We start from the raw sequence: 56,554 nt of genomic DNA, 5'->3' as shown, positions 1-56,554 counted from the left end.
CATTCCGGTGGAGCAAGCCATCAAAACCCTGCCCAACACCAAGAAGCTGATCGCTCGTTCCCAGCAGGGCGCCTCGGCCATCTTTATCGAGCTGGAAGATGGCACCGACCTGGGACTGGCTCTGGACGAAGTACGCCAGCGCATCGACTCCATCCGCAACCTGCCCCAGGACGCCGAACGACCGGTGATTCAGAAGATCACCAACTATTCGCTGGTCACCTCCATCATGGTGTCCACGGAAAACGGCTCCCTGGAAGAGCTGCGTCCGTTGGTGCGCAACATGGAGGACGAAATCCTCGCCCTGGGGGCCGGCAAGGTGGACTTCCTCGGCTTGCCGGAAGAAGAAATGGCCATCCAGATCCCCGCTGCGGCCCTGCATGATCTGCGCATGAGTCTTGGCGAGATCAGCAACCGGGTACGCAGTTTCAGTCAGGACATTCCCGCCGGCACCGCGGGCCGGGATGACGCCGCCAAACAATTGCGCGCCCTGGGACAGCGCCGTGACGAGCGGGCCTTCGCCGATCTGCCACTGATTACCACCACCGACGGCCAGCAACTGAGTCTGGGCGACGTGGCCACCATCGAGCGGCGGCCCCGGGACGACCAGCCCACCCTCACCTATCAGGGCAACCCGGCCATCGAACTGCAGGTGATGCGCGGCGAAGACGGAGACATGCTGGAGCTGGCCGACAAGGTTCGCAGTTGGGGGGCAGAGTACCGCACCACCCTCCCGGAAGGTGTACAGATGACCTTCTATTTCGAGGCCTGGAAGCTGGTACAGGAACGCATCTCCACCCTGCTGTGGAATGGCATCAGCGGCCTGCTGCTGGTGATCGCTACGCTCTATTTCTTTCTCAATGCCAGGGTGGCCTGGTGGGTCACCGTGGGCATCCCTGTGTCTTTCATGGCCACCCTGGGGCTGGTCTGGCTGTTTGGCGGCACCATCAACATGATCAGCCTGTTTGGCCTGATTCTGGCCCTGGGGATCATCGTCGACGATGCCATTGTGGTGGGCGAGGATACCCTCACACACTTACAGCAGGGGGAGTCCGCCCAGCGTGCCGCCCTGGGGGGCGCCCGACGGATGTTCTGGCCGGTGGTGGCCTCCAGCACCACCACCATTGCCGCCTTTCTGCCCCTGGGCATGATGAGCGGCGCCATGGGCAAGATCGCCTTCGACATTCCCTTCGTGATGATCTGTGTGATCCTGGCCTCCCTGCTGGAATGCTTTCTGGTACTGCCCGGCCATCTACACCACAGCTTCAGGGGCATTCAGGTGAAAGCCTCCGGGGTGCGGGAGCGTATCGACGCCGGTTTCAACCGGTTTCGCGAAGAGCGCTTCCGGCCGCTGGTAGCCTGGGCCATTCGTCATCGGCATCTGGTCAGCGTCTCCGCCATAGCGGCTTTCATCCTGGCGCTGAGCCTGATCGCCACCGGCTGGCTCAAGTTCACCTTCTTCCCGCCGGTGGATGGAGATCAGCTGCGGGCCGTGGTGGAGTTTTCCTCCGGCACCGACCGGCGCCAGGTGGATCGCTTCCTGTCCCATCTGGAAGACGCCCTGAACGAGACCAATGAGGAACTGGGGGGACATCTGGTCAAGACTGTCATCAGTCACCATGGCGCCGCCGCCGGCTTCCCCAACCCCGGCGGGCGCATGGAAAAATACGGTGATGAATACGGCACCCTGGTGGTGGAAGTCCATGTGGGCTCGGACAGGAAAATCAGCAATGACCAGCTGATCCAGAGCTGGCGTGAGAAACTCACCCTGCCCGCCGGTCTGGACCAGCTCACCATTTCCCAACCCGAAGCCGGCCCCCCCGGCAAACCCATCGAGGTGAAGCTCACCGGCAGTGATGCGCCGACACTGAAGCAGGCGTCCCTGGCACTGCAGGAACGACTCAACGATTTTGCCGGGGTCAGCAACGTGGACGACGACCTGCCCTACGGCAAGGAACAACTGACCTTTGAACTGACCGCCCAGGGCCGCGCTCTGGGGCTGACCCTCAACGAGGTGGCCAGCCAGTTACGCGCCGCCTTCGACGGCAATCTGGCCCAGCTCTATAACGAGGAAGACGAGGAAATCGAAGTGCGGGTGATGCTGCCGGATAATGAGCGTCGCCAATTCACCGCACTGGAGCGTCTGCCCATCATCACTGCCCAGGGCGAGGCCATCGCCCTGCGGGACGTGGTGAACTTTGATGCCCGTAAAGGCGTGGACTTACTGCGCCGGGTCAACGGCGAACTGGCCGTCACCGTCTACGCGGATCTGGACCCGGAGCAGGGCAACGCCAACGAAATCATTGCCAGCCTCAATGACAGCACCCTGCCCGACCTGAAAGCCAAATACGGCATCGGTGTCGGCTACGAGGGCAAGCTGCAGGAACAGGCCGACAACCTCAAGGACATGGCTACCGGTGCACTGCTCGGCCTGGCCCTGATCTATGTGGTGCTGGCCTGGGTATTCAGCTCCTACTCCTGGCCCCTGGCGATCATGACCGCCATTTTCTTCGGCCTCACCGGCGCGGTGATCGGGCATATCTTCACCGCGCCTTTCGGCATCAAGTTTTCCATGTTCTCGGCCATGGGGCTGTTCGGTCTGTCCGGCATTATCGTCAACGATTCCATCGTGCTTGTGAGCTTCTACCAGCAACTGGTGGCCGAGGGCATGGAACGCTTCGAGGCCATCGTGGAAGCCTGTGTACGCCGACTGCGGGCGGTGCTGCTGACCTCCATCACCACCATCGCCGGCCTCACCCCAATCCTGTTCGAAAGCTCCCTGCAGGCCCAGTTCCTCAAGCCCATGGCGGTGAGCATTGTCTTCGGGTTACTGTTCGGCACCGTACTGATCCTGCTTGTGGTGCCAGCCATGCTGATGCTGATCGAGGAGCAGCGTGACCGTCTCCAGGGCGTTGGCCCACATCTGGCACCGGCCAACTGGGGCGAACTGGCACGCCGTGCCTGGCGTTTCGACCCGGCCCATTACCGCCAACAACCGGGCCCGCAGGGTCTGGGTGGCCACCTGTGGTGGGTAATGATTCTCGGCCCCTGGCTGTTGCTGACAATACTGGGCAAACTACCGCTGCTGCTGCAGGCGCTGAACGCCGACGCTGGACCGTTGCTGGTGGCACCGACCGGGCTGCTGTGGCTGCTGATGACGGGCCTGGGCGCCGCCTTCCTGTGGCAGCTGTTCCGGCGCCGCCAGCGGGCTAGCAGGCTGGCCGTATACTGGCTGCTGGTGACAGGTTTCGGCAGTCTGCTGATAGCAGCACTGGCGCCATTGGCAGGCCTGCAGGGGGAGTTGCTGGCCGGTGCTTTCTGGTCGCAGGCGCGCTGGAGCCTTGTTACAGCACTTATCGTGCTGCCACTGCTATTTTGGAGCCGGCGCAGCGCCCAAACGCTGACAAGCTGAACCTGGCTGACTGATTACGGCATCACAGTGCCATAATTCGACAGCTTACCTTTTGAACAGTGACTGGTATTATTCGCGTCTGACAAACCAGACAAAAACAAAGTATCGCCGAAGCACTGCAATATCGGCGCGAGGAGAGCAACATGGCCAAAATTCTTGTGGTGGACGACTCGCCGACTCAACTGACCAATCTGGTCAAGATCGTCCAGGGCGAAGGCCACGAGGTCATCACCGCGACCAATGGTATGGAAGGGATCGAAAAAGCCCGTGAGGAAAAGCCTGACCTGATTCTCATGGACGTGGTAATGCCAGAACTGAATGGCTTCCAGGCCACCCGCAAAATTACCCGTGACCCGGCCACCGAACAGATTCCGGTGATTCTGGTGACCACCAAGGATCAGGAGACCGACAAGGTCTGGGGTCAGCGCCAGGGGGCTGCCGGCTACATCATCAAGCCGCCCAAGGAAGCCGAGCTGATCGCCAAGATCAACGAAGTGCTGGGCTAGTGCCCCGCTAGGCTTACATTCGCAACATAGCCGCTTCGACAAGTCAATCTGTTAACGACCGGGATCATTGCCTATGATTTCGGTCGTTTTGTTTTACGCCTGCACGCAATACGCCTGCAGGCCGCACGCAGCCAGGAAATGTCATGCGCAGTATTGAACAGATTATCGCCGAGGAAATCGGCTGTCAGGAACGCCAGGTCCACGCTGCCGTAGGCCTGCTCGACGACGGTGCCACCGTCCCCTTTATCGCCCGTTACCGTAAAGAGGTAACCGACGGTCTGGACGACACCCAGCTGCGTAACCTGGAAGAACGGCTGCGCTACCTGCGCGAGATGGAAGAGCGCCGCGAGGCCATCCTGAAAAGCATCGCCGAGCAGGACAAGCTGACCCCGGAACTGGAGAAGGCCATCAAGGCCGCCGACACCAAGACCCGGCTGGAAGATCTCTACCTGCCCTACAAACCCAAGCGCCGCACCCGCGCCCAGATCGCCCGGGAAGCCGGCCTGGAACCGCTGGCCGACGGCCTGCTGGACGACCCGACCCAGAACCCCGAAGAACTGGCCGCCGGTTACCTGAACGAAGAACACAAGATTGCCAGCGCCAAGGATGCCCTGGACGGCGCCAAACAGATCCTCATGGAGCGCTTCGCCGAGAACGCCGACCTGCTCACCCGCCTGCGGACCTTCCTCTGGGACAAGGCCCACATCCAGTCCAAAGTGGCGGACGGCAAGGAAAAGGAAGGCGCCAAGTTCAGCGACTACTTCGACCACAGCGAAACCATCAAGGGCATCCCCAGCCACCGGGCCCTGGCCCTGTTCCGCGGTCGCAACGAAGGCATCCTGCATGTCTCCATGGTGCTGCCGGAAGAGCTGGAAACCGCCCAGCCACATCCCTGCGAAGCCATGGTTACCGCCGAAACCGGCTGGCAGCATCAGGGCCGCGCCGCCGATGACTGGCTCAAGGAAGTGATGCGCTGGACCTGGAAGATCAAGCTCAACACCCACCTGGAAACCGAACTGCTGGGCCGGGTCCGTGAGCTGGGCGAGGAAGAGGCCATCCAGGTATTTGCACGCAATCTGAAGAGTCTGCTGATGGCCTCCCCGGCCGGCCCCAAGTGCACCATGGGCCTGGACCCTGGCCTGCGCACCGGGGTGAAAGTGGTGGTAGTGGATGCCACTGGCAAGCTGCTGGAACATACCACCATTTTCCCGCATCAGCCCAAGAATCAATGGGACCAGTCCCTGTCCGTGCTCGCCGCCCTGTGCCTGAAGCACAAGGTGGAACTGATCGCCATCGGTAACGGCACCGCCAGCCGCGAGACCGACAAGCTGGCTGGCGAAGTGGTCAAGGCCAGCAAGGGCAACATTCAGAAGATCATGGTGTCCGAAGCCGGCGCCTCGGTGTATTCCGCCTCGGAAACCGCCGCCCGGGAATTCCCGGATCTGGACGTGTCTTTCCGTGGTGCCGTCTCCATTGCCCGCCGTCTGCAGGACCCGCTGGCCGAGCTGGTGAAGATCGATCCGAAAGCCATCGGCGTGGGGCAGTACCAGCATGACGTGAGCCAGCTGAAGTTGTCTCGCTCGCTGGATGCGGTGGTGGAAGACTGTGTGAACTCCGTGGGGGTGGACGTGAATACCGCCAGCGCCCCGCTGCTGGCACGCATCGCCGGCCTCAACAGCACCATCGCCGGCAACATCGTTACCTACCGAGAAAGCCACGGCGCCTTTGCCAGCCGCGCCGACCTGAAGCTGGTACCGCGCCTGGGCGACAAGACCTTCGAACAGGCCGCCGGTTTCCTGCGCATCATGGACGCCGCCAATCCACTGGACAGTTCCTCCGTGCACCCGGAAGCCTACCCGCTGGTGGAAAAGATCGCCGAGAAACACGGCCGCCCGCTCAAGGAGCTGATCGGTGACGTGCCCTTCCTGAAGAAGGTCAACGCCGCCGACTTTACCGACGACACGTTCGGTCTGCCTACAGTCACCGATATTCTCAGCGAACTGGAAAAACCCGGCCGCGACCCGCGCCCGGAATTCAAGGCTGCCGTCTTCAAGGAAGGGGTGGAAACCCTCAAGGACCTGAAGCCCTCCATGATTCTGGAAGGGACGGTGACCAACGTGACCAACTTCGGTGCCTTCGTGGATATCGGCGTTCACCAGGATGGTTTGGTGCATGTGTCCGCCCTGGCCGACAAATTCGTGGAAGATCCGCACGACGTCGTCAAACCTGGCGATATCGTCAAGGTGAAAGTGCTGGAAGTGGATCTGGACCGTAAACGCATCAGCCTGACCATGCGCATGGACGACAAGCCCGCCGAGAAAGCGGACGGGCAACGCCCTGCCAGCGCCCGCAAGGGCAATGGCGGAGGCCAGCGCCAGGGTGGGAACAAGCGTGGTGGAGGTCAGCCCCAGAGCAGCGGCGGCACCTTTGCGGACCTGTTCGCCAAGGCCAAGGACGAGCAGAAGAAAGGCAAGAAGCGCCTGTGACCCGGTGACTTCTCTCTGTCATTCTACTGCCCCATGATTGTCGGATTTCCGTCACACCCGTCGCCGGGCTCGCCCGGCGATTCGACAGGGCCAAACCATGAAACTTGAACAGCGTATTCACGCCCTGCTGGACTCAGACGCCGCCGCCACCCTGGCGGGTATCCGCCGCGGCATCGAAAAAGAAAGCCTGCGCATTACTACCGACGGTACTCTGGCGCAGACGCCGCACCCGGCAGCACTGGGCTCCGCCCTGACCCACCCCTATATCACCACGGACTACTCCGAAGCACTGCTGGAGTTCATTACTCCGCCCAGCACCGAGCTGCACAAGCCGCTGGAATTTCTCGAGCAGCTACACCGCTACGTGTACAGCCATATCGGTGACGAGGTGCTGTGGGTGAACTCCATGCCGTGCATGATCAGCAACGATGCCGACGTGCCGGTGGCACAGTACGGCAGCTCCAACGTGGGTCGCATGAAGAGCGTTTACCGGGAGGGTCTCGGCCACCGCTATGGCCGCAAGATGCAGACTATTGCCGGCATTCACTACAACTTTTCCTACCCGGAAGAGTTCTGGAAACTGAACCAGGTGCTGGAGGGAGAAAGTGGCCCCCTGCAGGATTACATCTCCAAACGCTACTTTGATCTGACCCGCAACTTCCAGCGTTACTCCTGGCTGCTGGTATACCTGTTCGGCGCCTCACCAGCCCTGTGTAAATCTTTCCTGGCGGGCCGCGAACACCAGCTGGACACCTTTGACCACACCCTGTTCAAGCCCAACGCCACCAGCCTGCGCATGAGCGATCTGGGCTACCAGAACAATGCCCAGTCGTCGCTGGCAATCAGCTACAACAATCTGGACGAGTACGTAGCCACTCTCACCCACGCCATCAAGACACCAGAACCGGCCTATGAAAAGATCGGTGTGAAAGTGGGCGACGATTATCGCCAGCTCAATGCCAATATTCTGCAGATCGAGAACGAGTACTACTCCTCGATCCGTCCCAAGCGCACCATCAACAAGGGTGAGCGCCCCACCACCGCCCTGCAGAAGCGCGGCGTGGAATATATCGAGATTCGCGCCCTGGATCTGAACCCGTTCGAGCCAGTGGGGATCAACCAGCAGGAAATCCGTTTCCTGGACCTGTTTGCCACCTACTGCCTGCTGCGCGAATCCCCGCAACTGGAAAAATGTGACCTGCATGCCAGCAAGGAAAACCTGCGCAAGGTGGTCTACGAGGGGCGCGACACCGCCACCGAGCTGTGCAACTGGGGCAAGGCCATATCACTGAAAGACTGGGCAACAGAAAAACTGCAGCAGATGCAGCCCATCGCCGAACTGTTTGACCGCACCCACGGCGGCAATAACTACAGCGATGCCCTGGCCCGCCAGCAGGAAAAAGTGGACAACCCGGAGACCACCCCGTCCGCCCGCATTCTGGAAAAACTGGAAAGCCGTCAGCAGAGTTTCTTCCAGTTCGCCATGAACCAGGCTCTGGCCCACCGGGATCACTTCCTGTCACGCCAGCGCTGCGACGACACCAACCAGCGCTTGGAACAATTGGCCGAACACAGCCTCACCGAGCAACGCCACTGGGAAAACGCGGAAACCCAGAGCTTCGAGGATTACCTGGCGGATTACTTCCGCGACTGACGCCCCGGCCAACCACGAGAGTGATTCAGGCCGCAAAAGGCATTTTCACCACAGAGGGCACGAGACAAGGTTTTCCTCGGTGTGCTCTTTGCCCTCTGTGGTAAAGCCAGTTTCCTGAAACCTTGATGCTGCTATCACAAAGCCACTGTGCACTGCGTCTCAACCGTACCCACCGATCCTCTTTCTCTGCAATTTCACAACAAAAACACGAGCTCTGTCCCTATGCAGCGCGGCCTGCGGTGATAGTCTCGAACTAACCAGTTGGGGAGTGTCGCAATGGCAGATCGCGATCAGTGCGAAAAGGCCTACAACCAAGGATGTATGTGGGGCATGGGTGGAGGCGACAACAATCGCTGTCCTTATTCCGCCGATGATGCCCTGGCAGAGTGGTGGTTTCAGGGGTGGGAAGCGGGCATCCAGGCCTGGCATGATCGCAACCTGCAGGAGCAGGATGCCCGGCAGGCCTGATCCACCTGTTGGAGCCTTGCAAGCAAGATTCCAACAGCAAAGACTCTGCTACCCGCCGGCTTTCTATCCCCGGATGGTTGCCGCCAACCCCGCTTTTGCCTACCCTTCGCCGGTCCCCGACGAAAAGAGTGGCCCATGTCGTCCCTGATCCCCGCACCCCGTCAGCTTAATCTGCTTGCCCTGCTGGCCTGTATTGCCGCCATGGCCGGCGCCCTTTATCTGCAACACGCGGACGGCCTTGAGCCCTGCCCGCTGTGTATCTTTCAGCGCATCGGCGTAATCGCCGCCGCCCTGATTCTGCTGATTGCCGCCTTGCATGGTCCCGGGCGTACCGGGGTGCGTATTTACGGGGCGTTCACCGGGCTGGCAGCGATTGCCGGCGGCGCCGTCTCCATCCGTCATATCTGGCTGCAGAACCTGCCGCCGGATCAGGTGCCCGCCTGTGGGCCCGGCCTCAACTACATGTTGGATGTGTTCCCCTTGCAGAGCGTGATCCAGGAAGTGCTGGCCGGCTCCGGGGAATGCGCGGAAATGGACTGGTCCTTCCTGGGTCTGAGCCTGCCGGCCTGGTCCCTGGTGGTATTTTCCGGCCTACTGCTGGTCGCCCTGATACAGCTGTTCCGTCCGCTCCCCACACGCTGAGTACGTCATGATCGACGGCCTGCTGATTCTGCTGTTTTTCCAGTTCCTCGGTGAGGTGGTAATCCGCCTCACCGGCATTCCGCTACCCGCTTCCGTGGTGGGTATGGTGCTGCTGTTGCTCGCGCTGTTGCTCAATGCCCCCTTCAGCCAGCGGGTGGCCCCCGCCGCCGGCGCCCTGATCAAGCACATCAGCCTGCTGATCTTCCCGCTGGGGGTGGGCATCGTGCTGCAGTGGCATCGCTACGAAGACTATGCGCTGGCGCTGGGCGTGGCCGTGGTGCTGGGTACTCTACTCAGCCTGGTACTGGTGACCCTGATGCTGAAGAAACTGCTCGGCGGCAAGCATGGCGAATCCCCGGGGGACAGCCATGGTCGATAAACTCGACAGCCTGGCCAGCCTGGTGCACACCCCCTTGTTCGGTATCCTGCTGACCCTGGTCAGCTACCGCTTTGCCCTGTGGGTATACGGTCGCAGCAACAGCCTGCCCCTGTTTCACCCCTTTCTGGTGGCGTCGATCCCGGTGATTATCGTGCTCCCGCTGGTGGGCGTGGATTACCAGGAATACCGGGACCAGACCACCCTGATCTCCTTCCTGCTGGGCCCCGCCACCGTGGCCCTGGCATGGCCCCTGTACCGGCAGCTACACACGGTACGCAGCGTGCTCACGCCGATCCTGATCGCCACTGTGCTGGGGGCCTTTATCTCCGCCGCTATTGCCGTGGGGCTGGCCTGGTGGCTGGGCGCGCCCCCCGAGGTGGTGGGCTCGCTGGCGCCCAAGTCCATCACCACCCCGATTGCCGTGGAGGTGGTGCAATCCACCGGCGGCTACGTGTCCCTGGCCGCCGGTGCGGTGGCCATCACCGGCATCGTCGGCGCGCTGGCCGCCGGCCCCATCTTCCGCCTGCTCAAGGTCACCGATCACCGCATCAAGGGCTTTGCCCTGGGGCTGGTGGCCCACGCCATCGGCACCGCCCGGGCCTTCGAATACGGCGAGAAAGCGGGCGCCTTCGCCGGCCTTGCCCTGGGTTTGTGCGGGCTGGTCACGGCATTGGCCCTGCCCTGGCTATGGCCCTGGGTGGCCCAGTATCTTTGACGTGACTGGCAGCACACGACAGGCAACCGTTCTAAAAGACCTGTTATTAGAAGAAATTTGTCTTTAGCGACAAGTGGCTGAGATAGCGTACTTTTTCCGGCTGACCAGGATTCACGCCGGTTTGCCCCATTGCCAGCACACTCCCGCCGGTTCTAGGCTCGATAGCCCAACAAGACAATCGTCAACGGGCACTCCAAGGAGGAACCATGGCAAGCTCCCATTCCGCAGCACTGGCCCAGTGGCAGCGTATTGAAGCGCTGGTACAGGCCTGGCTGGATGAACGTCGGCAACTGATTGTGCTGCTGTGCACCCTGCAGGGCCTGAAAGGCCTGTCCGATCACCGTCAGCCATTGCAGAAGCAGGTACAACATTTCTGCCAGCTGCTGATGGATTACATCAGTGCTGGCTACTTCGAGGTGTACCGGGAGCTGGTCAATGAGGCCCGCCATTTCCAGCGCGACAACCCCGCACTCACCCGGCAGATTCTCCAGCAACTGGACAATTCCACCGACGAAGCCCTGGCCTTCAACGAGGACTTCCAACGGCCGGAACAATGGCTGGTGCAACGGGATCAGCTACCGGAACGGATTGCCCTGCTGATGCAGACGCTGGAGGAACGTTTTGCCTTGGAAGACCAGTTGATTCTCAGCATCCATCAACAGGAACCGCCGCGGCAGCAGGCGACGCATTGAACACAGCAGCTAGCCACGAGCTTCAAGCTGCGAGTAAAACATGGAAAAGACGAAGCGATAGAACAGGGAACTTTTCGAATTTTCCTATCCCAATGAGCGTAGCTCGTAGCTCGTAGCTCGTAGCTCGTAGCTCGTAGCTCGTAGCTCGTAGCTCGTAGCTCGTAGCTCGTAGCTCGTAGCTCGTAGCTCGTACCTCATAGCTCGTACAAAAAAGGCGCCCTAAGGCGCCCTTTTTGTTGAAGCGTGTGACGACGGGATTTATTCCTCGTCGACGAGTCTGCTTCATTCGCTGCCTTTCACGTCCAGCAGTTCGATCTCGAAGATCAGTGCCTGGTTGGGGCCGATATCTCCACCAGCGCCCTGCTCGCCATAGCCCAGAGACGGCGGAACCACGACTTTCCACTTGTCGCCTTCCTTCATCATTGGCAGCGCTTCCTGCCAGGCCGGAATGATATGCTGCAGACCGAAGCTGGCCGGCTGACCGCGCTCTACGGAGCTGTCGAAGACGGTGCCGTCCGGCAGGGTGCCGTGGTAGTGCACTTCCACGGTGTCTTCCAGGGTCGGGGATGCACCACCTTCTTCACCGGATGCCAGTACTTCGTACTGCAGGCCGCTATCGGTAACAGTAACGCCATCGCGCTCGGCATTCTCGGCCAGGAACTTCTCGCTGGCTTCCAGGTTATTGCCGGCAGCTTCTTCCATCTTCTTCTGCTGGGCTTCAATCATGCGGCCCTGGAAATCACGAATCAGCTGATCCAGATCTTCATCACCCAGCTGGGATTTGCCGTCTTCGGCAAAGCCGTCACGCAGGCCCGCCACCATGGCTTCCAGATCCAGGTTTTCCAGGCTGCGCATCTGCTCCGCACTGCGGAAACCCAGCGCGTAGGACGCTTTCTGGTCATCACTTTTCAATTCCGCGCTTTCCTGACCACATGCTGCCAGCAGGACAGTCCCCGCCAGCACGATTCCCAATTTCTTCATTCTGCCTCCAATTGGCCTACTGTTGTTGTTGCTCCACCCCGCCGCCACCGCGCATTTCCTCAGCGGTGATGGTGTTCGGAGCTTTTACGGTAACGGGTTCCGCCTGCACACCGGGCGGCGGAATCTGGCCATACTGCCAGTTTCCCTGGGGGTCACGCCAGCGATACATCTCTGCGCTTTCCCGGTTTTCCTCCATCCAGGGAGAAATCTCGCGGTCCAGCAACCGCTCTGGCTGCTGCCAGTTCTGCTCCACGTGCTGCCAGTCCAGCAACGGCTTGTCACCACCCAGTGGCACGTTAAACAGCACGGCCAACACAATCGCCAGCAACGCAATGATAATCAACAAGTAACGCATGATACTCTCTCCCCCCTTTACTGAGCCGCCTTCACAGGATTCAGTTCCCAGCAAGAGCAAAATAACATCACAAATTACATCCATGCGCCTTATTTTGCGGTAGTGTTGGTTTTGTGAGCAGCATCACCTTTTATTCTGACAGTGATCGCGCCACTCAAACCGCCGGGTACAATCCCACGCAAAAAAACGAATAAGACACGGCATGAATAGCGCACAGAACAGCCCTGCCAAGGGGATCGGCTCCCAACCGCGTTCGTCCGGCTCGTCCCGCATGGTCATTCTGATTGCGAACAGCAAAGGGGGCTGCGGCAAGACCACCATTGCTACCAACCTGGCCTGTTACTACGAGGCCCTGGGTCGGCAGGTTTCCCTGCTCGACATGGACCCACAGCAATCATCGCTGCAGTGGCTGAAATTACGTCGTGACACCACCATCCACGGGCTGGGCTGGCCGGCAGGGGAGCCTGTGTCACTGGGGCGTCTGCAACAAAAACTGGATCAGGCGGGACCGATCACCATTATCGACTCTCCCGCCGGCCTGGATGCCCATCATCTGGACCACCTGTTGCGCCTCTCGCAGGTGGTACTGGTACCAGTGCTACCCAGTCCCATTGATATTCGTGCCACCACCCGCTTCCTGCAGACAGTCATGCTCGCCCCCAGCTACCGGCATCGCCCGCGCCGGCTGGCAGTGATAGCCAACCGCACCCGCACCCGTACCCGCATGTACGACTCGCTGCGGCAGTTTCTTACCACCCTGAAAATCCCCTACCTCGTCACCCTGCGTGACACCCAGCTTTATGTACAGGCCATGAGTAATGGCGAAGGCGTCCTCGACGCCGCCGTCTCCCGCCACCTGGATGACCAGCAGCACTGGCGCCGCATTGGTGAATGGCTGGAGGTGCAGCGGCATCTGATTCAGACCATGCCGGGGTTTCGGTGAAAAAGCAGCCTCAAGCTACAAGCTGCAAGCTGCAACGCCCCCCCCTGCCAGCCTCTAACGCAACAATGCAGATTGTAGGAGCTATGCTTGCATGGCGAACCGTGCGTTAGCGCGGAAATCGCTCACTGTGCTTGATCCGGGGCGGTCAGGGGGGCGCAGCTCCGCAGGCTCCAGCAAGAATGTCGAAAAACGTTAAGCTCTGTCGCCTCGCTGCGCGAGGTTCGCCATGCAAGCATAGCTCCTACAGCGGCTACGTAGTTTTGGCCAAGTCCCGCATCGCACCTGTCAGCTTGCTGAGATCCTCGGGCTCGATCACGAACGGCGGCATGATATAGACCAGCTTGCCGAACGGGCGGATCCACACCCCCTGCTCCACAAACCGCGCCTGCACCTGCTCCATGGCCACCGGTTCCTGCATTTCCATTACGCCAATGGCACCCAGCACCCGGGTGTCCGCCACCGCAGGCAGGTCCTTGAGTGGCAGCAACTCTGCCTTGAGCTGCGCTTCGATGGCGGCCACTTTTTCCTGCCAGCCGGAATCCAGCAGCAACTGGATACTGGCATTGGCTACCGCACAGGCCAGTGGATTGCCCATGAAGGTGGGGCCGTGCATCAATACGCCGGCTTCACCGTCACAAATTCCCGCTGCTACCTGGCCGGTACACAGGGTGGCGGCCAGGGTCATGTAGCCACCGGTAATCGCCTTGCCCAGGCAGAGGATATCCGGGCATACATCCGCATGCTCCAGGGCAAACAGCTTGCCGGTGCGGCCAAAGCCGGTGGCAATCTCGTCAAAGATCAACAACACGCCATACTGATCACACAGGGCGCGCACCGCTTTCAGGTAGGTGGGGTGATACATCCGCATGCCCCCGGCGCCCTGCACCACCGGCTCCAGTATCACGGCGGCAATTTCCTGATGATGATCCGCCAGCATCTGTTGGATGGAATCCAGATCCGACGTATCAAAATCGCTGTCGTAGGAACATTGCGGCGCCTCGGCAAAAAAGTGTTTGGCCAGCACCCCGCTGAACAGAGAGTGCATGCCGTTGACCGGGTCACAGGCGGCCATGGCACCGAAGGTATCGCCGTGATAGCCATTGCGCAGGGCCAGCAGTTTATCCTTGCCGGTGTGCCCCTGGCTGAGCCAGTACTGCAACGCCATCTTGATCGCCACTTCTACGGACACCGAGCCACTGTCGGCCAGAAACACTTTCTCCAGCGGGTCGGGGGTCAACGCCACCAGCTTCTTGCCCAGCTCCACCGCCGGTTCATGGGTGAGCCCACCGAACATCACATGGGCCATGCGGTCGATCTGATCCTTGGCCGCCTGATTCAACACCGGGTGGTTATAACCATGCACCGCCGCCCACCAGGACGACATGCCATCCACCAGCTCGCGGCCATCTTCCAGCGTCAGTCGCACTCCTTTGGCGCTGGCCACGGGAAAAGTGGGCAGCGGTTTCGAGGTGGACGTGTAGGGATGCCAGAGATGGTCGCGGTCAAAGGCCAGGTCGGTGGTCATGGGGAAATCCGGATGAACATGGGAGGGAAAGGATGGCAGGGGGGAGAGGAAAGTTCAAAGCGCGAGGTAGTGGCACCGCAGGAACGTAGCGTAGCGGAGTAACGCACGTTGTGCAGTGCGGCCCGCAGGGTGAGCGTAGCGAATGCACCGCTTGAGGGGCGAACCGAGCCTTGGCGAGGAAACGGCATCGTAACCGCCCCCATACCTTTCTCGAAAAACCTGTCGAGCCCTGAGATTCCTGATCGGCCTTCGGCCGATTCCGCGTTGACACGCGGTTCGCACCTCAAGCGGTGCTCCTACAGTGCCACTAGCTCGCCAAGGGCATTCTGCAACCCTTCACACTGCGCCGTTTCCGGCACCAGCACCAGCAACCAGGCCATGGCGTCCACCGGCTTGCTGGCGGGCAGCAGGTTGCCGCTCAACGTCGGCAGGGTCGTTAGCAAGTAGCGCTCACCTTCCAGCTCCACCTGCTGCAGTTGCCGCTTGAACTCCGGCAGCCGCGCATCTTCGCCGGCCTTGCGGCGCACGGCTCGCAGCGGGCGCAGGTAGTCGACCTCAAACTGCTCGGCCAGCTCAGCCATCCGGCGTCCTACCCCCGCATCCGGTTGCTTGCCCGACGCGGCCAGCCACAGGCCGGCCAACAGCAGGGCCACGGGCACCTGAAAATCGTCCTGCAGATGCAGGCAGGCCCGCTCAAAATCCTTGTCCTGCCATCGAGCCAGGGCATAGCGCCACAGATCCTGCTTTATCAAGTCGTCCACGGTTCCCCCGTTACCTTTGCTGGCTTACACTGCGCCGGTTCTCATTAATCCCGGATTCCCCCATGCTCTCTCTGGAACACATCAACCTTCGCCGCGGCCCCGACCTGTTGCTGGAAGACGCCAGCGTGGTCCTGCACAAGGGCTGGCGCGTGGGGCTGGTGGGCCGCAACGGCACCGGCAAGAGCTCGCTGTTCAAGCTTATCATGGGCGAACTGGAGAGCGACGGCGGCAACCTGAACCTGCCCGCAGACTGGCGCCTGGCCATGATGGCCCAGGAAGTGCCGGCACTGGAACAACCGGCCATCGACTATGTGCTCGACGGCCACCGTGCCCTGCGCCGGGCGGAGAACAAGCTGGCCGACGCGGAAATCGCCGGCGACAACCACGCCATCGCCCATGCTCACGGCGAGCTGGAGGCCCTGCACGCCTGGCAGCAACCAGCCCGGGCCGCCACCCTGCTGGCCGGGCTGGGTTTCAGCGAAACTCAGCAACAACAGCCGGTAGCCAGTTTCTCCGGCGGCTGGCGCATGCGCCTGAACCTGGCCCAGGTGTTGATGAGCGATGCGGATCTGCTGCTACTCGATGAGCCCACCAACCACCTGGACCTGGATGCCATCCTCTGGTTGCAGAGTTATCTGGTGCAGCAGCCGGGAGCCCTGCTGGTGATCTCCCATGACCGCGCCTTCCTGGATGCCACCGTCAACCAGATCCTGCATATCGAGCACAAGCAACTGAAGCACTACAGCGGCGGCTACTCGGATTTCGAACGCCAGCGCGCCGAGCAACTGTCCCTGCAGCAGAAAATGCATGAAAAACAGCAGGCCCAGGTGGCCCACATGCAGAAGTTCATCGCCCGCTTCAAGGCCAAGGCTTCCAAGGCCAAGCAGGCACAAAGCCGGGTGAAGGCCCTGGAACGACTGGAACTGATTGGCCCCGCCCACGTGGACTCCGGTTTCAGCTTTGATTTCCACAGCCCCAACAAGCTGCCCAACCCCATGGAGAGCCTGGATGCAGTACAGTGCGGCTACCCGGGGGCGCCAATTCTCGATCGGGTCAGTCTGAGCCTGCGCCCGGAGTCACGCATCGGCCTGCTGGGCCCCAACGGCGCTGGTAAGTCCACCCTGATGCGCACCCTGGTGGGCGAGCTGGCCCCTCTGGGCGGCCACTTCGAAAAAGATGGCGATCTGGTGATCGGTTATTTCCATCAACAGCAGGTGGACCGGCTGGCCGCCGACGACAGCCCGTACCAGATGCTGTCCCGGTTTTACCCCAAGTGGAGCGAGTCACAACTGCGTAGCGAGCTGGGCCGTTTCGGTTTCCACGGCGATGATGTGTTTGCCCCGGTGGGCCGTTTCTCCGGTGGTGAAAAAGCCCGCCTGGCCCTGGCCATGATCGTGCAGCAAAAACCAGCCTTGCTGCTGCTCGATGAGCCGGCCAACCACCTGGATCTGGACATGCGCGAAGCGCTGACCATGGCGCTGCAATCCTTCGAAGGGGCCGTGGTGCTGGTGTCCCATGATCGTCACCTGCTGGAAACCACCGTGGACGAGTTCTATCTGGTGGCCAATGGTTCCGTGACCCGCTTCGATGGTGACCTGGACGACTACGGCCGCTGGCTGCAACAGAATCGCCGCGACGGCAAACCCATCAAGGAAGAAAAAGCCGGCGACGGCATGGATGCCAAGGCACGCCGCCAGCAAGCCGCCCAGCAACGGGAACAACTGCGGCCATTGAAAAAGCAGGTGGAAAAACTGGAAAAGCAGCTCAGCCATTGCGACCAGAAACTCGCCGACATCGAGACTGCCCTGGGCGACGAAACCCTGTACACGGACGACAGCCGCAAGAACGAGATGAACGGATTACTCGGCGATCAGGCGCGCCTCAAGAAACAGCACGATGAACTGGAAGAACAGTTGCTGGAAGCCATGGAATCCCTTGAGCAGGCAGAAAGCGAACTGGTCGACTGAGACGCCCACGCTCTCTACCCGCTGAACTACATTTGTACCAGGCGCGTCTGATAGACCACCGGTCCGGTGGGCTGGCCAGTGGGCGATCCGCCGGCAGGTTCCAGACTGATCGCCAGGGAACGGGACTGCAACAACTGACGGACCTGCTGATCGCTGAGATCCACCTTCAACTGCGCGCCCCCCGTGGGCAGCAATGCTAACGATACCGGTGCGCCGGACTCCGGCAACAACCACAACTGGTAATCCCTGCCCCCGTCCGCTGGCTGAACTGGCGGCATGGCTTTCACTGTCAGACGATGATCCGCAGACGCATTGACCAGCCACAGGGGCTCCGCCTGCTGGCTCTGCACCACCCCCACGTAATGGGTCACCACCGTGGGTGGCGGCGTCCACACCAGCAAGGCGAACACTGCCAGCATGGCAATACCGGCACTCCATCGCCAGGCCGTAAGGGTTTGCCACCAGCGAGGCTCTGCGGGTTTTGCGGCTTCAGGGAAAAGGCGTTGCTCGATGGCATGCCAGACCGCATCCGGCGGTGAGGCTTCCGGCAGACTGTCGTTAAAGGGTTGCAGTCGACGCTCCCAGTACCACACCTGCCGACGAAGCCGGGAAGAGGCCATCATCCAGCGCTCGAAACGCTGCCGGGCTGCGCCTTGCAACGTACCTACCACATACTCGGCAGCCAGAGCATGGTTACGTTCGTAGTCATCGGGCTTCATGTGGCCAGACACCGGCGCAATACATCCAGACCGCGACGGACCCTGCTCTTGGTGGTGCCCAGGGGTTGGCCCATGGCAACCGCCAGCTCCTGATGGGTAAAGCCACGAAAATAAGCCATCTCGATACTGGAACGATAACGTTCATCCAGATCTTTGAGGCAATCGCTGAGTCGTTGCCGGTCAGCCTGATTGTGGGCATTTTCCATAGGGCCGGGAGCAGAACTGACCTGGCTGCTGCTGACGCTGTCGAAGTCCACCTCATGCCGGCGTCGGCGCAATGCATCCAGACAGCGGTAGCGGCCAATGGACATCATCCAGTTGAGTACGCTGCCTCGGTCGCAATGATACTCTCCAGCGTGATGCCAGACCTGAATATAGGTTTCCTGTAACACGTCGCAGGCTTCGTCTTTGTCACGCAGCAGATGCAGACACATACCGAAAACCGCTCGATGAGTTTGCTGATAAAAACCGGCAAAAGCCTGACGGTCGCCCTGTGCGACTCGCGCCAGAGCACTGACCAGCCCGTCGTTTGCTTCCGCCATGACGAAACACTCCCTGCATACCCACTATCTGTACCTCCTGATTAACAGATGCGCTGTCGTTAATACGTGAAAAAAACGGATTTGGATGCAGTAAAAAAAGAAAAATAAATTCTGCATCCAGTTCCTTTCCTGTCGCGTACTACCTACACACCGACAAGAAAGGAGATTCGTCATGTTATCCCGCCTTACTCTACTTCCCGCGGCCTGTGCTGCCGCCACCCTGCTGGCTAGTGCCGGCACGATGGCATCCAGCCACCGGGAAGCCCCCTTTATTACAGGCATGCCCAAAGTCGACGGCACGGATTTCTACATGTTCAACAGCTATGAATCCGGACGCGACGGCTACGTCACCCTGATTGCCAACTATCTGCCACTGCAGGACGCCTACGGCGGCCCCAATTATTTCTCTCTCGACGACGACGCCATCTATGAAATCCACATTGATAACGATGGCAACGCGGAAGAAAACATTACCTTCCGTTTTCAGTTCAACACCGAGCGCCGCGACCTGGCGGTCGATGTCGACGGCACCTCTGTCCCCGTACCACTGATTAATATCGGTGCCGTAACCGGTCAGAACAACGATGCCCAGAATGTACTGGAAAGCTTCACCGTAGAAATGGTGACCGGGGACCGTCGTACTGGCAACGTGCAGAACCTGACCAATGCCGGCAGTGGTGACAGCACCTTTGCCAAACCGCTGGATAACATCGGCACCAAGTCCATTGCTGACTATGAAGCCTACGCGGACAACTTCATCTACGACGTGACCATCCCGGACTGCCCCATGCCGGGCCGCGTCTTTGCCGGTCAGCGCCAGGAAGGTTTCGTGGTCAATCTGGGCGAAGTCTTTGACCTGGTGGCGTTGAATCCGCTGGGTGCACGTGACTCGCGCAGCAACATCATTGCCGACAAGAACATCACCAGCCTGGCCCTGGAAGTGCCGGCGGACTGCCTGACCGGTGACAACACCGTCATCGGCGGCTGGACCACCGCCAGCATCCGCCAGGCCACTGTCATCAACCCGGGACCGCAGGGCTCCGACACCACCGGCAGCAGTAACGCCAAAGGCCCGGCGGTGAAAGGCGGCGCCTTTACCCAGGTATCCCGTCTTGGCTCACCGCTGGTGAACGAAGTGGTGATCGGCCTGCCCGACAAGGACCGTTTCAACAGCAGCGAACCGAAAGATGATGGCCAGTTCGCCACCTATGTGACCAACCCCAGCTTGCCCGCGCTGGTAGAAATCCTGTTCGGGGTCAGCGCACCGGAAACGCCGCGCAACGATCTGGTCACCGTGTTCCTGACCGGGGTACCCGGTGTCACCCAGCTGCCCACTGTCACTGCCAGTGAAATGCTGCGTCTGAATACCGCTATCCCCGCTACCGAAGCGGGCTCACAGAACGACCTGGGCGTAGCCGCTGGCGACTTTGCCGGCTTCCCCAACGGTCGCCGCCCCATTGACGACGTGGTAGACATCGCCCTCACCGCAGCCGAAGGCTTTCTGTGTGGCGCTGATGTGAACGGTGAAGCCGCTGGTGGCGAAATCGGCTCCTGCGGTACTCAGGACATGCAAGTGAACGGTGGCGCTATCGTCAACGACGGTGCCCTGCCGAACCCGGCAGACTACCTGACCCGTTTCCCCTACCTGAACACCCCGCTGCCCGGCGCCGATAATGTCGCCACGGCAGAGTGAAGGAGGACATCATGCGATACCTACTGGCCATCACCGTCAGCGTGAGTGCACTGGTACTGAGTGGGTGCTTTGGCAGCGACAATGACCGTCCTCGCCAACAGGCACCAGTGGCGATCAACTACACCGCCTTTGTGAAAGCTCAGCTGGCCACTACCGGGGACACCCGAGAACCCGTTGCGATTAATGACATCCGCTTCATTTTTCGCGATCAAACCAATCCGGATGCTTATAACAATGTATTGGCACCGGATAATTGAAGCCCGCTCCCGCCGTCTAGCGACGGCGGGAGTCATCCGCTCCGAGAGGGCCCCCGGGAAACGACAGCCCGCCAGTGAACGGCGGTTTGTCCGTACCCTGGCGGCCTTCTCTCTTTATCTGTCGAGCGCGCTGATTCATGCCGCTCCCTATACACCGGCCGGGGATCATGTGGTCCTCGCCCGTCTACCCCAGGCGCAGCCCGCCCTGGCACCACCGGCAGCGCCCCTGGATCTGACCGCGGCCCTGGCGTTGGCTCGCTCTCAGATTGACTATGCCAGCGCCCAGGGCGATCCCCGCTTTCTCGGTTACGCCGAGGCCACGCTGGCGCCGTTCAGTCAGGACATGTCGTCACCGGCAGCCAACCTGCTGATGGCTCGCATCGAACAGCAACGTCATCAGTTTGCCCGTGCTCGCCATCGGCTGACGCAACTGCTGGAACAGTCCCCCAATCAGGGACAGGCGTGGCTGATGTTGGCCAATATTGATCGGGTACAAGGCCGTCTTGATGAGGCCCGCCAAGCCTGCCGGGAAGCCGCCAGCACGCTGCCGCCCACCACCGTATTGCTCTGTCAGGCCAGCGTGCAGGCCATCACCGGTCAGCAGGAACAGGCCTATGACACCTTGCAAGCCCTGGCATCCAGCCCGGCCGCCCCACAGGGGAAATCCGCCCAGTGGCTGGACACCCTGAGCGCCGAAATGGCGCTGCAACAGGGTCGTCTCGAGCTGGCTGCCAAGCACCTGGGTGATGCCTTGCAGCAGGCCCCGAATGATCCCTACCTGCGCTACCTGCAAAGTGACTTGTGGCTTGCCAACAACCAGGCGGAGGCGGTCATCCGCGATCTCTTCGACTGGCAGGACAGGGAAGGCGCCTTGCTGAGACTGGCCATTGCCGGGCAACGCCTGGATCACCCTCAGGCCCGGGACTGGCGACAGGATTACCGGGCCCGCATGGCCGCCGACCAGGACACCGGTCGCCAGCGCCACCTGCGTGAGCACGCCCGTTTCCTGCTTGAAGTAGAGTCCGATCCGCAAGGCGCCCTCACGCTGGCCCGGGAAAACTGGCAGCAACAACGGGAACTGGCTGACCTGCGACTGCTGCACGCCAGCGCCGTGGCCGCCGACGATCAGGCAACCTTGAGGCAGCTACAGGCCTTTGTAGACCGATACCAGGTTGACGATGCCCAACTCACTCAACCTGCCAGGGGAGCCAGTGAATGAAATCCCTGTCTTTGCTTTTCCTGCTGTTGCTGGCCGGGCAGACATTCGCCCACAAACCCAGTGACAGCTATCTGGTGATCAACACCAATGAGGGCAATGCACTGATCGAGGGACGCTGGGATATCGCCCTGCGTGACCTGCAGCTGGTATTGCCACTGGACCAGAACGGCGATGGCGTCATCACCTGGGGAGAGCTACGCCGGCAGCGCAACGGCATCATCTCCACCGTGCTGCCCGCCCTGACCATCGACGCTGTGTCCGACGAACAACGTCAGGCCTGTGCGCTCACCCTGACCCGGCTGCAGGCCATCGACCATGTGGATGGCACCTACGCCGCCCTGCACTGGCGTGGCGACTGCCAGAGCCCGCCGGAGCAACTGGCGGTGAACTACCAGTTTCTGTTTGACCGGGATCCCAGCCACCATGGCCTTCTGCGGATGGAACAGGACGGCGACACCCTCACCGCCGTGTTCAGTAATCAGCACCGTAACCAGCGGATGGGGGCGGATGCCGGATCGCAATGGCAGGCGTTCCAGGGGTTCATCCGTCAGGGTGTGCACCACATCCTGATCGGCTACGACCATATCCTGTTCCTGCTCACGCTGCTGTTCCCGGCAGTACTGGTATGGCAACGGGGCGGCTGGCAGCCGGCATCCACCATGACCGGAGCGCTGACCCAGACCCTGGCCATTGTCACCGCCTTTACCGTGACCCACTCGCTGACACTGGCACTGGCCACACTGGGCATCATCACGCTACCCACCTGGCTGGTGGAGTCCGCCATTGCCATCACCGTGGCGTTGGGTGCAGCGGCGAATCTGGTACCCCGCCTGTTTCCCAAACGCTGGGTGATGGCCTTTGTATTCGGGCTGATTCATGGCCTGGGATTTGCCTCGGTACTGGCCGATCTGGGACTCACCGACAGCGGGATTTTCCTGCCGTTATTGGGCTTCAATCTGGGCGTAGAGCTGGGGCAGGTGGCCATTGTGCTGCTGTTTGTGCCAGCGGCCTATCTGGTCCGGGAAACCGTGGCCTATCGGCGTGTCTTTGTGCCGGTGGGGTCAGTCGCCATCATGATACTGGCCGGCGTGTGGCTGGCAGAGAGACTGAGCGGCGCCTGACACGGCAGGCATGCCGTAGTTGTGTGGCCATAAAAAAGCCGCCCCGGGAAACCGGAGCGGCTTTTTTCAGGTCGAAAAACACGGCGGCGCGGCGCCCAGCGTTTCCCCCGCTGGCGACACACCCGCCACCGTTGCCACTTTCAACTTGAAACTTGCAACTACTCTTACAACACTTCGATGATAGTCGCGTTGGCAGTACCCAGGCCTTCGCAGATGGCCAGCAGACCATACTTGCCGCCGCGACGCTTCAGCTCGTAAACGAGCGTTCCCATCAGCTTGGTGCCGGTGGCACCCAGCGGATGCCCTAGTGCCTGGGCGCCGCCGTTCACGTTGAGCTTGTCGTAGTCGGCGCCCACCGCCTTCATCCAGGCCAGCGGCACGGAGCCGAACGCTTCGTTGACCTCGTACAGATCAATGTCGTTGATGCTCATACCGGCCTGCTTGAGCACTTTCTCGGTGGCCGGAATCGGGCCTTCCAACACCATGGTCGGATCGGAGCCCACCACCGCCATGGCATGAATGCGAGCCAACGGCGTGAGACCGTATTCCTTCACTGCCTTTTCGCTGGCGATCATTACGGCGGAGGCGCCATCGGTAATCTGGCTGGCGTTGGCGGCGCTGATATGGCCCCCTTCCTGCAACGGCTGCAGGGCCTTGATGGCATCCAGTTCCGCTTCCCAGCGGATACCCTCATCCACGATGTGCTCATCGCTGCTGCCATCTTCCAGGGTGATCGGCACCGGGATGATCTCGTCATTGAAGCGGCCGGCTTCGGTGGCAGCGGCACCCCGCTTGTGGGAATCGTAAGCGAACTGATCCAGCTCGGCCTTGCTCACCCCGTACTTCTCCGCCATGCGCTCGGCGCCCAGGAACTGGCTGAACGTCTCACCGGGATAGCGCTTGCTGATTTCTCCGGTAAACGGGTTGCCCATTTCCTTCACAGCGGTAACCGGTGCCCCGATCGGTACCTGACTCATGGACTCCACGCCACCGGCGATAACCAGATCCTGGGTGCCACTCATCACCGCCTGGGCAGCGAAATGGATGGCCTGTTGGGAGGAGCCGCACTGACGATCGATGGTGACGCCGGGTACGGATTCCGGCAGACAGGAACTCAGGATGGAGGTACGAGCCACATTAAAGGTCTGCGGCCCGATCTGGCTGACACAACCGAAAATCACGTCGTCCACCTTCTCCGGGGCCACACCGATACGCTCGACCACCGCATCAATCACCCGGCCGCCCATATCCGCCGGGTGCACCTTGCTCAGCCGACCATTCTTCTTGCCACCGGCGGTACGCACCGCCGCTACGATATATGCCTCTGCCACCTTGCCTCTCCTCACACGTCGTTGACTGGTGAAAACCCGATAATGTCCTTGAGGCTACGCTTGAGACAAGGAAGGGCTCAATGACAGAAAACAACGCGGCAAGCAGGCATTTGGTCACCGCTGCAACAAGAGGGGCTTGCCATGAAAACGGCAAAGTTCGAAAAAATCGATTAAATCGCCCAGCCAGTTCCCCTGTTTCATTAAACCGTTCCCGCCCATCCTTGTCCCCATGATTCAGACGGTCACATTCGCCGAACCGTCACCGCTGGCATAACGACAACTCTCTGTAGAAACAGGCAATAACCGTCCAGCAACGCAATACCGCTATTGCGCGTGCCGGGCCTACTGTACGCGCAGCAAACGTGAACAGGGAGGGTGTGCGTTGCACCCCCTCAGGTGGACATGACGCCATGAACGACGCAGAGAGACTGACAGAATTTGCCACGCCGCGGCTTCGCCATTTCGGCATCCCGGGCACCACTGCGCTGCTGATTACCCTGCTCGGCAGCGTGGCGACACCCGGAATCAGCATCGGGGCCACCGCCGATACCGTGCAACTGGCCCGTGTCGGCGATCCGGCATTCGAGGAACAGCGCCCACGCCGTCCACGCACCGATCCGGACCAAGAGCGGACCACCGGTAGCTGGTCCCTGACCCTGGACAACGACCTGCTGGTGCCCGGCAGCCGGGATCAGGACTACACCTATGGAATCAGTGTGGCTGCCACCGGCCGCAAGGCCCGGGATTTCGCCCTGTCCCTGAATACACCACTGACCTGGATCGACAGACTGACCGGTGTGGAAGGTATCACCGGCAGTAATATCCGGGGGCACAGCTTCGAAGCGGGCATCTTTGGCTTCACCCCGGAAGACAAGGAGGCCGCAGGCCCGTTGTATGACGACCGCCCCTACGCCAGCCTGCTGTATGTCTCCAGCAGCCGGGTACAGGTAGACCCGGCCCGCCAGGTAGCCTGGCATAGTTCTCTGACGCTGGGCGCCATGGGGCTGGACCTGGCCGGCGACATCCAGAACGGCGTCCACAAGGTGATTGGCAGCGACCGGGCGGAAGGCTGGGAGCATCAGGTCAGCGATGGCGGCGAAGCCACCTTCCGCTATGCCGTGGCGCGTCAAAAGATTCTGCCGGTCTCCACCGACCGCCTGGAAGTGAAAAGTACTGTGGAAGGATCCGTGGGCTATCTGACAGAAGCGCGCTGGAGCCTGAGCTTCCGGGCTGGCCGTCTGCACACTCCCTGGTGGCAGACCAGTCCCGAACTGGCCCATTACGGAGAGCGCAACAATGCCACCGCCATGAGCCAGGACAACGAGCATTACCTGTGGGGTGGCATCGCCCTGGTGGGCCGGGCCTACAACGCCTTCCTGCAAGGCCAGTTCCGCGACAGCGAAGTGAGCTACGACAGTGACGAGGTCAACCATGGTGTGGCCGAAGCCTGGCTAGGGTACACCTGGGCCTTCAACGACGGTTACCGGCTCAGCTATGTCCTGCGCGGCCACACCTCTGAATTGAAGGAGGGCGTGGGCGACCGGAATGTACTCTGGGGCGGACTGGTGTTTGCCAAAACGTTCTAGGCCCGGTTCAGCACACCCTCATTCACTGTTTGAGCTTTGCTCGCAAAGCAAAGCTCCAACGAGGGGCTACGATTTCAATGCTTCCGCGTAGGGGACCTGATCGGAGGACTCCCCGTAAATATCACGCACCGGACGCACCTCGATGCTGCCATAACGGGCCGGCGGAATACGGCTGGCCACACGAATGGCATCGTTCAGATCGTTGGCTTCGATCAGATAGAAACCGGCAAGCTGTTCCTTGGTTTCCGCAAAGGGGCCATCGGTAACACTGACCTGCCCATCCCGCACCCGCACTGTTGTGGCAGTGGACACCGGTTGCAGGGCGGAGCCATCCAGCATCACGCCGGATTCGCTCAAGCCGCCGCTGTAGGACTGGCATTCCTGGTTCAGTGATTGCCAGTGATCATCGCCACGCTCCTGCATGGCCGCTTCGTTGTAATACACCAGACATAGATATTTCATCGTGCTCTCTCCTTGGCAGTCAGTTAACGGAAGCGTACCGGCGTGTGGTCCGGCTGCCATTCCATAATCAGGGACATATCTTCCGGGTTGAAAGGGCAGGAAAAATGCTCATGCAAAATCTGCCACTGATCACCGTCCCGTTCCCAGACCTGAGTCACACGCATCCAGCCTCCCTGCTGCTCCCCTTCCACCGTTGCGCCGCAATGGGTCAGGCTGTGACTGACCGCCAGGGAATCGGCCGTTTCCACTTTGAAGTCATACATCTCGAAAAAAGGGTCTGCAGGGCAGGATGCCATGCATTTTTTCCAGTGCTCCCGATAGGCAGGAGCCCCTTCTACCTGCAGCGCCAAAATGGCGTCGAAGGAGCGGATAGCAGGGTGGTAAAGGGCCATCACGGCCTCCACATCATTGCTGGCCGCCGCCTTCAGCCAACGGCGGGTCAGATCTTCAATAGTGCGTTCAGTGCTCATGGTTCTCTCCTTGATTACGGTTGTCTTATCAAGGAATCGAAAGGCATGGCACGGTTTCGACAGGGCTGTGGATTTTTTTCACCCCAACTCAACCAACCGCTGGCGCAGAAAGCGTTGTTCGGCGGGTTGCGAGGTGCGTTCCAGGGCAGCCTGATAGGCGGCTATGGCGGGTTCACGCTGGCCCAATCGGCGGTGCATGTCCGCCCGGGCAGCGTGGGCCAGGTGGTAATCACGCAGGGTGGCGTCCTCCATCAGCGGTTCCAGCGCCTGCAAACCCGCTTGCGGGCCATCACGCATGGCCACCGCCACCGCCCGATTCAGTGCCACGATGGGGCTCGGCATCATGGTCAGTAACAGGTCATATAACCCCACGATCTCGGCCCAATCGGTGGCCTCACTGCTGGGCGCGAGGGCATGAACAGCGGCAATGGCCGCCTGCAGGGTGTAGGGCCCAAAACGTTGGGACAGCAGGGCATCGCGTACCAGTTCATCGGCCCGGGCGATTTCTTCCCGGTCCCACAGGGTGCGATCCTGATGCTCCAGCAATACCAGTTCACCCTGCGCCGTGGTGCGCGTGGCGCGGCGGGCGTGATGCAACAGCATCAATGCCAGCAAACCCTGGCATTCCGGTTCCGGGTTGGGCAGCAGGGCCAGCACCAGTTCGGCCAGGCGAATGGCCTCTTCGCTGAGATCATGGCGCAGCAACTGCTCCCCCGCCGACGCCAGGTAGCCTTCGTTGAAGACCAGATAAATCACCTGCAGCACGGACTGCAAACGCTCGAAAAGCTCGTCACCCTCCGGCACTTCGTAGGGGATTCTGGCATCGCGGATCTTGGCCTTGGCGCGAACGATGCGCTGGGCCACGGTGGACGGTTTTTTCAGGAAGGCGCGGGCGATTTCTTCCGTGGTCAGGCCACACACTTCCCGCAGAGTCAGCGCCACCTGGGCATCCCGGGCGAGCCCCGGGTGGCAGCAGGTAAAAATCAGACGCAACCGATCATCCTCGATGGCCAGATTGTCCACCTCCATCTCCACTACGGCCCGAGCGGCCAGCTGGTCTGCCTGTTCGTGGAGAATCTGGTCATAGCGGGCACGACGACGTAACTGGTCTATGGCCTTGAAACGGCCGGTAGACACCAGCCAGGCACGGGCGTTATCGGGAATGCCTTCCTCGGGCCACTGACGCAGGGCTGCCATAAAGGCTTCCTGAAGGGCATCCTCAGCCAGGTCGAAATCGCCCAGTAAACGGATCAGTGTAGCCAACACCCGGCGGGATTCCCGGGCAAACAGCGTATCAACCTCTCGGGAAAAAGCCGTGTCATCCATGACAATGCAGCCTACGCCTGTTCAGCAATGTGACTGAGCACCAACGCCGATAATCCTTTGGCGTTACCGAAATAATCCAGCAGCTCGATGGTGAGATCGGGAAAACGCTGCCGGGCCTCTTCCACCTGGGCAGGAATGTCCTTGCCCACGTGCTTGCCCTTGTTGAAGAACAGCGGGTACAGCTGTACGCGGCTAACCGGCTGATGCTCCAGTTGCTGAATGGCTTCCACCAGGGAAGGCTGTGCCAGCTCCAGAAAACAGGGCAGCACCGCCACGTATTCCTCACCCGCCCCATGGGCAGACTCCGCCACGGTTTCCACCAGGGCACGGAATTCATCGTTGGCAGTATCACTACGACTGCCATGGGCCATGATTAATAGGGCTTTGGACATTGATACTCTCCGGACGCTTGCGTAAGAGCGTCGCTGGCGGCGCGATTGCTGACCGGGATGAAAAACATTGTCACCACAGAGCACACAGAGGCCACCCCTTCTTTTCCTCAGTGATTTCTGTGTTCTCTGTGGTGAAATCGCATTTGCTTTACGTGTTTTATCGCGCCGCCAGCGACGCGCTTACAAGGACTTTGTAGCCAGTTCGTGGCTGGCTTCGACGACGATCGCGTGCCGCCGCGCCAGCGCTTCACGATCATCATCGTAGCCGCCGCCGATCACCGTGGCCACCGGTATTCCCCGGCGGTGGCAGCGCTCGATAACGCCCCGCTCCCGGTCGGCGATGCCCTGCTCGGAAATACACAGCCGGCCCAGAGGATCCTGTTCAAAAATATCCACGCCGGCATCATAAAGCACCAGTTGAGGACAAACCGTATCGAGCAGGGTTTCCAGGGTCCCGAACACCGTGTCCAGATAATCCCGATCGGTCATGCCCAGCGGCAGCCCCACATCCAGATCGCTGTGTTGCTTGCGCACCGGAAAGTTTTTTTCGCAATGAATCGAACAGGTAAAGGCCCGTGGTTCGTCCGCAAGCATAGCGGCGGTGCCATCCCCCTGGTGCACATCGCAATCGAAAATCAGCAAGCGCTCTATCGCCCCGCTGGCCAGCAACTGCTGCGCCGCGAACGCCAGATCATTGAAGATGCAGAAGCCGGAACCGAAATCGTAATGGGCATGATGGGTGCCACCAGCAAGATGACAGGCCAGCCCCTGCTGGAGAGCCAGCTGCGCCGTCATCAGTGTGCCCATGGGAGCAATGCAGGTGCGCTTAACCAATCCTGCACTCCAGGGGAGTCCCATGCGCCGCTGGGCTTTTTGATCCAGATCGCCGTTCACAATCGCCGACACATAGTCCGGGCAATGAACCTGTCCCAGCAGGGCAGGCTTGGCCCGACCGGGGCGGTATTCATTGTCGCCCCGGGCAATGCCGGTCGCCCGCAAATGTCCATGCAGGAGGCCGAACTTTTCCATGGGGAAACGGTGTTCACCGGGAAAGGGGAAGCTGTAATTCGGGTGGTAGACGAGGGGCAGCACAGACAATCCCAGGCTGGACAGGATGGCAGAGATTGTGGCGGGCAGAGCTTGGCGGAGCAATGGCTCCGCCAAACATCATCCTGCCCAGCCTAGAACAACCACTCCAGACCGTGGCGCGCCTGGTTGCGGGCGTTTTCCGTGATCACTTCGCCGTGGGCCAGGCTGAGTTTTTCGAAGGGCCATTCCAGGATGCGAGTGATGCTGGCGCGGGCCTTGCGACGATTCAGGTAGACCAGCCGCAGGATCGGGTGCCAACCGGGCTTTTGCCACAGGCCGCCCAGTTTCAGATACCAGCGGGTAAAGCCATGGTCGCACTGGCGAAAGTTTTCGATCAGGTCGGCGGCGATAAGAGTGCGGCTGGCGCAGTGATAGAACACGGTCTCCTGGAGCATGGAGCCTTCGATAAAGACCAGCTCGAAGTCATCACCCCAATCCGGGTGCGGGGTTTCCGACAGGGTGGCATCCAGTGCCAGGTCTTTTCGCTTGGCCGACAGCTTGGCCGGGCCATGCAGGAGCGCCTCCGGGTAGCGTTTTTTTACCTCGGCGGCAAACACATGGTGAAACAGGTTGGGGCAGACGATGTGTTTTACCTCACCCAGTGCTGCCAGCTCCGCCGCCAGGTCCTCGTCCACCGGCACCGGCGAGTGCAGCAGCAGACCGCCACTGGACAGCTTCACGACGGTCATGCGAGTGCCCACATGCAGGCCCATGAAGGCGTGGGGAATGGCGACGTGCCAGATGGCATCGGTAAGCGGTTGCAGCTGGCTCATGATGGGTCCTTGCGTCTCTCTGAAGTATCAAGACTAATGATGAAGGGCCTCGCTATCCATGGCTTTGTCGTAACGGCTCCAACAGCTTCTCGGTGCCGTCCATCTTCAGCATCAGCGCCAGCGCCATCAGCCGACCCAGCTCGCCGTTGGGAAAGCCCTTGTCGGCAAACCAGAGCAGGTAGGGTTCGGGCAGATCGATCAGCACCCGGCCCTGGTATTTACCGAACGGCATGGTGCGTTCGATCAGGGCTTTCAGGTCTTCCTGTTTGAAATCCATAGAGACTCAGCGATAACGACGACGCAGGCGGCGGTGACGGTGGCGAAAGAACAGTGCCACCAGCGCCGCCGTGGTACGCGGGAACACCCGCGGTTCAAATTCCAGAATGTCATGCAGCGTACAGCCAGCGTCGCTGTCCGCCAAGCGCCTTTCGTGGCGCCAGCTTTGCATACCGGTCATGGGGGACGCTTCCACGAAGCCTTCCTGCGGTGTCAGCGACAACAGGGTCAACTCGGAGTGGCCCACCGGCAACAGACCAAACAGCTTCAACGGGCTGCGGAAGAGGGGCTGGCCGGGTGTCAGGGGCACATCTTGCAGCGCCCGAACCCCCGACGGTGAGCCCATACTCAGCCAGGGACGCATTTCATCGTTGATACCTTCCATGGCGGTGATCGCCTGCCACAGGCTGCTGCGGTCCACTGGCAAGGCACTGGCAAATGTCAGCTGAATCATGGCTAGCAGCAGTTATCCGGTTCCCGCTCATTGTTGGCCTGACGCAAAATGGACAGGGCGCTGTGGGTAAACAGGCCGGCAATGGCCAGCGCCACCAGCAGGTCCGGCCAGCGACTGCCCTGCCAGACCACCAGCGCCCCGGAGAGCAGTACCGCCAGATTGGCAATGGCATCGTTACGCGAACACAGCCAGACTGAGCGAATATTGGCATCCCCCTGGCGGTAACGCATCAACAGCAGGGCACTGACCACGTTGGCGGTCAGTGCCAGCCCGGCCACGCCCATCATCATCTGGCCCTGGGGCGCATTCCCCTGCAGCAAAGCCCAGACACTGTTGCCCAGCACCACTACCCCCATGATCAGCAGGGAAATCCCCTTGATCCGGGCAGCGCGCAGCCGCCAGGCCAGGGACTGCCCCAGCGCCCACAGAGTCAGTCCATAGGTGGCCGTATCACCCAGAAAATCCAGCGCATCCGCCTGCAGGGCACGGGAGTCCGCCAGTACCCCGGAGGTCGCTTCCACCACAAACATCACCGCATTGATTAGCAGCACCACCCATAACACCCGGCGGTATTCCGGCGCCGGACTGGCCTGGATATCGGTATCGCAACAGCCCATCAGTCAGTCTCCATCAGTTCACGCAGGTCATCGGCAATCGGCATGGGTTGTACCGGGCTCACATTGGCGCCGCCGGTATTACCCAGCGGCACCCACAGGCGCGACAGTAGCATGGCCGCCGGCAGCCGCAGTAGCTGCCCCCGCACTTCCCGGGCATCGCGGCGTTGCCAACCCACTTTCAGCATCCACCAGTGGCTCTGCACATGGGGCATCATCCGGGTCTGGCCCAGCACGTGGGCTCGTTCCAGCAATGCAAACGCCCGCTGCCAATGGCGCTGCCGATAAGCCTGGCGGGCGTCGGCCATGGCTACCGCAAACGCCTGTCTCTGTGGTTCATTCACGGGGTTCTCCTTGAATCTGCTCCGTTATGTGACTATTAAAAAAGCTATAGTGACTACAGGTTCAAGCCTCGGAGACGCCATGAGCACGCTTTTTTCCATCGGCACCCTCAGCCAGGCCACCGGCTGCAAGGTGGAAACCATCCGCTACTACGAAAAGATCGGCCTGATGCCTGAACCGGCCCGCAGCGAAGGCGGCCAGCGCCGCTATCACCGCAAGCACCGAGAGCGGCTGCAATTCATCCGCCACAGCCGGGAGCTGGGTTTTACGCTGGATGATATTCGCGAATTGCTGGCCATGAGCGAACAGCATGGCCATGCGGACAGCATCGCCCGCCGCCACCGGGCGGCTGTGCAGGCGCGCATCCAGGCACTGACGGCATTGCGCAATGAGCTGGACCGGATGATCGAAGAATGCGAACAGGGACATACCGGGGAGTGCCGAGTCATCGAGGTACTCAGCGATCACCAGGAATGCCGTGGCGACCACTGACGTTTTTCGGCTTACCCCATATGGGGGAAGACCCTTTCTGTTCAGTTTCTACAATGAACCTGGAACGACGGCTGCCGGTAAGGACACGCCGGGATCAAATGATGAACAAAAAGGGGAAGATCATGAAATGGATTATTGGTATTGCCACACTGCTGGCCTCACAGTTTGCCATGGCGGACTACTACTCCAGCCTTGATGACGACACCTGCTGGGATGGTCGTAACAGCCGCGGCGGCCCCTGCATGGTGGTACACGACACCAAGTGGAGCCAGTACACCGAGGGGCGCTTCACCGTCACCTTTCGCAACACTTGCAACAACCGGATTTATGCCCGCTTCTGCAATGAGCGCGATAACGGCTCCGAAGATTGCGGCGCTTCCGGCATTTCAGCGGGCAACACCAAGAGTTGGTCCACCAGCAACGCCAATGGCCGCTATACCTATAACTGGATCGGAGTAGAAAAAGGCTCCAAGGACTGGGTCTGCTCCGGCAAGGTACCCAACTGGCACGACTGAAACAGATGATGGAACTTCGCCTTGCAAGCAAGGCTCCAACGGGCCCCAGAGACTGGTCATAAACCCGTTGTTGGAGCTTTGCTCGCAAAGCGAAGATTTTCCCCAGCGCCAGGCTCTCTCCGACTAAAGAAACCGATCACCCCAGCCAGAGATGGTTATCCCACCAGCCATCGGGCAGTTCCAGCCAATGGCTTTTCACGGTACGACCAGAACAGTCGAAGTAACGGCATCGGCCCTGTCCGGACGTCACCGCAAAACCACCGGGCACGGCGCCCACGCCTGCGCAGTCAGGCATTGGCGCATCCACCACGGTGGCAGCACTGTCCAGATCCCAGACAAAGAAACGATTGCCGCGCGGGGCGGTCATGGCGACCAGGCGTTTTTCATTGTGAATGGCAATACTGGCGGTGTACTGGTTCATCAATGCCAGTTGCCCGTTGCTCACCGGGAAAGGCTGATAGGGCTCACCGGGGCGCTTGATGGCAAGCAGCGGGACGCTGTCCCAGGCCGGACCATGGTATTGCTGGCCGGTGATCACGGTGCCGTCATTGGCCACCGCCAGGTGACGGATACTGTTCTGTTGTTGCGGCAGGGTTTCCTTGCTGATCCTTTCACCCTGGCGATCCATGATCACCAGGCTCGGCGCCATGGCATCCAGATTCATTTCCGCACGGCTGCCGCCTTCGGTACGAATACCACCATTACCGATCACCAGGGATTCGCCATCCGGCAACCAGGCCAGTTGATGCGGACCTACACCGTGACTCGGTACCTCTCCGTCATGGATCAGCTGCAGACGCTTGTTGTCCAGCAGGTAACGTCCCAGCACACCACGGCCCGGTTCATCGGTATCGTTCTCCGTGGCATACAGCCATTGGCCACTGTTGTGGAAGACGGCGTGACCGTAAAAATGCCGTTGCGGCTGACTGTGCAGGGTCTGTAGCAGAGCACCATCGCGCAGGTCCACCAGATAACTTTCCCGGGACGGGCGACGCCCGACATACAGGGCCAGGGGCAGAAAGGGGTGGCGACAGACATCGTGACAACGCTCTGTCACCGGCGTGGCAAAGGCGCGACGCCCATCCAGATGATAGCCGACCGCATAATGCTTGCCGGCGCTGTCATTGCGGGCCGAGAGCAGCAGCGGCGATTGCCCTCGCCCTGACCAGACCGTCCAGCCACCGAGGGCGGCAATGCCGGCCACCGCCGCGCCAGCACCCAGTAATTGTCGTCGTGTCAGTGGCATATTGGGCTTCCACAAAACCGCTCCCCCCTACTGTAGGAACGGAGCGAAGCGAATAACGTTGCTTGCAGGCGAACCGCGCGTCACCGCGGCGGCAGGAATGCCTGTTCACTGCAATGATTGCCGGCTGGCCTTATCTGGCTCTGAAACACCTGATCATCCTGACGACGATTTCCGCCGACGCGGTTCGCACCTCAAGCGGCGTATTCGCTGCGCTCACCCTGCGGGCCGCACGGAACTAAGTGCGTTACTCCGCTACGCTCCGTTCCTACAGCGGCTTCGTAGCAATCTAATCACCGTCGTTGGCATTGAAGCCGATCTGGATACCCAGGTGCCGGGCCAGGTCGGTCTGTTGCAGGTTTTCCAGCGCATCCAGATCCGCATACAGCGACTGCAGCTGTGGTTGGCTGGCCTTGTCCTGCACCATCTCCATCAACGGGGCAGGCAGGCCAGCCAGCTTGTCGCGCACACTTTTGTAGGCCGTATCAATGTCACCCGCCAGCTGTGCATCACCGACCAGGGTGCGGATCCGCTCCCATACCCCCTGAGCCCCATCCACAGAGGCCAGCAGGTTTTGCGCGGAATGGCGGCTGCGCCAGGCTTCCGCCTGATAGGGCTGTGGCGTTCCGTTGTTATGCCGACCCATGGGAGTGCCAAGCTTCTTTTTCAGGGTATCCACGCCGGTAACCTGAACGCGCAGGATGCCACCCAGCGCCTCATCCGCATTGGCATAACGGTCATTGGGAAAGGTCGTGAGTTGCTCAAGCATGCCACCGGGTTGCTGCCACAGGTCCAGCACCTCGGAAGACAGTGTCTGCTGATGGTGGGCAATACCGACCAGCAGCGGACAGTAGCGTTCCCGGTTATCAACGATGGCGACCTTGTCATCGAAGAGCACATATTCAAACGCGGTAAGCCCCTGCACCACCACACTGGCGCCATCCAGTTGCTGCTGATCCAGATCGTCGAATTCATCCAGCAAGGCCTCGGTCTGGCGCGCCACCATATTGCGCTTGTCCGGCCAGAACTGGACCTGCCAGCTGCGATTACCCTCGGCGAGCGGCCCCACCATCAACGGCTGTAGTCGCGCCCAGGCCGTCTGGGTCTCATGGAATACCCGCTTCAGATCCTCCAGTGCCTGCTCGTCGGCGCACCAGGCGCGACTGCTGTCGAGCAGCGCCGTATTGCTGGCATGCCACTGCTCATGGGCGGGCAGCAACACCTGGTTGGCCAACTGCTTCGCCACCTCCTCGCGCGGATTGCTGCAAGCGGCCAACACCACCACCAACAACAGCAGAACCACTGAACGCATGATGCCTCCGGATTACAGGGAATTGAGGAATGCCAGCAGGGCGGCGCGCTGATCGGCATCGAATGTCAGCACCTTGTCCCGCGACGCCGCCGCTTCACCACCATGCCAAAGCACGGCTTCCATCAGGTTACGGGCGCGGCCATCGTGCAGGAACTGGGTGTGTCCATTCACCGCTTCCGTCAGGCCGATACCCCACAGCGGGGCGGTACGCCACTCCTGACTGTTGGCCAGGAATTCCGGGCGGCCGTCCGCCAGCCCCGGCCCCATGTCGTGCAGTAACAGATCGGTGTAGGGGCGAATGGTCTGATTGGCCAGCTCCGGCTCCGGGGCCTGGGCGCCGGTGGTGAATTTGGGCACATGGCAGCCCTGGCAGTTGGCCTCATGGAACAGGCCCTTGCCCTTGAGCACCTGGGGATCATCCACATTGCGACGAGCCGGCACCGCCAGGGTGCGCGAATAGAACACCACGCTGTTAAGCACGCTGTCGCTCACCTCCACGTCACCGCCATTGGGCATGGCCAGACAATCGGTCTGGCTGGGCGCGCAGGAATCCGTGGGCACCAGATGGCTGTTCAACCCCATGTCGTTGGCAAACGCCCCGGCGCTTTGCTGCAACACCCCGGGCTGGCCGGCTTTCCAGCCAAAGCGGCCCATGGCAGTGGTATTGGCCGCCGAGTCCCAGACCCGGTTGGCACGACCGCTGATGCCATCACCGTCGTCATCGTTGGGGTCCGCATGGGCCAGCAGGTCCGCTTCCGGAATGGCTTCCAACAGCCCCAGCCCAATCATCGGTGGCGCCACCCTGGCAGAAAACAGGGTGGCCGGATGCATCTCCCCATAGGCCAGATCGAAGAACTCAAGACGCGGTTTGCGCAGCGTCACCTGATGGCCATCGGCAAAGGTCATGGTGACCGGCTCATAGGTCACCCGTACCCGCCCTTCCGGTTCGATCCCCGGGATGGCTGCGTCCTGGAACTGGCCACCGTAGTTGGGCTCGGGCACCAGGCCACTGCGGGTCAGGTCATCGGTTTCACTGGCCGGTACCGACAGGCGCACCAGCATGGACACCGCCTGCTTGGCGTCCGCTGCCGGCGGATGGCCACGGCCATCCTTGATGTGGCAGTTCTGGCAGGCATTGGTGTTGAAAAGAGGCCCCAGACCATCACGGGCATCCGTGGAGGCCGGGCCGATCACCCAGGGATTGCGAAAGAAGCTGTTACCGACACTGAAATCCAGGCGCCGGGAGGGTGACAGGTTGGCCAGCGGCAGGGAAAACGCATTCTGGTCGGTTTTGGTAACGGTGGCATCACCGGCGGACAGGTGCTCACCGGGCTCTGCTTCGGTAAATGTCGGCCCCTGATCGCAGGCGGCCAACAGGGTGACCAGGGACAGCAGGAGATATCGCAAGGTACAAGTATCCTTCTCACTGGGTGGCGCAGCTGCAGGAGCGTCGCTCGCGGCGCGATTGACGACGTTAGCATCGCGCCGCAAGCGACGCTCCTACGGTAACGGGCAGCGGCTCATTGCTTGCAGAGCGCTGCCGGGGCTCGTTTCAGAAACTGTGGTTGGCCGTATCCGGGTTCAGAGCCTGGATATCCAGTACCAGGGCCGCTTTCTCGATACTGGCGGTCTGCTCCACCAGGGCATCGATGGCACGGTTAACTGTAGCCGCACCTTCGGCATTACCCGGCGCGATCAGCTGATCAAAGTGGACGCCATTGGCGGCACTGTCCACCAGCGTCTGCAAGGCTGCTTCGCTAGCATTCAGGTCAGCTTTCAGCCTGTCATCCAGCTGCGGCTCACTGGCGGCAACCAGATCGCTGAGGGACGGACCGCTGAGGGTCTCGCCGTCTACCCGCTGGTATTCACCCAGGTAGACATTCTCGATGCCCTTGCCATTATAAAAGTGTGAGAAGTGGGTGTTGTCACTGAAGCAGTCGTGCTCGTCTTCCGGCGAATGAGCAGCCAGCGCCACTTTCATGCGCTCACCGGCCAGCTCGCCCAGAGACAGGCTGCCCATGCCGAACAACATCTTGCGCAGGCCATTTTCCACGCTGTCCGCAACCAGTTCCGCGCGATAGTTGTCCTGATTGGGCTGCCATTCGGCCACCATCGCTTCCAGATCACTGATCAGCAAATCGGTAACCACTTTCAAGTAGTCGCGGCGACGTTCGTTGTGGCCGCCGGTGGCATCATTGCCGGTGGCAAAATCCGTAGCCGGGCGTTCCCCGGCGCCAGCATCGGTACCGTTAAGGTCCTGCCCCCAGAGCAAAAACTCGATGGCATGATAACCGGTAGCCACATTCGCTTCGGAGCCACCCAGCTCGTTCAGGCTGGCAAGCAGCTCCGGCGTCAGCTCACTCAGATCCAGTTGTTGTTCACCGATTTTCAGCGACTGGCTGGCGATGATATTAGCGCGGGCACCAGGGCTACCCATTACCGCCTGGTAATTGTCATCCACATAATCGATCAGGCCTTCATCAAGAGGCCAGGCATTCACCTGCCCTTCCCACTCGTCCACCACCACGTTGCCGAACCGGAATACCTCGGTCTGCATGTAGGGCACCCGGGCATCGCGCCAGGCCTGACGGGCCGCGGCCAGGGTTTCCTCACTGGGATCGGTCAGCAGGGTATCAATCTGCCCCTGCAGTTCGCGGGCCTCGCTCAGGGCATCGCTGTAGGCCGCCAGCGCCAGGTCCGCATAATGCTTGATGACCTGCCGGGCACGGACCTCGTCGTAGGCCGGCTCCGAAGCGGAAGAAGGTTCTTCACTGCAGGCAGTGAGCAGCAGAGAGGCCAGCAACAGGCCCCCGGTAGAGAGGCGGGACAACATGGAATTCCTCGACATATCGTGTGAAAGCAAGTGAAACAGTGCCAGCAACGGGCAGCACCAAAAACATCAAGACGCAATAATGCGAATTATTCTCATTGATTAAAAGGGGCTGGACCGTAATTTTGCCCTTTCATGGGTATTTTTTTTCATCACGTGGGCGTTCACAGTGAATAAAAACAGGGTTATTGATGAACCCGGTTCAAAAAGAACCTAGAATACCGCCGCCCTCCACTTCCTGCCGTGAGAGATGCCCGTCATGAGCACCGTTTTACTGATTCTGGTAGCACTGGGTTTTCTGTCCATCGTCGTCGAAGACATGGTCCACATCGACAAGGCCAAGACCACATTGTTCTTCGGCTCCCTGGCCTGGTTGCTGCTTTTCATCGCCCCACCCGCCCATCTAAGCCATGAAGTGCTGATGGAAAGGCTGGACGAAAACCTGCTGGATATCGCCACCCTGTGGCTGTTCCTGATGGCCGCCATGACCTTTGTGGCCTATCTGTCCGGCAAGGGCATCATCGACAGCATCGTCAATCGACTGATGCCCACCCGCATCAGCGAACGCAAACTGATGCTGCTCACCGGCCTGTTTGCCTTCCTGTTCTCCTCCCTGGCCGACAACATCACCGCCACCCTGGTGTGCATTGCGGTGCTGATGAACCTGAAACTGCCTACGGAAAAATTGCTGCGTTATGTGGTGCTGGTGGTGTTCTCGGTGAATGCAGGTGGCACCGCCCTGATCACCGGCGATGTCACAACGCTGATGATCTTCCTGGCGGACAAGGTGGAAATCCCCGATCTGCTGCTGCTCAGCCTGCCCGCCGCCGGCGCCGTGGCGGTGCTGGCCGGCATGCTGTCGCTGGGGCTCAGCGGTGAGGTAGTGATCAAGAAACAGGAAAGCACGATCGACCGGGGCGACAAGGCCATTGCGGTGCTGTTCTTTGCCACCATTCTCGGCACCATCGCTGGCAACGTGGCTTTCGGGATTCCGCCGGTACTGTGTTTCCTGTTTGGCCTGTCACTGATGTTCCTGGTGGTGCAGTTTCTCAACAAGGACGAGCCGGTGCTGGATTACATCCGCAAGATCGAATTCGACACCCTGCTGTTTTTCCTCGGAGTATTGCTCCTGGTAGGCATGCTCAAGGAACTGGGCATGCTGGCCTACTTCCCGGCACTGTATGACCTGATGCCACCGGTGGCGGCCAACTTCCTGGTGGGGATTGCCTCGGCCATGTTCGACAACGTGCCACTACACCGCTGCACTGCTCAATTCCGGTATCGAGATGACCCTGCCGGAGTGGCTGTCGCTGACCTATTCGGTGGGCGTGGGCGGCTCCCTGCTGATCATCGGCTCTGCCGCCGGTGTGATCGCCATGAGCAAGGTGAAAGCGCTGACCTTTGTCAGCTATCTGCGCTATTTTCTGTATCTGTTGGTGGCCTACAGCATCGGCTTCATTGCTGTACTGGGGCTGGGACAGTTGCTGGTGATGTAGCGAGCACGAGCCATGGGGGCGCAAGCAACTCGGGAACTCAGCCGGCAAACGCCGGATGGTAGTGCACCTGGGCATCCGGCCAGCCGCCTTCCAGCAGCAACGCCTGGAAATACTCCGCCGGAACGCCGGACAGGCGCAACAAAGGTGTCGCCACAAAACCAAAGCGCAGATACCAGGACGGGTCCCCCAGAAGCACACAGCCGGCCGCCCCCTGTTCACGCAATGCAGTGATGACCGCCTGCATCAGTGCCGAGCCGATACCCTCTCCCTGACAGTCCGGCAGCACTGACACCGGACCGATGCCGAACCAGCGGCGGCTTCCGTCGGACAGGGTTACCGGTGATACCGCCACATGACCCAGGATCTCTCCATTGCGCACGGCGACCAGCGACACCGCCAGGGCATCGCTCTCGCGAAGCAGATCAACGATCTGTGCTTCGCGCTGATCGCTATGCGTGACATTGGCAAATGCCGTGTCGATCAACGCGGCTATGGCGGGAATGTCCTCCGGCGTTTCCGCGCGAATCATCAGTCCAGTCATGGCTAACGCCGGCTAATGAATAAAAGTGGCATCTCCCTCTTCATGACAAAGTGAGCATGCCCGGAGAGCCTAACCAACAATCAGTTGGCGCCATAAAGATCGTTATTCAGATCTTTCAGGTCGTGATCCAGTTGTTGCCAGTTACCCTGGCCGTCCGCATCCATGTCGGCCAGCTCATGGTATTCATCAATACGCTGCTGCATGTCGCTGAGTACATCCTGCAGCGCCAACTGATGGCGCTCTGCTTCGACACCGGCATCGCCGTTGGCGCCCACACCACGAGCTTCCAGTTGCTCCAGCTCCGCTTCCAGTTCTTCCAGCTTGCCCTTGATATCGGCAAGCATCTGCTTGGCATTCTCCATGGTTATGACTCCTTGGAAGTCTCTGCATGATGACAATGAATCCGTTTCCAGATTGGCCCTATTCCTCCACAGGGGTCAAGGCAACCAGCTGTAACCGTTTATTACGTCAGACAATCGGTCAGTCACACCCCTGCAATTGTGGCCGTACCCGGGGGTTTCCGTTACATTGCGGTGAATGATTTCACCAACAGGTCACCCGGAAAATGAAGAAAAAAATTGAACGAGCGGAACTGCTCAAGGACATGATTCAGGAAGCCATCGAGGACGGCGCCACTTCCGTCGAAGAAGTCCACCAGCATATTGCCAGCCTGCCGTTTGAGGCACTGGAAAAGCTGGGCCTGTTTGAAGAGCAGGCCGGCACCCTGAAAGAAAAACAGCGCAAGACCATCGGCCTGGTATACGACACCATCCGCAAGGTCAATCAGGAAGTGGGCTCACTGATTTCGGAACAGTTTGCCGCCCTGGAAGATGCCCGCACGGCCTCCCGGAACATGGACGAAAAGAACGATCACGACGACTAGCAAGCATCAGGGCCACGCTCATGTTCTCTCGTAACCCCATTCCCCTTTGGGCAGTCCTGATTGTTATTGTCTTCTTTGTTCAGGGTTGTGCCAGTTTTGATCCCGGCGAGCGCACGGCAAGCTATTCCCTCGCCCCACCGGCACACAGCCCGCTGACAGACGCCGGGCAAGCAGCGCTGAAAGACCGCGAAAGCAACGCGCAATCCGGTTTCTATCTGCTCGACGACGGCCTCTCCGCGTTTGTCGCCCGGGTAGCTCTGATTGAACAGGCGCAAACGTCCCTGGATCTTCAGTATTACATCTTCAGCAACGACACCAGCGGCCGCATCATCATCTCTCGACTGCTGGAAGCGGCGGACCGCGGGGTGCGAGTCCGGTTACTCGTGGATGACCTGGGCACACGGGTGGATAACCCCCTGGTCGCCATCCTCCATAGCCACCCGAATATCCAGATCCGGTTATTCAACCCGATAAAGACCCGTAGCGGGGCGCTGCGCCTGATGGAAATGGCGGCTACCTTCAGCCGCTCCAATCACCGCATGCACAACAAGCTAATGCTGGCCGACTCGCTGGTGATGATTGCCGGCGGACGCAATCTGGCCGACGAGTACTTCTCCAATACCAATGTGGATTTTCAGGACGTGGATGTGCTGGCGGCAGGTCCCATCGTCAATGCCGGCACCCACAGTTTCGACACCTACTGGAACAGCCCGGCAACCCTGGAGGTGGACCAGGTGATGGATGCCGAGGATGCCAGTCTGACCCTGGAAGAGCTGCGTGACTTCCTGGCCGCCTTTATCGAGGAACAGAGACAGAGCGAGTTTGCCCAGGCGCTGCGAGGCTCAAGCCTGGGCCGTCAACTTATCGCCGGACAGATCCCACTGGAATGGGGACAGGCCACCCTGTTCGCCGATCCACCGGAAAAGGTGCTTCCCGATGCCGGGGTGGAGCGTGACCAATACCTGCTCAACGACCTGCGGCGCATTCTCAACAGCGCCGATCAGCGGCTCCAGATCAGCTCCGCCTACTTCATCCCCGGCAAGCAAGGCGTTGTACTGTTTGCCGGCCAGGAAGCCCGGGGCGTGGACGTCAGCATTCTCACCAACTCACTCAGCACCACCGATGTGGCCATTGTGCACAGCGGTTATGCACGCTACCGGAAAGACCTGTTACAGAGCGGCGTTGATCTTTGGGAATTGCGGGCCGAAGCGGGGCAGCCGCAACGTATGCACTGGTTTAAAGGTGAGTCCCGCGCCAGCCTTCATGCCAAAACCCTGGTGATCGATGATGACCGCAGTTTCATTGGTTCAGTGAACCTGGATGGCCGTTCGCTGTTACAAAATACGGAGGTCGGCCTGCTGATCGAGAGCCCGTCTCTCAACCAGCAGCTCAGCGACCTGTTTGATCGCTGGGTTGCCAGCGATTCCGCCTGGCGACTCTCGCTGAATGACGCGCAGAAGCTGCAATGGCAGGCCACCGATGACGGCACTCCCGTCACCCTGGATCACGACCCGGAAACCTCCGGCTGGCAACGCTTTCGCGTCTGGTTGCTGTCACTGCTGCCCATTGAGTCGCAGATTTAAGGAGCTTCTGAATCAGCCACACCTTTCCGCAATCAGACAAGCATTTTCAAGAGCATCTTAACTCCACCAGCGCGATCACCGACAACGCCAGAATCGCCGCATTCACTGTCGCCGCATTGAACGCTGCCAACAGAAACTGCGGCGCCAACCACAATACGAACACTGACAGCAGGCCGATACCCAGCGCAGACAACTGATACGGCCAGTGGCGCCGCCACCAGACCAGTATTGTCAGCCCCAACAATACCTCCAGCGCCCCGCCGCCATAGGCAATCCACACCGCCTGTTCGTGGCTGGCACCCAATACCTGGTTCATGGCCAGCTCGTCGTCGTGCGGCCCCAGCCATTTTGGGACGATGCCCTGGTAGATCCAGATAAATGCCAGGGCAACCCGGCAAAGCTGCAGCGTCATCCCAACTCCACCACAGAAAAATGCGGATTATCCTGCAACGCAATCAGCGTTTTGATCTGCGCCATGATCACAGGCCGGCGCTCACCGCCCACTTCCAGCAACAGACACTCCTGCCTGTCAGGGGTATAACCGGTATCCCGGGCAACGCCTTCCAGACTGCCGCCGTCCTTCAGTATTAGCCTTACCGGCAGACGAAACGTGCAGGCAATTTCCAGGTAGTCGTGATCATCGCAATGCAGCATGGCTAATCCTGATCGGTCTCCCTTTGAACGAGCGATCCATCCTGCCCACCCGTTGGAGCCTTGTTCACAAGGCGAACACCCCAACCCCTGCCGTGGCGAAAACGGGAACCCAGGCAACTGAACCCATTTCACCACCCTGTCCCCGCTGGCGCCAGCAGCGCGCAACCGACAGACGCATTATCATCCCCGCCCTTTCCCGATTAGAATGGCCGGCTCGCTCGCGTATACCCTGCAGCATGGATAACCAAGAGTATGCATAGGACGCACACATCCTCCCCATCCGGCCCCGCCGGCAGCCGCCTGGTGGCCTTGCTGACCCAGCTGGATCACAAGGCAGCCCGCGCCAGCCATGGGGATTTTGCCGAGCGTCTGGGGCGGCTGTTCGATCTGTCCGATGCCATTGCCCTGGACGGAGCCAACCAGTACCGCCCCAAAGGCCCGTTTGAACCGCAGCCGGACGCCACCGAGCGGCTGCAGGCGGACCTGCTGAAAACCCGCGACACCCTGCTGGCTCACCTGAGCCGCAGCTTCGCCGGGGAAAAGGCTGCCTCGGTGATTCCCCTGCCGCCGCTCAGGGACGATGCCCCGGCAGACAAGCGCCCCACCTTCGGCGCCTACGAACGCTTCTACCAGGCCCACCAGCGACAGATGATCGCCGGGCTCAGCAACCTGCGTCAGCGGGCCCGCCGCCGCCTCATCGGCCACAGCGAGGCCATGGCCCGGCTGGCGGAACTGGACGCGGTGTTTGAACAAAGTATGGCCGGCTATGTGCGTCACTGTTTTGGCGCCCTGCCCGGTTTTCTGGAAAAACGCTATCGCACCCTGTGGGATACCCGTGACCCCTTCCACACCGCCCAGGACTGGCTCAGCCCGCAAGGGTGGCTGAGCCAGTTCCGACGCGAACTGCAACTGTTGTTACTTGCCGAGCTGGATGCCCGCCAGGAACCCATACTCGGCCTGCTGGATGCCCTCGCCGCTGACGCGACGGGCAACCAGTCCATCAATAACGAGGTAAGCAAGACCGTATGAGACGCTTTCTTTTTGCTGTCCCCTTTCTGCTCGGCGCCATTGCCGTGGTCTGGATCGCCGCCACCTTTCTGACTCACCCGGTGGCCCTGACCGTGACCCTGATCATCGCCGCCGCCTACACCCTGGGCTTTGCCGAACTGCTGCGCTTTCGCCGCACCACCGCCACCCTGGACCAGCAGCTCGATGACCTGCCTAGCAGCCGCGACGGCCTGAGCCACTGGCTCAAGGCCCTGCCCGGCAGCCTGCGCCACGCCGTGCAGCGTCGCATTGACGGTCATCCGGCACCGCTGCCCGGCCCCCAGCTCACTCCCTACCTGACCGGCCTGCTGGTCATGCTGGGCCTGCTGGGCACCTTCGTGGGCATGATCGTCACCCTGCAAGGGGCCGCCACTGCCCTGGATGGCAGCAGCGAACTGACCGCTATCCGCAGCGCCCTGGCCGCCCCCATCGCTGGCCTGAGCCTGGCCTTCGGCACCTCCATCGCCGGTGTGGCCGCCTCCGCCATGCTGGGGCTCAGCGCCGCCCTGTGCCGCCGCGATCGTATGACCGTGTCGCGCAAACTGGACGATCGGGTGGACCTGGAACTGCATGCCTTCTCAATGGATCACCAGCGTCAGTCCGCCTATACCGCGCTGCAGGATCAATCCCGCATTTTCCCGGAGCTGGTCAGCGCCCTGCAGGGGCTCACCGGGCGCATGGAGCAGATGGGCGAACAGCTCAGCGAGTCCCTGACCCGCAACCAGCAGGATTTCCACCACACCCTCACCGACCAGTACCGCACCCTGGCGGATTCCGTCAGCCAGTCCCTGAAGGAAACCCTGGCGGACAGCAGCCGCCTGGCGGTGGAAAATATCCAGCCGATCATGGAGCAATCCCTGGCCGGCCTCAGCCAGCAGGTACAGGGCACCCACGAACGGCTCAACGCGATTACCGAGAAGCAGCTCGCCACCCTCACCGAGCGCTTCCGTGAAACCACCGAAGCCGCCGCCCAGCACTGGCAGCAGGGCCTCGAGCAGCACCAGCAGACCAGCGCCCGGCTGGTCAGCGATATCAGCACCTCCCTGGCCGCCCACCACGACCAGTTCCGCGACAACAGCAGCCAGCTGCTGGAGCAGGTGCGCAGCACCCAGGCAGAACTGGGCAGTGCCAGCGAACAGCAGCTGGCTGCCATCGCCGAGCAGTTCCGCAGCGCCAGCGAGCAAGCCCTGCAACAGTGGCAGCAAGGCCTGGCCGAGCAGAAGAACACCGGCCACAGCCTGCTGCAGGAAGTCCGCGACACCCAGCAGCAACTGGCCCGCACCAGCGAAGAACAGCTCACCGCCATCACCGGCCAGTTCCGTGAAGTCAGCGACCAGGCCGCCACCCAGTGGCGCGACGGTATCGAGGCGCAACAGGCCTCCGGCACTACCCTGATCAGCGAACTGCGCAGCGCCCTGAGCGAACACAACCAGCAGTTCCAGGACAGCGCCACCGGCTTGCTGGATGGCCAGAAAACCGGCCTGGAGACCCTGGTGGCTACCGTGCGCGAGGAACTCATTGCCCTGCGTGACGCGGAAGCAGGCCGTAGCGAGGCCGCCGGCGAGCGCCTGGCACAGCTGGAAGGCACCGTCAGCGAGCACCTGGGCCGCCTGGGTACCGCCCTGGAAGCCCCCATGACCCGCCTGATCGAGACCGCCTCGGAAACCCCGAAAGCGGCAGCGGAAGTGATCAGCCGACTGCGCGAAGAGATGACCCGCAGCAGCGAACGGGACAACGAGTTGCTGGAAGAGCGCCGCCGCATCATGGCCGAGCTGGACACCCTGCTGAGCGGCCAGCGCGATGCCGCCGGCGCCCAGCGGGAAGCCATCGAAACCCTGATCACCGCCGCCAGCGAAACCCTGACCCAGGTCAGCGACACCTTCGCCCAGCAGGTCAGCGCCCAGAGCGAACAGCTCGACCAGGTGGCCGGTGATGTGTCCGGCAGCGCCGCCGAGGTGGCCAGCCTGAGTGATGCCTTCGCCACCGCCGTGCAGGTGTTCAGCGAGGCCAACGACAAGCTGCTGGACAACCTGCAACAGGTGGAAAGCCGCCTGGAGCAGTCCTCCGCCCGCGCCGATGAACAGCTCAACTACTACGTGGAGCAGGCCCGTGAGGTGATCGAACTGAGCATGGCCTCCCAGAAGGAAGTGATCGACGCCCTGGGCACGCTCAACGGCGCCAACACCACCCCCGGCAGTAACGTCGACCACAGCGAAGAACGCCAGACCAGCGAGGTCAACTGATGGACGATCTGCACGACAGCGACAGCTCGCCGGTATGGGCCATCTTTTCCGACCTGATGGCCGCGCTGGTGGGCATTCTGGTGCTGGTACTGGTGTGGGTCATCGGCATCCAGCTGGAACTGAGCCAGTCCCTGGAAGAGGAAAAAGCCCGGCGGGTAGCCGAGGAACAACGCCGCCAGGCCCTGGAAGAGGCCCTGGCCGATCCCCTGGCCAGTGGCCGGGTGACCTTCCGCGATGGCCGTATCGGTATCAGCGGCAGCGTGCTGTTCCAGCTCAACTCCGACCAGTTGCAGCCGGAGGGCGAAGTGCTGCTGCGGGATCTGGCCAAGCCGCTACAGGTCTATCTGGACCAGCACGACGAACTGCTGATGGTCAGCGGCTTCACCGATGACCTGCCGATCCAGCGCGGCAACCGCCGTTACCAGGACAACTGGGGCCTGTCCGCCCAGCGGGCGCTCACGGTCACTCGCACCCTGATCAACCAGGGCATGCCCGCCGACCAGGTGTTCGCCGCCGCCTTCGGCCCTCATCAGCCGGTAGTACCCAACGACAGCGACAGCACCCGGGCCCAGAACCGGCGGGTGGAACTGACCACCGTGCCCCGCCAGGGCGCCAACGTCAGCACCGCCCAGCAACAGGTGGAGGGAGCGGACAGCAATGGCTGATACCACCACGCTCAGTGCCATCAGCGAACAGCTGGCCACCCTGCGCGAACAGGGTGCCCACCGCTATGCCCCGGTCCGCTTCCGCTACCTGGAAGCCCAGACCGAGCGTCTCGGCAAACTGGCACGGGTCAGCGCCACACCGTTGGCACGGCTGGCCACCTCACTGGAGCGTTTTCAGGAAGAATTTCAGGTCGAAGGCGCGCGGGCGGATACGCAGCTGGCTGAGGACGCGCTTGGCGACACCTTTGCTGCCCTGCGGGAACAGGGCGATCTGAAAGCCCTGCTGCGCCATCTGCGCAGCCGCCAACAACAGCCGGTGCACTCTGCCTTTAGCGCGTTGCACGCCTGCTACGCCAGCAGTCAGCCGGCCCAGGAAGAAGACGACAATAGCGATCCGGTCACCGCCCTGTTACGACAACAGGAGCAAAGCGTGCTGGCCAGCCACGGCATCGAGACGCCCGCCGCTCCGGTAACGGACGCCCGCCCCCGGGAGCTGAAAGCCCTGCGCCAGGTCCGCGCCAAACAGCAGAGCCAGCGCAAACGCCAGCGCATCGAGCAGGCCATTCACCAGACCCCCAGCGACGCCGGCCCGCTCAACTCCCACCGCCTGGTCACCCGCGCCCTGGAAACCCTGCGCGACCTTTCCCCCGCCTACCTGGATCACCTGGTCACCCAGGTGGACACGCTGATGTGGCTGGAGAAACTGGCCAAGCAGAGGCGGAATTTTTAGCTTCTAGCTGCAACGCGGGCAGGGATTCGCCAAACGGCAGAGTCTCTGCCCTCGTTTTTTATTGAACCCCATATCCTTCGGGAAAGCTGTAGGAGTTCCCTTCCAGGGGACGAACCGAGCGCAGCGAGGCTATCGAAAGATAGCATTCCCCTTCTCAGGGAAATCTGTCGAGTGCTGGCATTCCTGATCGCCCTTCGGTCGATTTCCGCGCAAGCGCGGTTCGCACCTCAAGAGGTACTCCTACAGCGGCTTCGTAGAAATATCCAAGTCTTGGGAACTTTCCACCCTTTCCCTATCCAACGAGCGTAGCTCGTAGCTCGCCACTATGATCCCAACCCTTCGCGATGCAAGCATCGCTTCCCACAACGTTCGTGCTTCGCCGTAAGGCTATGTGGGAAGCGATGTTCACATCGCGAATCTGCCTCTGCAGGCCCTACCTACTTCTCTTCTTTGCCTTCATCTTCCGGCGGATGCAGCAGGTCATCGTGCTCGCCCATTTCCCAGGGCAGTTTGCCCGGGGTGTGATCCAGGAAGTGCAGGTAGTTTTCGAACTGGTCGAGAATGTCGCGAATGATGTCATCCTCGTCGTAGCCAAACACATCGTAGGAGCGACCACCCCGGCGCAGGAACACCTCCGCACGGTAATAGTTTTCCTCTTTCATCACCGTGGAAGCGCCACCCGCCGTGACAAAACCGGGCACCGGTTGGCTGACCAGACGGATGTCATAGACAAAGCCCACATGCCCTTCACGCTCCACCTGCAACTCGGCGCGGATCAGGTTTTCATCGAATAGCACCTTGGCATCCCAGCCGGACTCTTTCATTTCCGTTACCACTTTTTCCATGCTCTGCATGGCAGCGCCGCGGATAAAGGCTTCCACATTGTCACGGCCAGGGAAATCCATCATGCCTTTCAGACGATGGCGCCACTGGGAGCCGGTCAGGTGACGACGGGTCGCCATGTGCATGCGCAAGCTGGTTTCCCGGTGCCCTTCAATCACCAGCGCCCGCCACATACCAATCGCCGCCAGAATAATGATAACGGCGAAGGGCAAGGCACTGGCGATGGTCATGGTCTGCAAGGCCTTGAGCCCCCCCGCCAACAACAGTACTGCGGCAATAGTGCCTTCCAGCACCGCCCAGAAAATTCGCTGCCAGGCCGGCGTATTCAGCACCCCACCGGATGCCAGCGAATCCACCACCAGGGAACCGGAATCCGACGACGTCACAAAGAAAGTGATGATCAGCAACACCGCCAGGAAGGACACAAACGATGACAACGGCAGCTCATCAAACAGCTTGAACAGGGCCACCGCCTTGTCGGTCTGCACATCGCCCACCAGGGTGGTCACCCCTTCGTTCATGATCATGTTCAGCGCAGTATCACCAAACACGGAGAACCACAGGAAGGTGAACAGGGACGGCACCAGCATCACCCCCACCACAAACTCGCGGATGGTGCGGCCGCGGCTGATCTTGGCAATAAACAGCCCCACAAAGGGTGCCCAGGCGATGGTCCAGCCGAAGATAAACAGGGTCCAGTTACCGATCCAGTCGCTGTGGGTATAGGCCTGCAGGTTGAAGGTGCGCTCGACAATGCCGCTTAAATAGCTGCCGGTGTTCTGCAGGAAACTTTCCAGAATATGGATCGTTGGCCCCACCACAAACACGAAGGCCATCAACGCCACGGCCAGCACCATGTTAAGAATCGACAGACGCTTCACACCCTTGTCCATGCCCGCCACCACCGACACCGTGGCGAGCGCGGTAACAATGGCAATGGCGGTAATCTGCACCCAGGTGGCCACCGGCACACCCCACAGATAATTCAGCCCAGCGTTGATCTGCGCGGCAGACAACCCCAGGGTGGTGGCAATACCAAACATGGTGCCAAGAATCGCGAACACATCGATGGCGTGACCGATGGGCCCGTAAATCCGCTCACCGATAAGCGGATAGAACGCCGAACGCATGGACAGGGGCAAACCATGACGGAAAGCAAAGTACGCCATCACCAACCCGACCAGACCGTAAATCGCCCAGATGTGAAACCCCCAGTGGAAGAAAGCGATCTGCATGGCCTGCTTGGCCGCATCCACGGTTTCCGGGGCGCCCGCCGGGGGTTCTGCGTAATGCAGCACCGGCTCGGCCACCCCGAAGAACAGCAAGGCGATGCCATAACCGGCGGAAAACAGCATGGCAAACCACTCCGGGAACGAATATTCCGCCTCGCAATGATCCGGGCCAAGCTTGATATTACCCCACCGCGTCATCGCCACACCGACGATAAAAATCAGAAACAGCGCCACCGCCAGCATGTAGAACCAGCCGAAATTCGAGGTAATCCAGGCTTGCGCCGTATTAAAGGCCTCGCCGGCCCGTTCCGGGTCACTGATGGTGCCGATGATCAACAGAAGCGACACCACCACAGCCGGAATAAAAACCGGGAGCAGAATCGTCGAGGTGGGCAGGGTGCGTTTTTCCGTCATAGCATTTCATCCATGATGACAGGGTTGTCGATGGGAGAGTGGTGCAAACTGTCTCTCCGTAACTGGCAACGGTCTGATGCTAACAAAGATCGCCCCGACGGTTTTTTAAATCCTGTGACAAGCACGCACCATCAGACAGCGATCTTCATTTATTCTTCACGCACAAACCGGCGCAACCGATAACAGCGTACCAGAAAGGCCAGTGCCAATAACAGTAACGAGCTTGCCCAGATCGCAAAAACCCAGCGAATTCCTGTGGCTGCGACAGTCAGCGATGCATCGGAAGGAACAACAAAAAAGAAGTATCCAGCTTGAAAATAGCTCTTTACCCGTAGGCCATTCAAAAATAGGTTTGCTTGACCAATCTGCGGGAGCTGTCATGCGGATAATAGGGCTAAGTTCTCTATTCACTCCCCTCATGGTGAGCAGCTCGGAAACATCTTCCGGACTGATTTTAAGATTGCTCGATACTTCAAATTTCACTCGAATCTTCCATGACAGTTAACGCCGAAATAAGCGGCGGCCCGACAGGGGCGTCCGGTGGAGGCCGAAGGCCGGAACGAACTTGATTGACTTGTTACAGGGCACCGGTCAGCTCCTGAATTTGGCGTCTACGCAGGGCTTCGTAGTCTCCGAAAACCTGGTGAAAACGATCCTTGCTTACGAAGGGAAACTGAAGATGGTAGTGACGGCTAAAGCCCTGTACGTGACGAGTTTCTTCGCCGTAGATCGGGTTTTCGTCACACCACTCATTATTAACGCCACGCACCGTAGCTCTGTAAACGCTAATGGTTTGATCTTTGATATCCACGATGTAGGTGGCAAACGCACCTTTGATCAAGAGATAACCTTTGCATGACGACTGCTCAACAAACTTTGAGTGATCGGTTTGTCCAATCATGACCGGGACATCCCTAAACGTCTCAATTTCACCGAAATTCGTTTTGATCGTCATGCCGTAGGCATCACAACCCATCCGGAATTCTCCGAGAGGGTTGAGTTCAATATTTTCGACTACTGCTTCCCTTCTCATAATTTGCTATGCAAGTCCCTGTAACGCGCTGCACACCGGCGGCGCAAAGCGCTGTCCGAGTGCTGCTGATTGTTATACGTTTTCGAGCTGCTTAAGCTGCAACCCATCTTTATTTACCCAAGCGGTTAGCCCATTTGCGCTACCACCATGAATGGTGGCCGCTGCCGAGCTAGGACTCGAAAACTCTACGTCTTTGACAAAAACATAGGCGCCGTCTTTTTCGATCAAAGCACCATCTTCGATAAGCTTGTTTCTCTGAGCAAGCACGCTCGGCCACTTTTGCGCCGAAGCTCTTTCTTCGAGAACGGCTTGCGATCCTTTCAAAACGACAATGCCATTAGGAGTCAAGTAGCCCGTTGCGACTAGGCCCTTGATGTTACAGCTGAGCAACTCTTTCCGATTTTTTCCTGGCGCAGTAGAAGAGGACTTATCCAGAAATGCCTCAACGCCCAGAACAGGAAGCACCTGCTGCATCTTTTCGAGAAACACCTCCATGTCCTCTCTATCTGACTCGGGCAGTTTTGCACCACTCCCTTGGCTATTCATCACGATTGATCGTTCCGTTCTTCTGGCTATATCGATCAATCGCCCCTCAAGATATTTGATGTGAGCCTTGGTTAGATTCTCGTCCTTCGTTACAAAGAAGGTGATGTTATTCCAGAAATCCTTGGAAAGGTGAGATTTCACCCTGTCTCGGACGCACTCCGCCTCTCCGATGTAAATGGCGCTTTTATTGGTTTCTGGATCGGTGCCTGTCAGAAAGTAAACACCTGATCCTTGAGACTCTTCGCGCTCCAGAACTTTATCGAACTCGCTTCGTGGGCCCGAAACAGCTTTGCCAGTCCAGTTCGATAGTTCAACAGTCCTTAGCCGCTTTGGATCCCCATACGCAAGGAACATTTTTAATGTTGCGGTTGGCACGATATCTCCCTACGTATAACGCTGCGCTCTGCCGCTTGTCGGCAGCAGCGCCTTGTTATGCGTCCTCTTCCATTTCATATACCGTCAAATGCCAGTTCTTCGGCCCACTCCAAGATATCTCTTTATAAGAGCCGACAACAATTCCCTTGTCTTGAAGGATAGCCATGAATCGGCTCGGTGAAATGGATTCCTTATAGTCATATGCGAAAGCAACACCTTTCTCATTGAGATCGCACATAAGAGCAGCAAGCTCTTCATTGTCATCTACTACTGCGCAATCTTGAAAACGGGCTTCGTTACCTAAGCCAAGCAATCCCACATCTCCACCTAAGGTTACCTTTCCTTTCTGGATGGACTTAACATACGCAGGAGGTTGTTGCCCTGGAACGCCCAATTCAATCTTATAAGGTGGCCCCTTTCTTCTCACGTTTCCCCCGCATAACAGGTATTAGGAAGCCGGCTCGAATATCCAATGAACGTGCCGGCTTCATATCACAGATTGCAAATTTGCATATTGAAAGATAAAAGCAGAAAAGTCAGTCAGTTACAAACCGGGCTACTTACGCATTATTCAATATGTTGACTTCTTCTTTTTCCTGAACCAATAATACTGATCATAAAGACAGTATTTTCAGAATAGGGAGCCCGCCCATGCACAAGGAGTGTGCAGGCCGCCCCAGGCTTCGTGATCAATTTCGCGAGGCGATCAGGGTGCGCCATTACAGTCACCGTACCGAGAAAACCTACTGGTACTGGATTCGCTATTTCATACGCTTTCACAAGTTACGCCATCCTGCCGAGATGGCCGAACGCGAGGTATTGAATCGCCACCAGTTCTCTAGACACTTCCCTGCCGTTCTTGGTGACGCTTTTCATACTCTACCGGTGACAGCTTTTCATTAGAACCATGGCGTCGACGGTTGTTATAGAACATCTCGATATAATCAAAAATATCTGCCCGGGCCGCGTCCCGACTGCTGTAAATCTTTCGCTTTATTCTCTCCCGCTTCAACAGCTGGAAGAAGCTCTCAGCAACAGCATTGTCGTGGCAGTTACCGCGCCGACTCATACTCCCCTCCAGCTCATGCGCCTTCAGAAACGAGTCCCAGTCGTGGCTGGTGTATTGGCTTCCTTGGTCGGAGTGAACAACCACCTTGCCCTCAGGCTTGCGACGCCAGACCGCCATCAGCAGCGCATCCAGCGCCAGTTCCTTGGTTATCCTGGATTGCATTGACCAACCGATCACCCGTCTTGAGAACAGATCTAGAACAACCGCCAGATACAGCCAGCCTTCATGTGTGCGGATATAGGTAATATCCGTTACCCAGCTCTCGTTCGGGGCTTGCGGATTGAACTGGCGCTGAAGGATATTCGGTGTCACCTTGTGCAGCTCCCCAGCCCTATGGCGTGGTTTACGATACCCCACCTGCGCTCGTATTCCTGCGTGGCGCATCAGGCGGTGGACTCGATTGGGCCCGCATCGCTCGCCATTCTCGCGCAGATCGGTATGACACTTCCGGTAGCCATACACGGCCCCGGATTCCAGCCAGAACTGCTTGATCAGCCCGGACAGGCGCTCGTCCTCGATTGCACGAGCTGAACGAGGCTGTCTCTGCCAGGCGTAAAAGCCACTGGGGTGAACGTCCAACAGAGAACACAGTGAGCGGATTGGCCACCGCTCGCTGTGCTCCTGAATGAAGGCGTACCTCAATCGGACTGACTGGCGAAGTACGCCGCGGCTTTTTTTAGGATGTCTCGCTCTTCGGTAACGCGCTTGAGCTCTTTCTGGAGCCGGCGAATCTCGGCTTGGTCATCTGCATTGGCCTGATGCTGCTCGGAATCCGGGCCAAACTTCCTGATCCAGGCGTACAGGCTATGGGTGGTGACGCCGAGTCGGTCAGCCACTTGGGCCACACTGTGACCACGATCCGTCACCTGGCGAACCGCCTCAATCTTGAATTCTTCGGGATAGCGTTTGCTACTCATAGATACCTCTCTGATTGCCATTTTGGATGGCTGAAAGGTGTCTAGCAAACTGGTGGCGATTCATATCTCTCTTCCTGACCTGGCTGGCAACAAGCCGAAATGTGGCTGCTGCCACTCAAAACCAGGCGCTAAATGCCCTGGTTTTCTTGTATCGACATGTGATTCATCAGCCTCTGGGGGAGGTGGAAAACATCAGTCGCGCTAAACGGCCTGCCAAACTCCCGGTGGTGTTATCCCATTCTGAGGCTTTATCCGTAATTGAACTCTTGCCGGAACCCCACCGATTGATTATTTCTCTGATCTACGGCTCTGGTATGCGCGTGACAGAAGTTGCCCGGCTGCGCATTAAGGATATTGATTTCAACAACAAGACCATCACTGTCCGCGACGGCAAGGGAGGAAAGGATCGCACAACGCTGCTGCCTGAACCTCTATCTCCTGTTCTGACCAGGATTATCAAAGCAACAACAAGCAGAATTAATAAGACACCAGCCGATAAGAGAACACCGGTTTCCCTGCCTTCGGCACTATCGCGCAAATATCCGTTTGCCAATATTTCCTCTCAGTGGCACTGGATATTCCCATCCTCAAACGTTTGCCAGGACAGAGATGGGAATTGGGTACGGCATCACATCCACGTATCCGCTGTTCAAAAGGCGGTTCGCCAGGCCGTTCGTGATACGGGGATCAACAAGCCTGCGACCTCACATACCTTCCGCCATTCCTTTGCCACACAGTTGTTGCTCAACGGCACTGATATTCGCACGGTCCAGGAGTTACTTGGCCATAGTGACCTGAATACCACACAGATTTATACACACGTGCTTGGGCAAGGTTTCGCCGGGGTCATGAGTCCGTTGGATCGGGGCTGAGAGGAGAATAAAAAGAACCCGGCATTCGCCGGGTTCTTGTTCGCCATGCAAGCATGGCTCCAACAGCAAAGGGTGCCGCGCTTATTCTGACCAGGTCAGATCCAGCTCTCTGGCTGCTTTCACATCATCCAGGCGACGCACCGGCTGAGTGAAGGGCGCTTCTTTCACCATGTCGGGTTCGCTGCGAGCCTCTTCCAGAATTGCAGCCATGGCGTCCACGAATTCGTCCAGGGCTTCCTTGCTTTCGGTTTCGGTGGGCTCGATGAGGAAGCACTCCGGCACCAGTAGCGGGAAGTAGGTGGTGGGCGCGTGCTGGTTGTAGTCCAGCAGGCGCTTGGCGATATCCATGGCGGTGACGCCCAGCTCTTTCGCTTCTTTGGCGAAGGTGAGAATGAACTCGTGGCTGGCGCGGCGATCCGGGTAGGCGGCGGTGCAGCCCACGGCTTCCAGGCGCTTGAGCAGGTAGTTGGCCGCCAGGGTGGAGTATTCGCCCACGCGGATCATGCCTTCGCGGCCCAGGGAGCGAGCGTAGAAGTAGGCGCGCAGCAATACGCCAGCGTTGCCCATGAAGGCGCTCAGGTGACCGATGCTGGTGCCCAGGGTGTCGGTGTCGATCCAGTGGTAGCTGCCGTCGTCGCGCTGGCCCGCCATGGGGGTGGGCAGGTAGGGCAGCAGACGCTCGGACACGCCCACCGGGCCGGCACCGGGGCCGCCGCCGCCGTGGGGGGTGGCGAAGGTCTTGTGCAGGTTCATGTGGATCACGTCGAAGCCCATGTCACCGGGGCGCACCTTGCCGAGGATGGCGTTCAGGTTGGCGCCATCGTAGTAAAGCAGGCCGCCAGCTTCGTGGACGGCTTTGGCGATGTCTTC

General features: G+C 60.0%; 57 protein-coding genes and 2 pseudogenes (2 of these 59 only partly in view). 27 read left to right on the top strand and 32 right to left on the bottom strand.

Features of this window, described 5'->3' with window-relative positions:
- From KZ772_RS14750 to rsd, 9 genes are all read left to right on the top strand, one after another.
- Positions 1 to 3,409, top strand: the 3' portion of a protein-coding gene (locus KZ772_RS14750) for an efflux RND transporter permease subunit (RefSeq protein WP_290537275.1). The gene continues 203 nt to the left of window position 1, outside the view; only the last 3,409 of its 3,612 coding nucleotides appear in the window; its start codon lies beyond the left edge, outside the window; its stop codon occupies positions 3,407 to 3,409.
- Between the two features lie 143 nt (positions 3,410 to 3,552).
- A complete protein-coding gene (locus tag KZ772_RS14745; RefSeq protein ID WP_035246181.1) occupies positions 3,553 to 3,915 on the top strand; it encodes a response regulator in 363 nt (120 codons plus the stop codon).
- A 143-nt stretch (positions 3,916 to 4,058) separates the two neighbouring features.
- Complete coding sequence (locus tag KZ772_RS14740) at positions 4,059 to 6,401, top strand: Tex family protein (protein WP_290537274.1); 2,343 nt, start codon at positions 4,059 to 4,061, stop codon at positions 6,399 to 6,401.
- A gap of 97 nt (positions 6,402 to 6,498) precedes the next feature.
- Positions 6,499 to 8,055, top strand: a complete 1,557-nt coding sequence (gene gshA / locus KZ772_RS14735) for a glutamate--cysteine ligase (protein WP_290537273.1) — start codon at positions 6,499 to 6,501, stop codon at positions 8,053 to 8,055.
- Positions 8,056 to 8,331: 276 nt separating this feature from the next.
- Positions 8,332 to 8,523 carry a ribosome modulation factor gene (locus KZ772_RS14730; protein ID WP_290537272.1) on the top strand — a complete coding sequence of 64 codons (192 nt, stop codon included), beginning with the start codon at positions 8,332 to 8,334 and terminating at the stop codon, positions 8,521 to 8,523.
- Positions 8,524 to 8,658: 135 nt separating this feature from the next.
- Positions 8,659 to 9,165, top strand: a complete 507-nt coding sequence (locus KZ772_RS14725; RefSeq protein ID WP_290537271.1) for a disulfide bond formation protein B — start codon at positions 8,659 to 8,661, stop codon at positions 9,163 to 9,165.
- A 7-nt stretch (positions 9,166 to 9,172) separates the two neighbouring features.
- The gene (locus KZ772_RS14720) at positions 9,173 to 9,544 is read left to right on the top strand and encodes a CidA/LrgA family protein (protein ID WP_290537270.1); all 372 of its coding nucleotides are present in this window, start codon (positions 9,173 to 9,175) and stop codon (positions 9,542 to 9,544) included.
- Positions 9,534 to 10,259: an LrgB family protein gene (locus tag KZ772_RS14715; RefSeq protein ID WP_290537269.1), complete on the top strand. Its 726-nt coding sequence runs from the start codon at positions 9,534 to 9,536 to the stop codon at positions 10,257 to 10,259. Before KZ772_RS14720 ends, KZ772_RS14715 begins: the two co-directional genes overlap by 11 nt.
- A 206-nt stretch (positions 10,260 to 10,465) precedes the next feature.
- A complete protein-coding gene (gene rsd, locus KZ772_RS14710; RefSeq protein ID WP_290537268.1) occupies positions 10,466 to 10,951 on the top strand; it encodes a sigma D regulator in 486 nt (161 codons plus the stop codon).
- 282 nt (positions 10,952 to 11,233) lie between these two features.
- Here the strand turns inward: rsd and KZ772_RS14705 are convergent, their stop codons facing one another.
- Positions 11,234 to 11,932 (bottom strand): FKBP-type peptidyl-prolyl cis-trans isomerase, encoded by a 699-nt coding sequence (locus KZ772_RS14705; protein WP_290537267.1) that lies wholly within the window; start codon positions 11,930 to 11,932, stop codon positions 11,234 to 11,236.
- 16 nt (positions 11,933 to 11,948) lie between these two features.
- Entirely contained in the window at positions 11,949 to 12,287 is a 339-nt protein-coding gene (locus tag KZ772_RS14700; RefSeq protein WP_290537266.1) for a DUF4124 domain-containing protein, read from the bottom strand.
- A 202-nt stretch (positions 12,288 to 12,489) separates the two neighbouring features.
- On the opposite strand from KZ772_RS14700, the gene KZ772_RS14695 reads away from it, so the two are divergent.
- On the top strand, positions 12,490 to 13,230 hold the full coding sequence (locus KZ772_RS14695) for a ParA family protein (RefSeq protein WP_290510816.1): 741 nt from the start codon (positions 12,490 to 12,492) through the stop codon (positions 13,228 to 13,230).
- Between the two features lie 250 nt (positions 13,231 to 13,480).
- Here the strand turns inward: KZ772_RS14695 and bioA are convergent, their stop codons facing one another.
- Positions 13,481 to 14,755, bottom strand: a complete 1,275-nt coding sequence (gene bioA / locus KZ772_RS14690; protein ID WP_290537265.1) for an adenosylmethionine--8-amino-7-oxononanoate transaminase — start codon at positions 14,753 to 14,755, stop codon at positions 13,481 to 13,483.
- A gap of 296 nt (positions 14,756 to 15,051) precedes the next feature.
- The gene (locus tag KZ772_RS14685) at positions 15,052 to 15,516 is read right to left on the bottom strand and encodes a TIGR02444 family protein (protein ID WP_290537264.1); all 465 of its coding nucleotides are present in this window, start codon (positions 15,514 to 15,516) and stop codon (positions 15,052 to 15,054) included.
- Between the two features lie 62 nt (positions 15,517 to 15,578).
- Here KZ772_RS14685 and KZ772_RS14680 point away from each other — a divergent pair, with 62 nt between their 5' ends.
- On the top strand, positions 15,579 to 17,483 hold the full coding sequence (locus tag KZ772_RS14680) for an ATP-binding cassette domain-containing protein (protein WP_290537263.1): 1,905 nt from the start codon (positions 15,579 to 15,581) through the stop codon (positions 17,481 to 17,483).
- A gap of 26 nt (positions 17,484 to 17,509) precedes the next feature.
- Here the strand turns inward: KZ772_RS14680 and KZ772_RS14675 are convergent, their stop codons facing one another.
- A complete protein-coding gene (locus tag KZ772_RS14675; protein WP_290537262.1) occupies positions 17,510 to 18,202 on the bottom strand; it encodes an anti-sigma factor in 693 nt (230 codons plus the stop codon).
- Positions 18,199 to 18,744 carry a sigma-70 family RNA polymerase sigma factor gene (locus KZ772_RS14670; RefSeq protein WP_290537261.1) on the bottom strand — a complete coding sequence of 182 codons (546 nt, stop codon included), beginning with the start codon at positions 18,742 to 18,744 and terminating at the stop codon, positions 18,199 to 18,201. Before KZ772_RS14670 ends, KZ772_RS14675 begins: the two co-directional genes overlap by 4 nt.
- A gap of 172 nt (positions 18,745 to 18,916) precedes the next feature.
- On the opposite strand from KZ772_RS14670, the gene KZ772_RS14665 reads away from it, so the two are divergent.
- From KZ772_RS14665 to KZ772_RS14650, 4 genes are all read left to right on the top strand, one after another.
- Complete coding sequence (locus KZ772_RS14665; RefSeq protein ID WP_290537260.1) at positions 18,917 to 20,437, top strand: DUF4331 domain-containing protein; 1,521 nt, start codon at positions 18,917 to 18,919, stop codon at positions 20,435 to 20,437.
- Positions 20,438 to 20,448: 11 nt separating this feature from the next.
- Positions 20,449 to 20,694, top strand: a complete 246-nt coding sequence (locus KZ772_RS14660) for a hypothetical protein (protein ID WP_272962574.1) — start codon at positions 20,449 to 20,451, stop codon at positions 20,692 to 20,694.
- Between the two features lie 169 nt (positions 20,695 to 20,863).
- Complete coding sequence (locus tag KZ772_RS14655) at positions 20,864 to 21,913, top strand: tetratricopeptide repeat protein (protein ID WP_290537259.1); 1,050 nt, start codon at positions 20,864 to 20,866, stop codon at positions 21,911 to 21,913.
- Entirely contained in the window at positions 21,910 to 23,034 is a 1,125-nt protein-coding gene (locus tag KZ772_RS14650) for a HupE/UreJ family protein (protein ID WP_290537258.1), read from the top strand. Before KZ772_RS14655 ends, KZ772_RS14650 begins: the two co-directional genes overlap by 4 nt.
- A 164-nt stretch (positions 23,035 to 23,198) precedes the next feature.
- On the opposite strand, the gene KZ772_RS14645 is transcribed toward KZ772_RS14650, so the two are convergent.
- A complete protein-coding gene (locus KZ772_RS14645; protein ID WP_290537257.1) occupies positions 23,199 to 24,365 on the bottom strand; it encodes an acetyl-CoA C-acetyltransferase in 1,167 nt (388 codons plus the stop codon).
- 410 nt (positions 24,366 to 24,775) lie between these two features.
- Here KZ772_RS14645 and KZ772_RS14640 point away from each other — a divergent pair, with 410 nt between their 5' ends.
- Positions 24,776 to 25,951 carry a lipid A deacylase LpxR family protein gene (locus KZ772_RS14640; RefSeq protein WP_290537256.1) on the top strand — a complete coding sequence of 392 codons (1,176 nt, stop codon included), beginning with the start codon at positions 24,776 to 24,778 and terminating at the stop codon, positions 25,949 to 25,951.
- Positions 25,952 to 26,017: 66 nt separating this feature from the next.
- Here KZ772_RS14640 and KZ772_RS14635 read toward each other — a convergent pair whose 3' ends face one another.
- The 10 genes from KZ772_RS14635 to KZ772_RS14590 all read right to left on the bottom strand — a co-directional run bounded on the left by KZ772_RS14635 (position 26,018) and on the right by KZ772_RS14590 (position 32,151).
- Positions 26,018 to 26,413: a YciI family protein gene (locus tag KZ772_RS14635; protein ID WP_290537255.1), complete on the bottom strand. Its 396-nt coding sequence runs from the start codon at positions 26,411 to 26,413 to the stop codon at positions 26,018 to 26,020.
- 23 nt (positions 26,414 to 26,436) lie between these two features.
- Positions 26,437 to 26,883 carry a nuclear transport factor 2 family protein gene (locus tag KZ772_RS14630; protein ID WP_290537254.1) on the bottom strand — a complete coding sequence of 149 codons (447 nt, stop codon included), beginning with the start codon at positions 26,881 to 26,883 and terminating at the stop codon, positions 26,437 to 26,439.
- Positions 26,884 to 26,961: 78 nt separating this feature from the next.
- Positions 26,962 to 28,209, bottom strand: coding sequence for an RNA polymerase sigma factor (locus KZ772_RS14625; protein WP_290537253.1), 1,248 nt, complete (start codon positions 28,207 to 28,209; stop codon positions 26,962 to 26,964).
- Positions 28,210 to 28,220: 11 nt separating this feature from the next.
- Entirely contained in the window at positions 28,221 to 28,601 is a 381-nt protein-coding gene (locus KZ772_RS14620) for a CbiX/SirB N-terminal domain-containing protein (protein WP_290537252.1), read from the bottom strand.
- Positions 28,602 to 28,781: 180 nt separating this feature from the next.
- Entirely contained in the window at positions 28,782 to 29,693 is a 912-nt protein-coding gene (locus tag KZ772_RS14615; RefSeq protein ID WP_290537251.1) for a histone deacetylase, read from the bottom strand.
- Positions 29,694 to 29,782: 89 nt separating this feature from the next.
- Positions 29,783 to 30,463 (bottom strand): DUF4336 domain-containing protein, encoded by a 681-nt coding sequence (locus KZ772_RS14610; protein WP_290537250.1) that lies wholly within the window; start codon positions 30,461 to 30,463, stop codon positions 29,783 to 29,785.
- Between the two features lie 52 nt (positions 30,464 to 30,515).
- Positions 30,516 to 30,740, bottom strand: a complete 225-nt coding sequence (locus tag KZ772_RS14605; protein ID WP_062815376.1) for a DUF3820 family protein — start codon at positions 30,738 to 30,740, stop codon at positions 30,516 to 30,518.
- A 6-nt stretch (positions 30,741 to 30,746) separates the two neighbouring features.
- Positions 30,747 to 31,193 (bottom strand): hypothetical protein, encoded by a 447-nt coding sequence (locus KZ772_RS14600; protein WP_290537249.1) that lies wholly within the window; start codon positions 31,191 to 31,193, stop codon positions 30,747 to 30,749.
- 2 nt (positions 31,194 to 31,195) lie between these two features.
- Positions 31,196 to 31,810: a cation diffusion facilitator family transporter gene (locus tag KZ772_RS14595; protein ID WP_290537248.1), complete on the bottom strand. Its 615-nt coding sequence runs from the start codon at positions 31,808 to 31,810 to the stop codon at positions 31,196 to 31,198.
- A complete protein-coding gene (locus KZ772_RS14590; RefSeq protein ID WP_290537247.1) occupies positions 31,810 to 32,151 on the bottom strand; it encodes a DUF3703 domain-containing protein in 342 nt (113 codons plus the stop codon). The genes KZ772_RS14595 and KZ772_RS14590 overlap by 1 nt, the downstream gene beginning before the upstream one ends.
- A 79-nt stretch (positions 32,152 to 32,230) precedes the next feature.
- Between KZ772_RS14590 and KZ772_RS14585 the strand changes: the two genes are divergently transcribed.
- Together KZ772_RS14585 and KZ772_RS14580 are read left to right on the top strand one after the other, a co-directional pair.
- Complete coding sequence (locus KZ772_RS14585) at positions 32,231 to 32,641, top strand: helix-turn-helix domain-containing protein (RefSeq protein ID WP_290537246.1); 411 nt, start codon at positions 32,231 to 32,233, stop codon at positions 32,639 to 32,641.
- 122 nt (positions 32,642 to 32,763) lie between these two features.
- Positions 32,764 to 33,156, top strand: a complete 393-nt coding sequence (locus KZ772_RS14580; RefSeq protein WP_290537245.1) for a hypothetical protein — start codon at positions 32,764 to 32,766, stop codon at positions 33,154 to 33,156.
- 136 nt (positions 33,157 to 33,292) lie between these two features.
- Here KZ772_RS14580 and KZ772_RS14575 read toward each other — a convergent pair whose 3' ends face one another.
- The 4 genes from KZ772_RS14575 to KZ772_RS14560 form a co-directional block, all read right to left on the bottom strand.
- Positions 33,293 to 34,402: a DUF1513 domain-containing protein gene (locus tag KZ772_RS14575; RefSeq protein WP_290537244.1), complete on the bottom strand. Its 1,110-nt coding sequence runs from the start codon at positions 34,400 to 34,402 to the stop codon at positions 33,293 to 33,295.
- Positions 34,403 to 34,688: 286 nt separating this feature from the next.
- On the bottom strand, positions 34,689 to 35,711 hold the full coding sequence (locus KZ772_RS14570) for an imelysin family protein (RefSeq protein WP_290537243.1): 1,023 nt from the start codon (positions 35,709 to 35,711) through the stop codon (positions 34,689 to 34,691).
- 12 nt (positions 35,712 to 35,723) lie between these two features.
- Positions 35,724 to 37,118, bottom strand: coding sequence for a di-heme oxidoredictase family protein (locus KZ772_RS14565; protein ID WP_290537242.1), 1,395 nt, complete (start codon positions 37,116 to 37,118; stop codon positions 35,724 to 35,726).
- Between the two features lie 145 nt (positions 37,119 to 37,263).
- Positions 37,264 to 38,544: an imelysin family protein gene (locus tag KZ772_RS14560; RefSeq protein WP_290537241.1), complete on the bottom strand. Its 1,281-nt coding sequence runs from the start codon at positions 38,542 to 38,544 to the stop codon at positions 37,264 to 37,266.
- Positions 38,545 to 38,800: 256 nt separating this feature from the next.
- Here KZ772_RS14560 and nhaD point away from each other — a divergent pair.
- Positions 38,801 to 40,037: pseudogene (gene nhaD / locus KZ772_RS14555) on the top strand (sodium:proton antiporter NhaD).
- 37 nt (positions 40,038 to 40,074) lie between these two features.
- Here nhaD and KZ772_RS14550 read toward each other — a convergent pair.
- Entirely contained in the window at positions 40,075 to 40,578 is a 504-nt protein-coding gene (locus tag KZ772_RS14550; protein WP_290537240.1) for an N-acetyltransferase, read from the bottom strand.
- Between the two features lie 80 nt (positions 40,579 to 40,658).
- Positions 40,659 to 40,940, bottom strand: coding sequence for a hypothetical protein (locus tag KZ772_RS14545; protein WP_290537239.1), 282 nt, complete (start codon positions 40,938 to 40,940; stop codon positions 40,659 to 40,661).
- 203 nt (positions 40,941 to 41,143) lie between these two features.
- Between KZ772_RS14545 and KZ772_RS14540 the strand changes: the two genes are divergently transcribed.
- Complete coding sequence (locus tag KZ772_RS14540) at positions 41,144 to 41,461, top strand: hypothetical protein (protein ID WP_290537238.1); 318 nt, start codon at positions 41,144 to 41,146, stop codon at positions 41,459 to 41,461.
- Positions 41,462 to 41,481: 20 nt separating this feature from the next.
- Positions 41,482 to 43,044, top strand: coding sequence for a phospholipase D family protein (locus tag KZ772_RS14535; protein ID WP_290537237.1), 1,563 nt, complete (start codon positions 41,482 to 41,484; stop codon positions 43,042 to 43,044).
- A 46-nt stretch (positions 43,045 to 43,090) separates the two neighbouring features.
- On the opposite strand, the gene KZ772_RS14530 is transcribed toward KZ772_RS14535, so the two are convergent.
- Positions 43,091 to 43,456, bottom strand: a complete 366-nt coding sequence (locus KZ772_RS14530) for a DoxX-like family protein (RefSeq protein WP_290537236.1) — start codon at positions 43,454 to 43,456, stop codon at positions 43,091 to 43,093.
- Entirely contained in the window at positions 43,453 to 43,698 is a 246-nt protein-coding gene (locus KZ772_RS14525) for a Rho-binding antiterminator (RefSeq protein ID WP_290537235.1), read from the bottom strand. Before KZ772_RS14525 ends, KZ772_RS14530 begins: the two co-directional genes overlap by 4 nt.
- 252 nt (positions 43,699 to 43,950) lie before the next feature.
- Here KZ772_RS14525 and KZ772_RS14520 point away from each other — a divergent pair, with 252 nt between their 5' ends.
- The 4 genes from KZ772_RS14520 to KZ772_RS14505 are packed head-to-tail and all read left to right on the top strand — an operon-like array spanning position 43,951 to position 48,383.
- On the top strand, positions 43,951 to 44,727 hold the full coding sequence (locus tag KZ772_RS14520; protein WP_290537234.1) for a DUF3348 family protein: 777 nt from the start codon (positions 43,951 to 43,953) through the stop codon (positions 44,725 to 44,727).
- A complete protein-coding gene (locus KZ772_RS14515; RefSeq protein WP_290537233.1) occupies positions 44,724 to 46,988 on the top strand; it encodes a DUF802 domain-containing protein in 2,265 nt (754 codons plus the stop codon). Before KZ772_RS14520 ends, KZ772_RS14515 begins: the two co-directional genes overlap by 4 nt.
- Positions 46,988 to 47,653: an OmpA family protein gene (locus tag KZ772_RS14510; protein WP_290537232.1), complete on the top strand. Its 666-nt coding sequence runs from the start codon at positions 46,988 to 46,990 to the stop codon at positions 47,651 to 47,653. The genes KZ772_RS14515 and KZ772_RS14510 overlap by 1 nt, the downstream gene beginning before the upstream one ends.
- On the top strand, positions 47,646 to 48,383 hold the full coding sequence (locus KZ772_RS14505; RefSeq protein WP_290537231.1) for a DUF2894 domain-containing protein: 738 nt from the start codon (positions 47,646 to 47,648) through the stop codon (positions 48,381 to 48,383). The genes KZ772_RS14510 and KZ772_RS14505 overlap by 8 nt, the downstream gene beginning before the upstream one ends.
- 437 nt (positions 48,384 to 48,820) lie before the next feature.
- Here the strand turns inward: KZ772_RS14505 and KZ772_RS14500 are convergent, their stop codons facing one another.
- From KZ772_RS14500 to KZ772_RS14480, 5 genes are all read right to left on the bottom strand, one after another.
- Positions 48,821 to 50,872: a BCCT family transporter gene (locus tag KZ772_RS14500; RefSeq protein ID WP_290537230.1), complete on the bottom strand. Its 2,052-nt coding sequence runs from the start codon at positions 50,870 to 50,872 to the stop codon at positions 48,821 to 48,823.
- Between the two features lie 156 nt (positions 50,873 to 51,028).
- A complete protein-coding gene (locus KZ772_RS14495; RefSeq protein ID WP_290537229.1) occupies positions 51,029 to 51,355 on the bottom strand; it encodes a hypothetical protein in 327 nt (108 codons plus the stop codon).
- Positions 51,356 to 51,449: 94 nt separating this feature from the next.
- Positions 51,450 to 51,848, bottom strand: coding sequence for a hypothetical protein (locus KZ772_RS14490; protein ID WP_290537228.1), 399 nt, complete (start codon positions 51,846 to 51,848; stop codon positions 51,450 to 51,452).
- Between the two features lie 129 nt (positions 51,849 to 51,977).
- Positions 51,978 to 52,826, bottom strand: coding sequence for a GIY-YIG nuclease family protein (locus KZ772_RS14485; protein WP_290537227.1), 849 nt, complete (start codon positions 52,824 to 52,826; stop codon positions 51,978 to 51,980).
- 55 nt (positions 52,827 to 52,881) lie between these two features.
- Positions 52,882 to 53,253, bottom strand: coding sequence for a hypothetical protein (locus tag KZ772_RS14480; protein WP_290537226.1), 372 nt, complete (start codon positions 53,251 to 53,253; stop codon positions 52,882 to 52,884).
- Positions 53,254 to 53,477: 224 nt separating this feature from the next.
- On the opposite strand from KZ772_RS14480, the pseudogene KZ772_RS14475 reads away from it, so the two are divergent.
- Positions 53,478 to 53,645, top strand: a pseudogene (locus KZ772_RS14475) (phage integrase N-terminal SAM-like domain-containing protein); the annotation flags it as partial.
- Between the two features lie 19 nt (positions 53,646 to 53,664).
- Here the strand turns inward: KZ772_RS14475 and KZ772_RS14470 are convergent.
- A protein-coding gene (locus KZ772_RS14470; protein WP_290537225.1) for an IS3 family transposase occupies positions 53,665 to 54,812 on the bottom strand; the annotation gives its coding sequence in 2 pieces (ribosomal slippage) (positions 53,665 to 54,575 and positions 54,575 to 54,812; 1,149 coding nt in all).
- 26 nt (positions 54,813 to 54,838) lie between these two features.
- On the opposite strand from KZ772_RS14470, the gene KZ772_RS14465 reads away from it, so the two are divergent.
- A complete protein-coding gene (locus tag KZ772_RS14465) occupies positions 54,839 to 55,684 on the top strand; it encodes an integron integrase (RefSeq protein WP_290537224.1) in 846 nt (281 codons plus the stop codon).
- Between the two features lie 81 nt (positions 55,685 to 55,765).
- Here the strand turns inward: KZ772_RS14465 and gcvPB are convergent, their stop codons facing one another.
- Positions 55,766 to 56,554, bottom strand: partial view of an aminomethyl-transferring glycine dehydrogenase subunit GcvPB gene (gcvPB, locus tag KZ772_RS14460; RefSeq protein ID WP_290537223.1) — the 3' portion only. Its footprint extends 678 nt past the window's final position; the window shows 789 of its 1,467 coding nt (coding positions 679–1,467); its start codon lies beyond the right edge, outside the window; it ends in the stop codon at positions 55,766 to 55,768.

This window comes from Alcanivorax sp., from assembly GCF_019431375.1.
Lineage (GTDB): Bacteria > Pseudomonadota > Gammaproteobacteria > Pseudomonadales > Alcanivoracaceae > Alcanivorax > Alcanivorax jadensis_A.
Note: the sequence above shows the minus strand (reverse complement) of the source record. Positions and strands in the feature narration are given on the sequence as shown.

Bases quoted from the DNA above. Each gene is read 5' to 3' on its own strand.
- gshA (WP_290537273.1), top strand. From the start codon at position 6,499: ATGAAACTTGAACAGCGTATTCACGCCCTGCTGGACTCAGACGCCGCC.
- KZ772_RS14630 (WP_290537254.1), bottom strand. From the start codon at position 26,883: ATGAGCACTGAACGCACTATTGAAGATCTGACCCGCCGTTGGCTGAAG.
- KZ772_RS14610 (WP_290537250.1), bottom strand. From the start codon at position 30,463: ATGAGCCAGCTGCAACCGCTTACCGATGCCATCTGGCACGTCGCCATT.
- KZ772_RS14545 (WP_290537239.1), bottom strand. From the start codon at position 40,940: ATGGAGAATGCCAAGCAGATGCTTGCCGATATCAAGGGCAAGCTGGAA.
- KZ772_RS14525 (WP_290537235.1), bottom strand. From the start codon at position 43,698: ATGCTGCATTGCGATGATCACGACTACCTGGAAATTGCCTGCACGTTT.
- KZ772_RS14740 (WP_290537274.1), top strand. From the start codon at position 4,059: ATGCGCAGTATTGAACAGATTATCGCCGAGGAAATCGGCTGTCAGGAA.
- KZ772_RS14720 (WP_290537270.1), top strand. From the start codon at position 9,173: ATGATCGACGGCCTGCTGATTCTGCTGTTTTTCCAGTTCCTCGGTGAG.
- KZ772_RS14670 (WP_290537261.1), bottom strand. From the start codon at position 18,744: ATGGCGGAAGCAAACGACGGGCTGGTCAGTGCTCTGGCGCGAGTCGCA.
- KZ772_RS14725 (WP_290537271.1), top strand. From the start codon at position 8,659: ATGTCGTCCCTGATCCCCGCACCCCGTCAGCTTAATCTGCTTGCCCTG.
- KZ772_RS14605 (WP_062815376.1), bottom strand. From the start codon at position 30,740: ATGGATTTCAAACAGGAAGACCTGAAAGCCCTGATCGAACGCACCATG.
- KZ772_RS14700 (WP_290537266.1), bottom strand. From the start codon at position 12,287: ATGCGTTACTTGTTGATTATCATTGCGTTGCTGGCGATTGTGTTGGCC.
- KZ772_RS14600 (WP_290537249.1), bottom strand. From the start codon at position 31,193: ATGATTCAGCTGACATTTGCCAGTGCCTTGCCAGTGGACCGCAGCAGC.
- KZ772_RS14715 (WP_290537269.1), top strand. From the start codon at position 9,534: ATGGTCGATAAACTCGACAGCCTGGCCAGCCTGGTGCACACCCCCTTG.
- KZ772_RS14510 (WP_290537232.1), top strand. From the start codon at position 46,988: ATGGACGATCTGCACGACAGCGACAGCTCGCCGGTATGGGCCATCTTT.
- KZ772_RS14625 (WP_290537253.1), bottom strand. From the start codon at position 28,209: ATGGATGACACGGCTTTTTCCCGAGAGGTTGATACGCTGTTTGCCCGG.
- KZ772_RS14505 (WP_290537231.1), top strand. From the start codon at position 47,646: ATGGCTGATACCACCACGCTCAGTGCCATCAGCGAACAGCTGGCCACC.
- KZ772_RS14550 (WP_290537240.1), bottom strand. From the start codon at position 40,578: ATGACTGGACTGATGATTCGCGCGGAAACGCCGGAGGACATTCCCGCC.
- KZ772_RS14570 (WP_290537243.1), bottom strand. From the start codon at position 35,711: ATGCGTTCAGTGGTTCTGCTGTTGTTGGTGGTGGTGTTGGCCGCTTGC.
- KZ772_RS14675 (WP_290537262.1), bottom strand. From the start codon at position 18,202: ATGAAGCCCGATGACTACGAACGTAACCATGCTCTGGCTGCCGAGTAT.
- bioA (WP_290537265.1), bottom strand. From the start codon at position 14,755: ATGACCACCGACCTGGCCTTTGACCGCGACCATCTCTGGCATCCCTAC.
- KZ772_RS14635 (WP_290537255.1), bottom strand. From the start codon at position 26,413: ATGAAATATCTATGTCTGGTGTATTACAACGAAGCGGCCATGCAGGAG.
- KZ772_RS14650 (WP_290537258.1), top strand. From the start codon at position 21,910: ATGAAATCCCTGTCTTTGCTTTTCCTGCTGTTGCTGGCCGGGCAGACA.
- KZ772_RS14520 (WP_290537234.1), top strand. From the start codon at position 43,951: ATGCATAGGACGCACACATCCTCCCCATCCGGCCCCGCCGGCAGCCGC.
- KZ772_RS14695 (WP_290510816.1), top strand. From the start codon at position 12,490: ATGAATAGCGCACAGAACAGCCCTGCCAAGGGGATCGGCTCCCAACCG.
- KZ772_RS14585 (WP_290537246.1), top strand. From the start codon at position 32,231: ATGAGCACGCTTTTTTCCATCGGCACCCTCAGCCAGGCCACCGGCTGC.
- KZ772_RS14730 (WP_290537272.1), top strand. From the start codon at position 8,332: ATGGCAGATCGCGATCAGTGCGAAAAGGCCTACAACCAAGGATGTATG.
- KZ772_RS14705 (WP_290537267.1), bottom strand. From the start codon at position 11,932: ATGAAGAAATTGGGAATCGTGCTGGCGGGGACTGTCCTGCTGGCAGCA.
- KZ772_RS14530 (WP_290537236.1), bottom strand. From the start codon at position 43,456: ATGACGCTGCAGCTTTGCCGGGTTGCCCTGGCATTTATCTGGATCTAC.
- KZ772_RS14535 (WP_290537237.1), top strand. From the start codon at position 41,482: ATGTTCTCTCGTAACCCCATTCCCCTTTGGGCAGTCCTGATTGTTATT.
- KZ772_RS14560 (WP_290537241.1), bottom strand. From the start codon at position 38,544: ATGTTGTCCCGCCTCTCTACCGGGGGCCTGTTGCTGGCCTCTCTGCTG.
- KZ772_RS14580 (WP_290537245.1), top strand. From the start codon at position 32,764: ATGAAATGGATTATTGGTATTGCCACACTGCTGGCCTCACAGTTTGCC.
- KZ772_RS14595 (WP_290537248.1), bottom strand. From the start codon at position 31,810: ATGGGCTGTTGCGATACCGATATCCAGGCCAGTCCGGCGCCGGAATAC.
- KZ772_RS14680 (WP_290537263.1), top strand. From the start codon at position 15,579: ATGCTCTCTCTGGAACACATCAACCTTCGCCGCGGCCCCGACCTGTTG.
- KZ772_RS14515 (WP_290537233.1), top strand. From the start codon at position 44,724: ATGAGACGCTTTCTTTTTGCTGTCCCCTTTCTGCTCGGCGCCATTGCC.
- KZ772_RS14665 (WP_290537260.1), top strand. From the start codon at position 18,917: ATGTTATCCCGCCTTACTCTACTTCCCGCGGCCTGTGCTGCCGCCACC.
- KZ772_RS14490 (WP_290537228.1), bottom strand. From the start codon at position 51,848: ATGGGTTGTGATGCCTACGGCATGACGATCAAAACGAATTTCGGTGAA.
- KZ772_RS14540 (WP_290537238.1), top strand. From the start codon at position 41,144: ATGAAGAAAAAAATTGAACGAGCGGAACTGCTCAAGGACATGATTCAG.
- KZ772_RS14465 (WP_290537224.1), top strand. From the start codon at position 54,839: ATGGCTGAAAGGTGTCTAGCAAACTGGTGGCGATTCATATCTCTCTTC.
- rsd (WP_290537268.1), top strand. From the start codon at position 10,466: ATGGCAAGCTCCCATTCCGCAGCACTGGCCCAGTGGCAGCGTATTGAA.
- KZ772_RS14620 (WP_290537252.1), bottom strand. From the start codon at position 28,601: ATGTCCAAAGCCCTATTAATCATGGCCCATGGCAGTCGTAGTGATACT.
- KZ772_RS14745 (WP_035246181.1), top strand. From the start codon at position 3,553: ATGGCCAAAATTCTTGTGGTGGACGACTCGCCGACTCAACTGACCAAT.
- KZ772_RS14660 (WP_272962574.1), top strand. From the start codon at position 20,449: ATGCGATACCTACTGGCCATCACCGTCAGCGTGAGTGCACTGGTACTG.
- KZ772_RS14575 (WP_290537244.1), bottom strand. From the start codon at position 34,402: ATGCCACTGACACGACGACAATTACTGGGTGCTGGCGCGGCGGTGGCC.
- KZ772_RS14500 (WP_290537230.1), bottom strand. From the start codon at position 50,872: ATGACGGAAAAACGCACCCTGCCCACCTCGACGATTCTGCTCCCGGTT.
- KZ772_RS14640 (WP_290537256.1), top strand. From the start codon at position 24,776: ATGAACGACGCAGAGAGACTGACAGAATTTGCCACGCCGCGGCTTCGC.